Source organism: Syntrophomonas palmitatica JCM 14374, from assembly GCF_001311885.1.
GTDB classification, from domain to species: Bacteria; Bacillota; Syntrophomonadia; order Syntrophomonadales; family Syntrophomonadaceae; genus Syntrophomonas_A; species Syntrophomonas_A palmitatica.
Window position 1 is genome coordinate 1 of the sequence record NZ_BBCE01000020.1, and the last position, 56,868, is coordinate 56,868.

The window sequence follows — 56,868 nt, forward strand, 5'->3', positions numbered from 1 at the left end:
TACGATGAGAAGCTAACCAGTGCGATTATTGACCGCTTGATTCACCATAGCCATCTGCTGGTTTTTGGTGGACAGAGCTACCGCTTCATACATTCCACTATCAGGTAATAATGGAAACCGGGGTGCTGGATTTATTTTTTGCCGTTTGCTGTATTTTTTACTTGCCAAACACACCAGCTAAAATTGTAGGGTAATAAACTACAATTTAGCAAGGAGAGGAACCAGGTGAAGGGGTGGCCGATGTATCAAGAATTACAGCAGTTAAAGGAGATGGGGCTTAACAAATCACAAGTTCAACGCAAGTTGAGTATAGATTGGGAAACAGTTAACCGTTACTGGGAGGTGACGCCGGACGAATTTGCTAAGATAAGGCGTAATAACAAAAGAACCAGAAAACTTAAAAAATACGAAGACCAAATCGTGAAATGGTTGCAGGAATATCCGGACATGTCATCAGCACAAATACATGATTGGCTAAAAGAACATTATCCAGATTATCAGGGAAGGGAGCGAACGCTTAGACGATATGTAAGCAGTTTACTTACCCAGCATAACATTAAGAAACCCATTATACAGCGCCAATACCAGGCAGTAGACGAGTTGCCCATGGCTTCAGGCCAAATAGATTTAGGGTTCACTACCCTGGTAAATACCCAGGGGCAAAAGGTAAAACTCACCGGATTCGGCTTTGTCCTTTCACACAGCCGCTACAAATATATTGAATGGGACGACAAGCCACTTACCACAGCCAGGTTCATACATATGCATTATCAGGCATTTGAATTTATGGGAGGATAAAATAATGCGCTTGCTTGACAGCGGTGATGTTTCAGACTAAAATCTTTTTGTAAAGTATTTTTCCTTTACAACCGGGAGAAGGCCGATGCTGGAGAAAATAAGCCGCATAAATATACTCAAAGATTTTTATGGACCACTGCTGACTGAAAAGCAGCAGGAGGTTTTAAGTTTGCATTATGAGCAGGATTGGTCTTTTGCGGAGATTGCGGAACACTTGCAAGTGACACGCCAGGCGGTCTATGATTTGCTGAGAAGAGCCGAGGCAGCCCTGGAAGACTATGAACAGCGCTTGGGTTTGGCGGAACGTTTTCTTTATACCAGGCGCAAACTGAAAGAAGCTTATGAATATATGGATGGTGAAGCTGACCCTGACAGAGTGAACAAAGCCTTGGATATAATCAGGGAAATCAGCGAATCTATTTAGAGGCAGGGCATTTAGGAAAGCGGACAGGATTAAAGGAGTGATATTGTGGCCTTTGAAGGTTTATCAGATCGTCTCCAGGATATTTTTAAGAAACTGCGCGGCAAAGGCAAGATCAGCGAAGAAGATGTAAAGGTTGCCATGCGTGAAGTGCGCCTGGCCTTGCTTGAAGCCGATGTGAATTATAAAGTGGTAAAGGACTTTACCACCAGGGTAAAAGACCGGGCTGTAGGCCAGGAAGTCTTGCAAAGTCTTACCCCCGGTCAGCAGATTGTCAAGATCGTTTATGATGAAATGACTGACCTTATGGGGGGAGCGGAGACAAAACTTAATCTGGGCTCCCGCACTCCGGCGGTAGTAATGGCTGTGGGCTTGCAGGGCGCCGGCAAAACCACCACGGTGTCCAAACTGGCCAAAAAACTGGTCAAACAAGGCAGACGTCCTTTATTGGTGGCCTGTGACATATATCGTCCCGCAGCCATCAAACAGCTGCAGGTTCTGGGTGAGCAGATAGGCATTCCAGTTTTTACTATGGGTCAGAACAACCCGGTGGATATTGCTAAAGCATCGCTGGAATATGCGCGCAGCAACAACCGGGATATAGTTATTCTCGATACCGCCGGCCGGCTGCATATTAACGCTGAATTGATGGATGAACTAAAACAGATTAAGAAGGTAGTCAATCCCGATGAGATTCTGCTGGTGGTGGACGCTATGACCGGACAGGATGCGGTAAATGTTGCCGAATCCTTTAACCAGGAATTGGCCCTAACCGGAGTCATTCTCACCAAGTTGGATGGGGATACCCGGGGCGGCGCAGCCATTTCCGTCAAGGCGGTTACCGGTTGTCCCATCAAATTTGTGGGTATGGGTGAAAAAATGGATGCCCTGGAGGTATTCTATCCTGACCGCATGGCTTCGCGCATCCTGGGAATGGGCGATGTGCTGAGCCTGGTGGAAAAGGCCCAGGCCAATATCGATGAAAAAAAAGCCCGCGAAATGGAACGCAAGATCCGCCAGCAGGAATTTACCCTGGAGGATTTCCTGGAGCAGATGCAGCAGGTGCGCAAGATGGGACCCTTGGAAGATCTGCTGGGAATGATACCCGGTTTGGGGAAACAACTGAAAGGCATGCATACGCAAATAGATGAAAAAGAGATGGTGTGGGTGGAAGCCATTATTCAATCCATGACTCCCGAAGAAAGAAGGAACCCGGTAATCGTAAACGGCAGCCGCAAGAAGCGCATCGCCCGCGGCAGCGGCACAAGGGTACAGGATGTTAATCGTTTGTTAAAACAGTTTGAAGAGTCACGCAAGCTGATGAAACAGTTTGCCGACCTGGGGCAAAAAAAAGGCAAACGCGGCATGCCGCCTATCAAATTTCCGTTTTAAGGGACGATTAGACGATTAACTATAGATAGACACAGATTGAACGAAGATTCACACAGATTTTTCCGCAGATTATGAATTATCTATGGACATTAGTGATACATCTGTGTGTATCTGTGGTAATTAATCTACTTAAGGAGGTGATTAAGTGGCAACAAAAATTAGACTGAGAAGGATGGGAGCCAAGAAGAACCCTTTCTACAGAATCGTGGTGGCTGATGCGAGATCTCCGCGCGATGGCAGGTTTATTGAGGAAATTGGCTATTATGACCCGGGTACTGATCCCGCTACCATAAAGATTGACGAGGAAAAGGCCCTGAAATGGCTGGCTGATGGCGCCAAACCAACTGATACCGCCAAGTCTCTCCTCCAGAAACAGGGTATCATGGCCAAATTCGCCGCCAAACGGTAAATTGGGAATCCTTCAGGAGGTGAGCAAGCGGTGAAACAACTGGTAGAGTATATTGCCAGATCGCTGGTCGATGACCCTGGAGCGGTCAGCGTAACCGAAATAAATGGCGATAAATCCTTGATTTTAGAGTTAAGGGTTGCCCCTGATGATATGGGCAAAGTTATCGGCAAACAGGGTAAAATAGCCAAAGCCATCCGTACTCTTACCAAGGCTACAGCAGCCAAGGAAGGGAAAAGGGTTTCGGTGGAGATACTTAGAGAGGAATAGTCTACGATATGCGGAGAGGGCTAATTAAATAGCCCTTTCATGTATTTAGAGGAAAGTATGCTTTTCGATCGATTGCAGATAAGTCTGTTCGGAAGGCATAGGCAGGGCAATCTTAGGCATCATCGCAAGCGGCAGTACCACGCCCTGTAATTGCCGCAAAACCGGGGAAAGATTGCTTCGCTGAGCTCGCAATGACACAATAAAGGATTAGCTTCGGGAACAACCTTACTGTCATTGTTATGAAAACTATGTACTTGTCGTTGCGAGGAGCGTCAGCGACGCGGCAATCGTCCCCGGCCTAACGCTTTTCATTGTTCGTGATGGGTTAAATCCCGTGAAGATTGTGAGGAGCGCAGCGAACGCGGCAATCTAAAACGCTGCCGCTCATAGCCCGGAGGGCGAAGTCGTTCTTACGGAGTGTAAAATGAAGCGAGAGAAAAATAAAGAAAAAGGCGCCAGCCTGGAAAAGCAGGGTGTAACGCCTGGGGACGGTCTTGCGATAAAGGATGGCGATTTAATTAATATCGGCAAGATTGCCGGTTCTTTCGGCGTTGAAGGCTGGGTTAAGGTTATACCCCTGACCGATTTCCCGGAACGGTTTCAAAAGATGAAGACCGTCAAATTAAGCCATGCCGGCATGGTGCGCGATGTTAAAGTAGAAGGGGCCCGTCCTCACAAGGGTTTTTACCTAATTAAGCTGCAGGGAATAGAGAGTCCGGAAGAGGCTGTGAAATACCGCAATGCCCTGCTGCAAATTGATGAAAGCCAGCTTTATCCTTTGCCGGAAGGCTCGTACTACCATTTTCAACTGGAGGGCCTGGAGGTTTACGATGCACAAAGGGGTTTCCTGGGACGTCTAACTGAAGTGCTGGCTACCGGAGCCAATGATGTTTACGTTATCCAAACTGAACAATACGGTGAAGTGCTGATTCCGGCGATTAAAGATGTAGTTCTGCGGGTTGATCTGTCAGCCGGTAAGATGGAGATAAATTTATTGCCTGGATTACTGGATGATTAAACAATGAGAATTGATATTTTGACCCTTTTTCCCGGTATGTTTACCTCCCCGTTCAGCGAAAGCATCATTAAACGGGCGCGGGAAAAAGGTCTGGTAGAACTGAATACCATTGATATCAGGGATTATGCTCCAAAACCTCATCGCCAGGTGGATGATTATCCGTTTGGGGGCGGGGTCGGTATGGTAATGAAACCCGATGTTATCGGCAGGGCTCTTGCCGCTGCCCGCGGGCCGCAAACCCGGGTCGTCTATATGTCCCCACAGGGAAGGGTCTTAAACCATGCCAAAGCGAAAGAACTGTCAGGGTGCGATCATCTTCTGATTCTCTGCGGACATTATGAAGGAATCGATGACCGGGTGCTTGCTATGGTAGATGAAGAGATATCCATCGGGGATTATGTCCTCACCGGAGGGGAATTGGCAGCCATGGTTCTGGTGGATGCGGCAGTTAGATTTTTGCCGGGCGTATTAGGTGATATTGAATCCGCCTATGATGAATCCTTTGCCCGGGGGTTGCTGGAATACCCGCATTATACGCGCCCGCGTGAATGCGATGGAATGGAAGTGCCGGAAATTCTGCTTTCGGGGCATCATGAGAATATTAGAATCTGGCGCAAAAAACAGAGCCTGTTAAACACCTTGCTTAAGCGTCCGGAGCTGCTGCTGCAGCATGACTTTGATGATGAGGAAAAACGTTTGCTGATGGAAATATTATTTCAACGGGAGTAGTTCAGAGTGCGAAAATCCAGGTTTTATATAGCCCTCCTGCATCATCCCATGTACAATAAACGCATGGATATCGTCAGTACATCGGTAACCAATCTGGATTTGCATGATATATCCAGGGCGGCCCGGACTTATGATGTCGATGGCTTTTATGTTGTGCATCCCTCTCTTTCCCAGCAGGGCTTGATAAATGATATACTGGCCTACTGGCGGGAAGGTTACGGAGGAACTTATAATCCCGATCGCAAAGAAGCCTTCAGCCTTTTACGTTTGGCTTCCAATCTGGATGAAGTAAAAGATATGTTGAGAGGTGAAACCCAAAACCAGGTACTGACAGTAGCCACAGATGCACGGGTTTACCCGGGACAGATTCCCTATAGGCAAATGCGCAGGATAATAAATGAGGAAGAAAAAACGATCCTGGTGCTTTTCGGTACCGGTTGGGGTATGCAGGCCGAACTCATCCAGGATTGTGATTATATTTTAGAACCGGTAGAATCGGAACGAGACTACAATCACCTCTCGGTGCGCAGTGCCGTATCTATTATTTTGGATCGTCTCCTGGGAGAAAATTGGTTTGTAAATTAAAATTGCTTGAGAACAGTGTTTCCCTGTGCTATAATAGGACTGTTCGCGATGAGAAAAGGCGGTCCGCTGCATGTCAGCCATGCATGAACGCTGGTTTTATAAGGAGGTATATACTCAGTGCAGGACATAATCAGAGCGGTGGAAGAAGAATACTTAAAAAAAGACCTTCCTTCTTTCGGACCTGGTGATACGGTCAAGGTTCATGTTAAGGTCGTGGAAGGCAATCGGGAGAGAATTCAGGTTTACGAAGGAACCGTAATGAAAATCAGAGGCGCCGGATTATCCCGGAACTTTACCGTCAGAAGAATTACCTACGGGGTTGCGGTAGAGAGGACTTTTCCCATTCATTCGCCCCGCATAGCCAAGATCGAAGTAACCAGAAGGGGTAAGGTACGCAGGGCCAGACTGTTTTACCTGCGCGGTCTCACCGGCAAAAAAGCCCGGGTTAAAGAAAAAGGTCGTTTTAAGTAATAAAAAGAACTTGAGAACGGAGAGAATACTGACAGGTATTCTCTTTTTCTTTCTGGTATGAATGATGCTGATGGAGGTATTAGATGTCTATCAACTGGTTCCCCGGGCATATGGTGCGCGCCCGGCGGGAAATAGAAGAGAACTTGAAACTGGTGGATATAATCGTTTTTCTGGTGGATGCACGGGCTCCCTTATCCTGTCGCAATCCGGAGCTGGAAAGATTGGGCGCCAAAAAGAAAAGCCTCATGGTTTTAAATAAGATAGACCTTATCCCTCCCCAGACACTTAAAAACTACATGTTTCGGTTAAAACAGGAAGGCCGTTCTGCGGCGGCAATTAATTCACTTACCGGCAAAGGTAAAAAGGATGTTCTGCATGCTATAGAAAAGACCTATTTTCCTGTGGCGGAAGCCATGCGCCTGAAAGGACGCCGGGTTCGTCCCGCCAGGGTGATGGTGGCCGGAGTGCCAAACGTCGGAAAATCTTCGTTTATCAACTGCCTGGTGGGGCAGAAAACCGCGGTCACCGGAGCCAAACCCGGGGTTACCCGGGGCAAACAATGGGTTAGAATCCGTGAGGATATAGAATTGCTGGATACTCCCGGACTCATGTGGCCCAAAGTAGAAAATGAAGAACAGGGTTTAAAATTGGCCCTGCTTGATATAATGGGAGAAAGAGCGTATGCGGAAGAGGAAGTGGCCATTTACCTCCTGCGGCTTTTAAAAGCTAAAACCCCGGCGGTTATTTCCGAACGCTTATTAATAAACAACCCAACCGGTACAGAATACGAAATGCTGGAGCAGATAGCCAGAAACCGGGGTTTTCTATCCAAGGGGGCTCAGGTGGATCTGGAAAAAACCTGCCGTTCACTCCTGCAGGATTTCCGCAAAGGCAAGCTGGGGCAGATAGCTCTGGATGATTGATATGAAAATATGCAATCCTCGTTACTCACCTTTTACCGCGAACACCGGCAAAGAATATCGCAGACTAAATGACGAAACAAGGGTAAAATATGGTCAGAGGTGAATTTGGTGTTTAAAAGACTTTTGGCCATTTTTGCCCTGATTATTTGGGGTACTTATTGTTCATACAATATATATAACTGGCAGGTGGTGAAAGCATCACCTGACTCATCAGTAATTGGTCAACAGCAAATTGAACACAAAAGGGTTGAGACTGTTACCCTTACTGCGGCAGGAGACATTCTTATGCATGGGCCCAGATTCGTTCAGGTTTGCAGCCTGATGGCTCCTACCGTTTTGAGGGATTTTTTCGCGAAGTAGAGGATTTAATTAAAGAAGGAGATTACAGTTCTACTGATTTTGAAGCGGCCCTGGCCGGCTCTGAAACGGGATATACCGGTTATCCTCTTTTTAACAGTCCTGATGCCATAGCTGATTTTTTAAAACGGGCTGGTTTTGACCTGGTGATTACCGCCAATAACCATTGCCTGGACCGGGGCTATGCCGGAGGGATAAGAACTTTAAGGGTTCTGAAGCAGGCCGGTCTTGATACACTGGGGACATATGAAAACGCGGAATCCAGTAAGAAATATCTCATAAAAAATATCCGCGGGGTCAAGATAGCCTACCTGGCTTATACTTACGGTACCAATGGAATTCCGATTCCGTCTGAACATCCTGATTACGTCAATTTCCTGGATAAGGACAAGATATTGCAAGATATTAAAACCCTGCGTCCAGAAGTGGATATTATAATACTGGCCTTGCACTGGGGCGTAGAATACCAGCCCCGGCCCAATCAGGACCAGATAATGTTAGCCTGCAGTTTCCTGGAAGCAGGCGCGGATGTTATCCTGGGCAGTCACCCGCACGTTATCCAGACCATGGAAACCATAAATATTAAAGGCCAGAATAAGTTTGTGATTTATTCCATGGGCAATTTTATTAGCAGTCAGATTGGCAATGAACGCAACAGCGGCATAGTTCTCAAAATGAAATTTAAAAAAGATTTTGCCGCGGGGAAAACAGATCTCCAGGAGGTTTCTTACACGCCTACTTTTACACATTCATATTACCAGTCAGGAAAAAGATACTTCCGGGTCATTCCTATAGAGCGCACCATACAAAAGATTAAACAGGGCGAGGAGCCCTTAATGAACCAGGCTGATTTGTCGCTTTTACAATCTGTTCTGGCTTCAACCCGCCAACAGCTGGGTCCCGCATTCAAAGCGGCCAATTAATATTAGATGGTTGCTTCTGCTTTTTTCTCATTCATGGCGTTTTCTCTTTGGAATTTAAATTTTAACCAAAATTATGCGCGCCGACTCCGACTTTTTCGTCAGTAAATAGACATCACTTCTGACAATACTTCTTATTATTCCCCAAGGGAAAAATCAGCATAATTTAAAATAATATTTTTTAATAAAGAGATACGATGTCATAGCTGAGAAAACCAGCCATGACATTTTTATTATATCAACTGCGAAAGTTGATTTAAAAAAAGGATAAACAAAAAAAAGAGAGAATATTAATATACATAATAATAATATGTATAAATAAAGGTTATAATGCGGAAGGAGAGTCGGGGAAAAAAGATGGACAGGAACAAATGGTTGATTCTATTTACAGGGCTGTTTATTGGCGCTGTAGCGGTTGTGTTGGTTAAGTTGGGGAATCCGCCCAACATGGGGTTCTGTATCGCTTGTTTCGAGCGTGATATTGCCGGGGCGCTGGGATTGCACAGAGCGGGAATGGTTCAATACCTGCGGCCGGAAATTATCGGCATAGTACTGGGCGCCATGTTGACTGCTTTTGTTGGCGGCGAATTTAAGTCGCGTGGCGGTTCGTCCACTTTATTGCGTTTTGTTATGGGAGCTTTTATGATGATCGGGGCTCTGGTTTTCCTGGGCTGCCCGCTGCGCGATGTCCTGCGTATGGCCGGAGGGGACTATAATGCAGTAGTAGGTTTCGCAGGTTCATAGCCGGGGTTGCATCTGGAGTATTTTTTCTGCGCCGGGGCTTTAACCTGGGACGGGCGGAATATAGCCATTCCCGTTTGGGGGGATTGGTTATGCCGCTGCTAATGGTTTTCTTCCTGTATTTAGCCTTTAAAGGACTTGTGTTTGACCCTAAAACCGGTGGTCCGTTGTTCTTCAGCAAGGAAGGACCGGGAAGTATGTTTGCGCCATTAGCCATAAGTTTGGCAGCGGGCTTAATAGTAGGTTTATTGGCCCAGCGAACCCGCCTGTGTTTGAGCGGCGGCATACGGGATTTTATATTGATCCGCGATAATTATTTATTACTGGGATTTTTAGGCATATTCCTGGGCGCTCTGGCCTTGAACATTTATTTTGGCTTTTTCAAGGCTGGTTTTTCCGGGCAGCCGATAGCCCACAGCATGCATATCTGGAATTTCCTCGGATTATTCCTGGTAGGTATTACAGCTACATTGTTGGGCGGCTGCCCTCTGCGGCAGCTTGTCCTCTCCGGAGAGGGTGATACCGATGCTGCTTCCGTAGTGCTGGGTATGATTGTGGGCGCAGCCTTCTGCCATAATTTCTTACTGGCTTCTGCACCGGCCAAAGCGGCCGCGGCAGGTATGCCGGCGGTAGCGGGAGGTCCTGGAATATACGGGCAGATTGCCTGTATCGTTGGCATTATAGTCATGGTTTGTATCGGTTGGGCTTTCCGCGAAGAATAGGAGGACAAAATGGAGAAGCTAGATGTCAGAGGATTGAGCTGTCCTTTGCCGGTAATAAAAACCAAAAAACTTATCGATGCCGGGGTTAAAGAAATCCTGGTTATGGGCAGCGGAGCTGTAGCCAGGGAAAATGTAAGCAAACTGGCACAAAGCATGGGCTACGCTTGTGAAGTAGGAAATGAGAAAAAAGCAGATTGGGAGATGCAGCTTAAGAAATCGTAAACTAATGTTGTAGAGCTAAATTAAATTTAAAGATAAAATATAAGAAGGACCTTTTATAAACTGGTTCTTCTTATTTTTTATCGGCAGCGATTGTAGTATTGAGATTATGAATTAGAGGTGATTATTCTGCAGCAAATATCTTATCCCCATCTGTTTTCATCCTTCAAGCTGGGAGGGCTGATGATAAAAAACCGTCTGGTTATGGCTCCCATGTTAGTGGGTTACGGCTCAAGCGATGGCGAAGTCAGTCCGAGCATGGTTGATTACTATGAAGCCCGGGCTCGCGGAGGCGTGGGAATAATCATTGTTGAGGCAGCATGCGTAAATCAGGAAGGACTGGAAACTTACAGCCAGCTTAGAATTAACCATCCTCGTTATATATCAGGATTGGAGAAACTGTCCCGGTCTATAAAAAATTATGGATGCAGAGCCTTTATCCAGATCTTTCATGCCGGCCGGCAAACCTCCCAACTAATTACCGGTACGCAGGTAGTGGGGCCATCACCCTTGGCATGTCCCATGACCCGTGAGATGCCTCGTCAATTAAGTGTAGCCGAAATTGAAAAAATCACAGACGAATTTGTTTCGGCGGCCCAATACGCGGCTATGGCTGGTTTTGACGGCGTAGAGATTCACGCTGCCCATGGCTATTTGATTAATCAGTTTCTTTCTCCCCACAGCAACCAGCGCCAGGATGAATATGGGGGCAGTCTGGAAAACCGTATGCGTTTTCTTTTAAATATCGTTAGAAGGATCAAAAAATCACTGCCCCAGCTAATCTTATCAGTAAGATTGAATATCGATGATTTTGTTCCGGGTGGTTTGCTGCCTGTAGAAAGCCTGGTGGTTTGTCAGGAGTTGGAGAAGAACGGAGCGAATCTTATTCATTGCAGCTGCGGAACTTACCAGTCTGGCCTTACCAGTATAGAACCTGCTTCTTATCCGGAAGGCTGGCGTATGTACCTGGCGGAGCAGGTCAAAAAAACGGTTAATATACCGGTAGTGGGCGGAGGGATGATTAGGAATCCGCATATGGCAGAAGAAGTGATTGCCAGCGGACAAGCCGATTTTATATTTCTGGGCCGCAGCCTTATGGCTGATCCTCTCTGGCCGGTTAAGGCCAGGGACGGGCAAGAAGAGGATATACGCCCCTGCATTAGCTGCAACAACTGTTTTGCCAGCAACTCACGCGGTATGAGTGTAAGCTGTACAGTTAATCCTGGCTGGGGAACGAGGGAAAACAGACCTATCCATCATTAAGCAAGAAGATTAAACCTCTGGTTCATATTGCAGGCGCCGGACCAGCCGGGATGCAGGCGGCTCTGGCTCTGGACAAACATGGTTTCAGGGTATCCCTTTATGAAAAGGAAAAACAGCTGGGAGGTTTGTTGAACCTGGCCAGTTTGCCGCCGCATAAGCAGCAGCTGGCGCGGCTGCGTGATTATTTAAAGAGACAGCTGGAAAAGAGCGGGGTCAATGTTTTACTGGAGCATCCCTACGATCTAAAAACCCTTGCCGATGAATATCCCGATTATCTGGTTATTGCGGCTGGTTCACGACCATTGCGGCCCGAGATAAAAGGATGGGACGAAAGCTTTTGCCTGCCGTTTGAACACGTACTAACTGGTAATATCCCTATAGAGGAAAGTCATGTGCTTGTTGTGGGCGGCGGAAGCAATGGGTGTGAAATGGCTGACTTCCTGTTAGTCGGCCGCAATCGGATAAGCATTGTTGAACGCATGCCGTATCTTGCTCCTGATATGGAAAAGAAAAGCCGCCGTGATCTTATAAACCGCCTTGAAAAAGCTCAGGCCAATATATATACGTCCGCTGAAATTATAGAAATAAATTCCGGCAAAGTTATAATCCGTAATAAACAGGGCGAAATGAAAGAAATTGAAGTTGATTACGTAATAGCGGCCGTAGGTTATGCTTCCAACAATCCTTTATACGAAGCAGCGCAAAAAGTGCATCATGCGGTTTACCTGATTGGTGACTCTATGCAGGTAGGCAGCATAAGGGAAGCCATAGCCCAGGGGGAAATGCTGGCCCGAGCTCTGACGGAGTTCAATTACTAAAGCAATCGTCCTGTCACTTTAGTATTAGGGGTGTGTGGTTTATTGAAATTTATGGATGATGGGTTCCTGGAGCGGGAAAGGCAGAGGATTGAAGACATGAAAGGTTATGAGCATGACGCCTGCCGTTCAGGAGCCAGATACATAGCGGGAATCGATGAGGCGGGCAGAGGACCCATCGCCGGTCCGGTAGTGGCAGCGGCGGTAATACTGCCGCCTGACTTTTTTCTGCCCCGGGTGGACGATTCCAAGAAAGTAGCGGCCCAGCATCGCTCTCAGTTAGCTGCTGCTATTAAAAAGGAAGCTGTAGCCTGGTCCATAGTCTCTGTAAACCCACCCTGCCTGGACCGAATTAACATATTAAACGCCACTCGCGAAGCTATGCGCATCGCGGTACTTCACCTGACGCCTCCGGCGGATTTTCTGCTCATAGATGCGGTCAAACTTTCCGATATAAATATCAGGCAAAGGTCGATCATCAAAGGCGACAGCCTTAGCGTTTCCATCGCCTGTGCATCTATCCTGGCCAAGGTAGAACGTGATAATAAGATGGAGGCCTATGAAGATATATACCCGGGATATGGGTTTGCGCGCCACAAAGGCTATGCAACCCGTGAACATCTCGAAGCAATAGCTAAAATTGGAATTTGCCCCATACACCGAGCCAGTTTCGAACCCGTAAAATCAATTTTATCAGGAGGAAATTATGGAGAGCAGCCAGGTCTCTTTGACCAGGACTATGTTGAATATAAGCACTCCGGTTGACCAGGGCATAAGCCTCAGCAAAGGTGAGGTACTGAAGGGAACCGTACAGGAGGTGCGTCCAGATGGGACGGTCCTGTTGCAGATTAAGGGACAGGTGATCGAAGCTGCAGCCGAAGTACCGGTCAGTCCAGGTCAGCAATTATATCTTCGCGTTGATGATTTTAGAGACGGAAAGACCTATCTTAAGGTGCTTACGCCTGAAGGCATGGAGCAGATCGAAAACACTAACATATCTGTAAACCTTGCTGAAATCGGGGTGCAGGCCAAAGAAGTCAATGTTATGATGGCCCGTAAACTCCTGCAATATAATCTTCCGGTAACGCATAATAACCTGAATGAAATGGCGCGCGGGGTAAAAATCCTGGGAGATGCTAATCCTCGCAACCTCGAACTGGTCGGTTTTGCAATGTCGCGGGGAGTGAAAATAACTCCCGAGAATCTCAAGGCTCTGGCACAGTACACCATGCCGGGCAGCAACCTGGCCAGGCTGCTGCAATCGGTATCCCAGAGCTTGGAACAGCTTATGCGGCAGGAAGCTGCCGCAAACCAGATAAAAAATCCTGCTGAACCAGCCGTGCAGAATTATAATAATACGCAGATGTCAAACGCTGCACAGAAAACTTCGCTGCTTAAAAATTTGGGTGTTGAAGATACGAACAGCAGGCAAATCGGGAGCTTACAGCCTGCATCCGCTGAAACCGTCAAACCAGAGGCTGCTTCGCAAAATTCCGCTATGCCGATTAAGACCCCGGCATCAGTCAATTCCGCGGGAGGTATTCGTGCAATTAACCAGGCAGCTGCCGCTGATGAAATTACAATCATACAGTCCAATCCGGGGTTGTCAGAAGACGTTCTTCAACCTTCCATAACCCAGAAACCTGCTTTTGTACCTGTCAATGGAGAAAATTTATCCGCCGCAGCTTCTCTCGCACGGCAGGTATCCGGGGAGACCGGGCAGAATATTCCTGTGCAGGGTGATTTACTGCCGCCTGATAAGGTTGTTGAAAACACAGGAGCAAATTCCCAGCCGAATACACCAGCCGCACCAACTACAGAAGATTCAGCAGGGGATTTTGCAAACAAAGGTTCAGGCAATGCAAGTGATAACAGATCCGCCTTAATTCAAGGGGATAAAAGCCTTGGCGGTGAAGCCGGGCGTAACCCCCAAATAGGCATAGCAGCTGATGAACCCCAACCGCCGGCTTCCCAAACACAACCCGCAGCACGAAATATACAGTCCTTTGCGGTTGTTGATGAACAGCTGCCGGAATCAAAACCGGCAGGAACGACAATTAATAAACAGACCCCAGACTCTGCTCAACAGCCAGCAGCAACCGAGGAGGCGGCACGCAGCCAGGAATCCTTTGCCATCAAACCGACTGTAATCACAACATCCCGCGCGGTAAACACTCCCTGGCCGTCAGCAGATGGGGAACAGCCTCAGACAGGAATAAACCAGCCTGATCAGGAGGTTAGTTCATCTCCTGCAAATGCCCGTCCGGCTGCAGGTACAGCAGCTGCTCCGGCAGCAGAAGCTCTGAAAAACTCCTCCCTGCCAGCTCAGGCTGCAGTGACCGAAGAAATATTACCCGGCGGGAATGAGACCAGGTCCCAAAACGATAAGATCCCGCCAACAGCTGCCAATTTGGATGAGATGTCAGAAGCAGGCGCAAAGCCATCGGCTGCAGGTAAAATACTGCCTGAAATTGAGGCCAGGACTGCGTTTAACTTGACCGAAACCGCAGACAACAAGGCAAACACCGCTAAACCGGATTACATTAATCTTATACGTTCCGTAATTGACGCCCTCAAACTCGACGGGCAGCAAAGCGCAGCCGAAATCAAGGCCAGATTGGAAAATCTGGTTGCCGGCGACCGTGACACCTTGCGGGGGCTGATGCTTTTGGACAGTTTATTAAAAAATGACAGCAGCCTGACCCGTAATCCCGTAATAGGCAGTCTTCTGCAGCGCCTCGACAATCTCGAAAGGGAGATTGCCGGACAGAATATATTTAATTTCATCAGCCGCAGTTCCGTTGACAACCAGTTTAACTATTATTATTTTTCGTTTCCCGTGCAGGTCAATCAGGAACTGCACCTTTGCCAGCTGCGAATCAACCGGGAAGCTGGGCGCAAGAACCTGAAAGATCAGGACAGCTTGAGTTTCGTTGTTTCTTTGGATACAGCCAAAATGGGAATGGTGCTCTTTCACTGTAACTGGAAAATCAACCGCAGCCTAGCTGTGCAGGGTGTGGTGGAAAACGATAAGGTCGCCCGCTACCTGTCCGATAATATGAATACGCTCATTAATAATTTGAGCCGATTGGGCTATACCGTGCAGAACCTGGGGATCAAGGTATCGCAGCCCGAACTGAAAGAGAGCCTGAAACCGCATTTTGAAGAAGTACCCCTTCCCATAAGACCGCTGGGGATCGATATAAAAGTATAAGAGAGGTTGGTTCATGCAGATTAAAAAAACTGGTCAAGAAAAATCCAAGGCAGTGGCCTTGCATTATAATGAAGAAATGGATATGGCCCCGGTGGTAGTTGCTAAAGGACAGGGTTTTATTGCGGAACGCATCAAGGAGGTTGCCCTGCAGTATGGAATACCATTGAAGGAAGACCGGCAGCTGGCCGACTATCTAATGGCCTTGGATCTTTATCAGGAAATACCGCCTGAACTATACTCTGTAGTGGCAGAGGTGCTGGCTTTTATATATTCCATGGATCGCAGGTATCAGTAAGGTTTTGCAGGAAAGTATGCTTTTCGATTGGCTGTGGATAATTCTGTTCGGAGGGGGTAATTGTGAAACGCAAAGAACTGGGAAAGGCTGGGGAAGAGATAGCGGCTCAATACTTAACCTCCAGGGGCTACCGTATATTAACCCCGCAACTACTACACCCGCTATGGCGAACTGGATATAGTTTGCCAGAAAGACCGCAGCCTAGTATTTGTGGAGGTTAAAACCCGGCGCAGCGTTCAGTTCGGTACTCCTGAAGAATCTATAACCCCGCGCAAAATTGAGCATTTAAAGAAAGCGGCCATGCTTTATATGAATAACCACCCCAGTGCTTTTAAGGAAATGCGTTTTGATATAATAAGTATACTTTTTGCAGATAATGAGAGGCAGATCAATCATATTGAAGCTGCCTTTTAGAATGGATGGTGAACAGGTGCTCATTTATGGTCAGGAAATCAGAAACCGTATGCAGGAAGAGATAGAAATGTATGCGCGGGATAACAGTATGACTATGGCTGTAATTCAGGTGGGCGACAACGAAGCTCCGGGGTTTATATCAGGTCGATTCGCAAATTTGCGGCTGCAGCAGGCATAGGGGTAGAAATCCGTTCCTTCTCAGAAAATGTCGCTGAGCAGCATATAATAAAACACATAACTGATCTTAACCATGAAGATGAAATTACCGGTATTATGATACAGATGCCATTGCCGAAACATCTTAATGCGGGGTGCTTGATAAACGCTATGGATTACCGCAAAGACGTGGAAGGCATACATAATTACAATCTGGGCAAACTCATTGGCGGAGAACAGGGTGTGGCTCCCTCCACTCCTAAGGCGGTAATGGCATTATTAAGAGAAAACAAAGTGCCTGTAACCGGACGAAAAGTAACTATTATCGGACGCAGTGTTATAGTAGGGACTCCGTTAACCATTTTAATGAGCCGGGAAAACGCTACCGTTACCCTTTGCCACTCGCGCACCCGCAATCTAAACCGAGAAACCAGTGCCGGTGACATTGTGGTAACAGCGGTAGGAAAACCAGGCTTTATAACCCCTGATATGGTGACGGACAAAACGGTGATAATCGATGCCGGCATCAATGTAGATGCCAGCGGACGAATATGCGGGGATGTACACGAAGAAACCTGCAGCCGCGCTCGCCTGGTCAGCGCAGTCCCCGGAGGGGTAGGGGTCATAACCGTTGCCGCCCTCTTTGACAACCTCAAAATCCTTCACCAGCAAAAAGGGAGTTAATATAAACGAACAACACGGAATAATATTTATGATACAGAAGGGGTTGACGCAGATAAACACCGAATTATAATGAGTTTTTTACTGGATATTTTACTGGTTTCTAATGTAAAATAATCGCGAATAATTAAAGGAGGTTTATCGCTAATGGGTAAAAAGTCACAAGTAATTGCGCTGCTTATACTGATGTTTTTCGTAATCACCAGCTGTATTAATCCTATTCCCATACAGGCGGCTGATACATATACTATTCCCAATGGAGTAGACCAGAACCTGCATCCTGCCTTAAACAGTAAAATCCAAGCTAATATGGATGTTATTCTTAAGCGGGTTGACACCGATATGAATAACCTTGTCGAACCTCTGATACCGCAAATTAGCTCTATGGTAGCCCAAAAAACCAGTGATATGGGCGGGAAAATAAACAAAATCGGCATAGACACAATACAACCATCCTTAAAGGCTCATGTAGAGGAACAAGCCCAAATTATTAAAAATGAAGTTAATAACATAGTGATGAATGCCGTCATGCAAGCCGGGCCGCAAAGCGATCCTTCTTCCTTGATAAGATCCGCATTGGTTTCGGCTCTGCCGCAATTGAAGCAGGATACCATCACCAGAGCTGATCAGGAACAAAGAAAAGAGATGGAAACGGTGAGACCGCTGATAGAGGCGGTAATACAGGAAGAAATGACGGCGCTTTTGCCGGACATTCAGAACCTGGTATTGGCTAAATTGCAGGAAGGGGTACCGGCAACGAAAAGAGCTGTTGATGCTGATATAGATGCTATGATTAGTGAACTGCAATCCAGCTTGCCGGATGAACAAAAGAAATTAATGGAACAAATGCGCCCGCAGTTTGAAGCCAAAGCTCGGCCGCAGATATCGGAAGAACTTTTTGATGCGGTAGCTGTCAAGATTGACCAGAAGGTTGTATCCGGAATAGAGACGGTAAATAAAGAGAGCATAAAGCTATCGTAAAGCCCATGAACCAGTATTGTACAGATTTTGCGGCCAATTACGCCAAAAGCCTGCTGCCGCCTGAAGTGGATCAGCTTGGCATACGTTCGCAAATAGAACAAATGATTGAAGAAACAGCCCAAATCCAGGTTACCGTGTTTGAGGAACGCATCATGGCTGATAACGATGAAATATTTAAAAAGCAGTCTGCGGCTATAAATCAACAGATGCACGAATTTGTAAAAACCAAAACCATGGCTCTTCTTGAGGAAGGCAAGCCCAATCAGGCTGTTCCAAGTCCTGTCAATAATACGATGCAGCCGGTTAATAATCCTAATTTGCAGAATTCCGCCAGGGTAGTCATAAATGGGCAAACCTTGAGTTTTGATGTGCCTCCCCAGGTAATCGAAGGCAGAACTGTAGTTCCTCTGCGAAAGATCTTTGAAGCCCTGGGTGCTGCGGTCAAGTGGGATGACGCTACCAAAACCGTGACAGCGCAAAAAGGCAAGGTGCAGATCTCCCTGCAAGCGGGTCAAAAAGTGGCCACGCGTAACGGTGAAAAAATAAAATTGGATGTCCCTGCTACCATAATCGATAGCCGCACCATGGTTCCGGTCCGTTTTATCAGTGAATCATTCGGAGCAGCCGTAAACTGGGATGACAATACCCGCACCGTGAACATTCAGTCAAAATAACAGAATCCGAACGCGCCCAAAACCACTTGAGTGAAGTGCGCCTGGGAATATTGAGCCTTTCAATCCAGCATCTGGGGTGCGCTTCATGCCGGGTGGTTATTAATTTGTCAATGGCAGTTAAAAACAAATAGGCTCTGGCCCATCCTGGCAAATCAAATAACCAGTGTCAGAGTGTTTGCCTCAGCGCTCCTACATAGCTGGCCACTATGCTTACGCCTTTTCCCCGGCGCTGCAGCTTCCCCCGCACCAGCAGAGGACCTGGTTGTTTCCCGAAGATTACCGCGCCATATTTCATATAAACATCCTCAAACATCACCACCTCGCTCAGTCCGAATTCATCTTCCAGGGAGAAAAAAACCGTAATCCTGCCGCTGCGGGTGGGAGGACGGTGCGGGTGCAGCAAAAGACCGCTGACGGTAACTGCGCTTTTATCAGGCAGGTTTTTTAAATCCCGGGAGGATAGTATTCTTCTTTTCTCTAATTTAGTCCGCAGGGAAGCCATGAAATGCTCTCCGGTCTCTATACCCATAAGCCGGTATTCCCAGTACCGTTTTTCTGCTGATGTAAAGTCGCGAATCTCCCGGTAATTTTCTAAAGTCATAGCAGAAAACATTTCTCCCTGCCCGCTTTGCTTTTGGTTACGGGTCTGGAGCAGCCAGGGCAAACATGATAATAAAAAACGACGGTTGGAATCTAGTGAGTCCAGGGTCCCGCATTTTATAAGATTCTCCAGGCTGTCTATCTTCAGGGGTGTACGCTCCACCAGTTCTCTAAGTGAACTAAAAGGCCGGGAAGCGCGTATTTTTACTATTGAATCCAGCTCGACGCGGCTTACCCCGCTGATCTGTTTCAATCCCACCCGGATAGCGCCCATTTCAACGCTGAAATCTATCTGGCTGTGATTTATATCCGGGGGCAGTATTATAACCCCCCTCCGTCGGGCTTCGGCGCATATTATGTGTGAAGGGTAGAAGCCCATAGGCTGGTTGTTGAGTATGGCGGCGTAATATTCCGCCGGATAATGATGCAAGAGGTAGGCAGTCTTAAAACCGGTGGTAGCAAAGGCTGCGGCGTGCGCTTCGCAGAAGCCATAACTGGCATAACCCGCCATGCAGGCAAAAATCGCGGCGGCTGTTTCCGCATCAATGCCGTTCTGTTCGGCCTTATGGATAAATTTACGCCCGATATCGTCCATAATTCGTCCTGAACGGGCATGGGTCATAACCCGCCGCAGCTGGTCGGCTTCTCCCGGAGTAAACCCCGCTATTGCAGTGGCAATTTCTATAACCTGTTCCTGAAACAGAACCACCCCGTAGGTTTTCTCCAATATGGGTTGGAGACGGGGATGCAGGAAGCTGATGGGTTCTTTGCCCTGACGCCGGGCGATATAGGGCTCAACCATGTTCCCTTTAATAGGCCCGGGCCTGATCAAGGCCATACTGGCGATAATATCCTCCATCTGATTGGCTCCCAGCCGGGACTGCAAAGCCCTCTGTGCCGGGCTTTCCAACTGAAAAATGCCGATGGTTTCACCGCTGCTGATCATTTCATAAGTTTCCGGGTCATCCAGGGGGATAGAATCGTAGTCCAGATTCTTCCCGCTCTGCTTAATAAACCTGGCCGCATCATTTACGGCCGTTAAGGTGCGCAGGGAGAGGAGGTCCAGTTTGATCAGGCCCAAACCTTCTATATCATCCTTGTCGAACTGGCATATTACCGGCCCCAGGGCCGAATACTGCAGGGGAGTGAGTTCCTGCAGGGGACAGTCGCTTATCACCACTCCCCCCAGATGTGTGCTGAGAAAACGCGGAAAACCGGCAATTTTCTCACATACATCCAGCAGCAGCCGGAATCGTTCTTCCCGCAAGGGGCTTTCACGCAGTTCCGGCAGCCTTTCCATAAGACCGCGCATATCATCAGCATAAGCAAAAGGAGGCATCATTTTGGCGATACCATCCAGTTCATTTTCATCCAGGTCCAGGGCTTTACCGATGTCGCGCAGTGCAGAGCGGGCGCGAAAGGTGTTATAAGCTGCCACCCTGGCCACCCGTTCGGCGCCATATTTTTTATAGACATAATCAATAACCCGGTCACGGTAACGGGCCTCAAAATCTATATCTATGTCAGGCAGTTCAGATCTCTCCGGGCTCATGAAACGTTCAAACAAGAGACCTCGCTGCAGGGAGTCCACCTCGGTTATATACAGGCAATAAGCCACCAGCGAATCGGCGGCAGAACCGCGCCCCGCATAACGGATACCCTCCCGGCGGGCAAAGCCCACCAGATCGTGCACCAGCAGAAAATAACCGGCATAACCCATCTGTATGATAACCTGTAGTTCGTGTTCCAGGCGGTTCATAGTCTGCAGATTCAAGCCCCCGTATCGCTGTCTGGCCCCGACCAGGGTGAGGCGGCGCAGTTTGGCCGCAGCATCTCCCCCAGACAGTTCATAACGCGGAAAATGAAGGCGGTTATTCTTAAATACCGGTTCGCATTCTTCACTGATATGCAGGCTGTTTTGCAGAGCCCGGGGGCAAAAAGCGAAAAGACCTGCCATTTCTTCCCCGGATTTAAGGTAGTTCTCTGCATTTAAAGGACGCAGGGGATTAATCTCCTGTATTTTGCTCAGGCTGCGCACACAACATAACAAATCATGGATAATGAAGTCCTCCCTGTTGGAATAATGAACATTATTGGTAGCTGCGGGCTCAAGCTTTAATTCATCCGCCAGTTCCAGCAAACGCCGGTTCAGAAGGTGGTTTCCCGGCAGCAGGTTATCCTGCATTTCTATATAAAAATTATCTCTGCCCAGAAGCTGCAGGTACTCTTCAGCCCGGCGGCGGGCTGCAAGATAATTCCCGCGCAGAATCAGGGCGGCTATTTCGCCTTGACGGCAGCCGGAAAGCACTATGCAGTTTTCCAACCCCGCAAGTTCCTCAAAGGCCAGGCGGGGCTGCAAGCGGGGATGGGAGAAATGGGCTCGGGTAAGCAGGGTACACAGGGACGCATACCCTCTGGCATTTCGAGCCAGCAGGGTGAGATGGCTGCCGTTTTCAAGCTCTATTTCCGCGCCCTGTATGGGTTTGATGCCGGCTTCCCTGGCCAGGCGGGAAAATTGTACCGCCGCGCAAACATTATTATGATCAGTAATAGCCAGAGCGGGCATTTGCAGTTCGGCCGCCCTGGCCACCAGGTCCTCCAGGCGGCTGCCCCCATCCAGAAAAGAAAAAGGGCTGTGGCAGTGCAAATGTACAAAAGACAATCACCCCATCCCCCTTTAACAATTATGAGTTACAAGCCTTCCTCTATTCTTAGTCATAGACTTTATATAAAAACCAGTTACGGCTGGTCAGGTCCTGAAAAAGCTCGCAGATCACACCGTTGGCGCATTGCACACGAAAGAAGAATTTCTCGCTTTCTCCTTCCCACCAGCACCCGGTGTCCCGCCAGCGTTCCAGTATAAAGCGAACCGGATATATTTTTCCCCGAATTTGCAAAGCCAGCGGAAAACCATCCCGATCACATTCCACCCGCAAATCCTGTCTTAAAATCCTGCTCATAAATAATAACCTTTCACTAATAACCAAAGATGAACACAGATAAGTTTGTAAAGTGCAGGGAAATTAGCGTTATGCAAATTAAAGCAACTTACTTATTATCTGTGTGTATACGTGTTAAATCTGTGTTAATCGGTCCCCTGTACTTGCGTCAAATCTAATCGCCAGGGGTCGAAAAAGGCCAGGATCTGTTCGCGGCGATCCCCCGCCAATCCTTTCCGCAATACCCCCGGAAAACGATTGTCCAGGCTTTCCATTATCATTTCCAGCTTTTCCTGCCGCTGTTCCTGCTCGTAAAAAAAACTGTGTGTAAATAAATCAGGCTGGCAGAACTGCAAGGTTTGTAAATCTGAGAGGGTTATCAGGAAGCCGGATATGGCGTTCTCCGGGCAGCCCCGCTTAAACAGGCCCAGCAGGATATTACTCATGTGTTCAAAACGGCAGCATCCGCTGCTTAGCTTGCGTTTGGCGATATATTTGTCCTCGCCGCTTGTAATTTCCAGGCTCAGCAATAAACACGAACTATGTTTTGCTTCCAGAAGCGCAGCCAGTTTATAGGCAGCCTCTTTCAAGGCAATTTCTATAATCTGCAGATCAGCGCATTTTTCCGCAAAATGCACCGGGTAGCTCAAACGTGATGGAGGATACAGCCCGGTTACCGGCGTAGGGTCTATACCCTGCAGGAGAGCAGCCAGCAGGTAACCATCCTGAGCGGAAAGGATGGAAAGACGATGGGGGGAAAGTTCAAATAACTCTCCCAACCGGCTGAAACCTGCACGGATCAGCTTTTTTTTGCTTCCTGGCGGCAGAGGATAAAAATCGTGCAGAGGCAGTTCAGCCAGGAACGCTTTTTCATGCCCGGGGAAAACTTCACACACCCGGGCTTCGGGCCAGGAAATAAAACGGCAGCTGGTTGGAGGACAGACCGAATAATCCTGGCATTCTGCCGCCATGCGGGCCATAAACCTGGAAGCAGCCAAGCCAATCGATAATGAAAAACCAGCCTGTTTGTAAATGCAGCGGGCTATCTTTCTGATTATTGTCAGGCTTTCCCCGCATCCGCTCAAGTCAAGAAAAACCGCGTCATTATTTATGGGTTCTACCAGGGGAGTGCAGGTGCTGCACATTTCCAGGCATGTTTCATACAGGTTTTGCTTTTTTTCTTTCAATCTGAAGTATACAATCGCGCGCATACGGTCACCATACGAATGTTCTATTTGTATAGTCATACTACAACAGAACAAATGTTCGGTCAATAGGAAGATGAAGGAAGCATAATAAGAAGCGGATAAATGGAATTTAATAAAAATAATGTTGTCCGAAAAACAGACTATAAGTAAGGAATTATCCCAATATTCCGACAATAACCTTGACTTTTATCAACATGGTTGCTTAAATATAGTATAAACGTGTCGAAATATCACATAATGGTGGTGCTAAATTGAAAATTCAAATATATGGTGTGGGGCACGCACTGCCTGCCAGGATATTGACTAACCAGGAACTTGAACGGATGGTCGATACCAATGATCAGTGGATTGTTGAAAGGACCGGGATCAGAGAAAGACGGATCGGAGCCCCCGGGACGGCCACATCTGATTTAGCTTACGAAGCCGCGCAGATGGCCCTGGAACGCGCCGGGATTAAAGCTGAACAAGTGGATCTTATTATTGTAGCTACTTCCACACCGGATATGTTATTCCCCTCTACGGCCTGCTTGGTTCAGGAACGCCTTGGAGCATGGAATGCCGCCGCTTTTGATTTGAGTGCTGGCTGTACCGGTTTTGTTTATGCTTTAAGCGTTGCCGAAAAGTTTCTGCTTTCGCCTGACAATAAATACATCCTGGTTATTGGAGCCGAAATGTGTTCGCGCATGGTGGACTACAGTGACCGTAATACCGCCATTTTGTTCGGTGATGGGGCTGGGGCCGCGTGGTTGGCCGCGGAGATGGCGGAAACGGAATCCTCAGCGCTTATCTGGGCGCTGATGGCAGGGGAGCCAGGCACCTTTATATGCCAGCCGGCGGTTCGGCGATACCTGCCAGCCATGAAACCGTAGAAAACAAAATGCACTTTGCCCGGATGAACGGGCAGGAAATATTCAAGTTCGCCACCTCTATTATTCCAGAGGTGGGTGACAGGCTTCTGGGCGAGGCCGGTTTGCGATACGAGGATATAGATTTCTTTGTTCCCCACCAGGCCAACCTGCGTATTATTAAGACGGCTATCAAGCGCAGCGAAATTCCCCTGGAAAAAACCTTGCTTAACATACAAAAATACGGAAATATGTCAGCGGCCTGCATACCGGTGGCTTTATCTGAAGCTGAACTCGAAGGCAAACTTAAGGCCGGCGACCTGGTTTTGATGATAGCCTTCGGAGCGGGTTTAACTTTTGGCGGAATCTTACTGCGCTGGGGGAGGAGTTAAAGTGGTTTTTAAAACCCCTTTGTGTGATTTGTTAAATATTGAATATCCGTTGATTCAGGGAGCTATGGCCTGGATAGCCGGGGGCAGGCTGGCATCAGCCGTATCCCAGGCCGGAGGACTTGGCGTTATAGGAGCCGCAGGGGCTGAGGCCAGCTGGCTTAAGGGAGAAATTGATCTGGTGCGTCAATTAACCGATAAGCCGTTTGGGGTTAATTTAATGCTGGCGGCTGCTAATATTGAGCATCTCGTAGAGATAATTATCAATGAAAAAGTTCCGGTAGTAACTACTGGAGGCGGTAATCCCGGACGTTATATGGAAGCTTTGAAAAACGCCGGAATAAAAGTTATTCCCGTTGTGGCCTCCGTAGCTCTGGCCAAGCGGCTCAGCCGTCTGGGCGCGGATGCGGTTATTGCCGAGGGGACTGAATCGGGTGGTCATGTCGGTGCAATGACTACCATGTGCCTGGTACCCATGGTGCTGATGCCATAGATATTCCGGTAATAGCTGCCGGAGGCATAGCAGATGGCCGCGGTTTTATTGCTGCTCTGGCTTTGGGCGCCAGGGGGTACAGGTAGGAACAAGGTTTGTCTGTGCTGAAGAATGTAATGCTCATTTGGCTTATAAGGAAAAAGTTATTAAATCCAAAGATCGTGACACGGAAGTATGCGGAGTTACTACCGGCCATCCGGTAAGGGTCATTCATAATCGTTTTACCCGTCATTATCTTCAATGTGAACGCAACGGCATGAGCAAAGAGGAATTAGAGCAGCTGGGAAAAGGACGCTACCCGGCGGCAGCCGTCCAAGGCGATGTGGAAGAGGGCAGTGTGATGGCCGGGCAGATTTGCGGGCTGGTAAATAAAATCGAACCGGCAGCCGATATCGTGGCCGATATATTGAAAAGCGCCCGGCAGGTAAAACAGCAAATTGGGGGCATAATATGTTAAGATTAGCATTCCTTTTTCCCGGTCAGGGATCACAGTATCCGGGCATGGGTAAAGAAATCGCCGATACTTATCCTGAGGCGGCACTGGTTTTTAAAAATGCTGATGAAATCCTGGGATACAAACTCAGTGAATTATGTTTTGCTGGTCCGGCGGAGGTGTTAAATCAAACTGAATACGCGCAGCCGGCTATATTAACTTGCAGCCTGGCTATATTGCAAGTAGTTAAGAAATTGGGTTTTGCAGCCGAGATGCTGGCAGGTTTAAGCCTGGGCGAGTATACAGCTTTGGTAGCGGCGGGAGCGCTGAGTTTTGCCGAAGCCCTGCCCCTGGTGCAGTTCCGGGGTCGTTTGATGCAGGAAGCTGTTCCGCCCGGCCAAGGAGCTATGGCAGCGGTACTGGGCTTGGACAACGCAAAAGTTGATGAAATATGCCTGCAAACTGAGGGTTATGTGGCGGTAGCTAATTACAACTGTCCGGCGCAGCTGGTGATATCAGGAGAAAAGGAAGCTGTGGATAAAGCGGGGACAATCTTAAAAGAGGCTGGAGCCAGGGTGGTTCCCCTGGCGGTAACTGTGCCTTCCCATTGCCAGCTGATGTATAAGGCCAGCCTGCAGCTGAAAGACCGGCTGGAAAAACTAAACTGGAGAGAACCTGAGCAACCTGTGGTCAGCAATGTTAATGGCCGGGAAAACCCGGCTCATACTGCGGCAAAAATGCTGGTGCATCAGTTGTATTCACCGGTAAGGTGGGAAGAGAGTATCAGATATATGCTGGACAGGGTTGATTACTTTGTTGAGATAGGTCCTGGGTCCAGCTTATCCGGTCTGGTTAAAAGGATTGACCGTGAACGGATGCTGGGGCATGTGGAAGATTTAAAATCATTGGAAAAAGTTAAAGAAAAGGTGGAAAAGCTGTGCAGGGACAAGTAGCTGTAGTAACCGGAAGTTCGCAGGGTATCGGACGGGCCATTGCGCTCGAACTGGCACGTAAAGGCTGCCGGGTGGCGGTAAATTACTACCGTGATAATGATAAAGCCAATGCCCAGGAGGTTTTGAGCCAAATAGAGGCGGGGGGAAGCAGCGGTATTTTAGTGCAGGCGGATGTTTCCAACTCGCAGTCAGCTCAAGCCATGATTGAACAAGTTGTCGCTTCTTTGGGGCAGGTGGATATACTGGTCAACAACGCCGGTATCAATAAAGACCAGCTGCTGATGCGCATCAGCGATAATGACTGGGATGATATAATCCGCACTAATCTTAATTCGGCATTTTACTGCAGCCGGGCGGCGGTGAAGCACATGATCCGCAAGCGTTATGGCTGTCTGATCCATATTTCTTCCGTGGTAGGAATCAGCGGCAATGCCGGCCAGGCTCATTATGCCGCTTCCAAGTCCGGATTGTTGGGTTTTTCCCGTTCTATTGCCAGAGAATACGGTGGGCGGGGCATCCGCTCCAATGTTATTGCCCCGGGCTATATTGAGAGCGCTATGACAGCGTCGCTCAATGATGAACAGACCGCCCGGCTGCTTGAGTCTATCGCTTCGAAGAGGCTGGGCAAACCAGAGGATATTGCAGGCGCAGCCGCCTTTTTGGCTTCCCCTGCCGCCAGTTATATAAATGGTCAGGTCCTGCCGGTTGATGGCGGAATGATTTGAGAAGTACAGTATGGTTTACAAGTCGACTCAGAAAGTTGAATAAATATTAATTTAAGGAGGAATTTACAAAATGCCAGTATTTGAAGTAATGAAGCAGATAATCATGGAGATCAAAGATTTACCGGAAGACGCTGTTACTATGGATGCCAGTTTCGCTGATGACCTGGAAGCCGACTCACTGGATGTTGTGGAGATGCTGATGCTGCTGGAAGAGAAATATGACATTACTATTCCCGAAGAGGCCGCCGAAGAAATGAAAACCGTGCGGGATGCTGTGGAATATATTGAAAACCTGCTGGCCGATAAGTAAATTTGGGGTGATGAAGTGGAAAAACGCAGGGTGGTAATTACCGGTGTAGGCGTAATCAGCGCCATCGGTAATGACAAAAACGAGTTTTGGAACAATTTGCTGCAGGGAAAAAGCGGAATTGATCATATTGACCGTTTTGATGCCTCTGCATTTCCAACCAGAATTGCAGCACAGATAAATGATTTTAAGGTCGAGGATTATGTGGCTCGCAGGGATGCTCGGCGTATGGACCGTTTTGTGCAATTTGCCTGTGCGGCGGCGCGTTTGGCGGTAAATGATGCCGGACTGGTTATTGACCCGGAAAAAGCTGGCAAGACCGGAGTGTGGATAGGTTCCGGCATAGGCGGTATTGAAACCATGGAAAAACAGCATATGGTCTTGTTAGAAAAGGGAGTGGGGGGAGTAAGCCCTTTCTTCGTACCCATGATGATACCCAATATGGCTGCCGGTCAGGTCGCTATCATGCTGGGATGTAAAGGACCGTGTGCCTGTACGGTAACCGCCTGTGCTTCTGCTACCAATTCTATCGGCGAGGCTTTCCAACTGGTGCAGAACGGCAAAGCTGAAGCCATGATCTGCGGCGGCACAGAGGCTTCTATTACTCCCATGGCCATAGGCGGTTTCTGTGCCATGAAAGCCATGTCTACCTTAAACGATGAACCTAAGAAGGCCTGTAAACCATTTGATCTGGAACGTTCCGGGTTTGTTATGGGGGAAGCGCCGGTATTCTGGTCCTGGAGGAATTAAACCATGCCCTGGAACGCGGGGCAAAAATTTATGGGGAGCTGATTGGCTATGGCGCCAGCGCTGATGCCCATCACATGGTTCAGCCTGACACTGAAGGCCGGGGAGCTAAGCTGGCTTTTCAAATGGCTTTGGACGATGCCGGCATTAATCCCTGGGATGTTGATTATATCAATGCTCACGGTACAGGAACCCCGCTCAATGATCTGATGGAAACAGGAGTTATTCGAAATGTGTTTGGTCCTCATGCTGATAACCTGCTTATAAGTTCCATCAAGCCGTTAACCGGGCATATGCTGGGGGCGGCAGGGGCGGTGGAGCTTATAGCCAGTGTAATGGCTGTGCACAATGATGTGGCTCCTCCGACTATTAACATCGATAACCCTGATCCCTTCTGCGATTTGGATTATGTGAGGGATCTGCCCCGACATAAGGAATTAAATATCGCCTTATCGGATTCGCTGGGCTTTGGCGGCCACAACGCCGCGCTGGTAGTGCGCAAGTTCAAGGATTAGGGGCTGCGATTCAACACAGATTAACACAGATAAATTATTTCTTCCCGATTGATAATGAATACATCTGTGTGTATCTGGGATACAGATGTGTTCATCTGTGGTTAATTACTTCTATTACAATACAATAGGGAGATCTGTTTATGAATATCGATGAGATTATGGCGGTATTGCCGCACCGTTATCCTTTTCTGCTGGTGGATAAAATTATTGAAGTCGTGCCGGGCGTAAAGGCGACGGGCATAAAGAATATTACCATAAATGAACCTTGCTTTGCCGGGCATTTTCCCGGTCATCCGGTTATGCCCGGGGTTTTAATGATAGAGGCTATGGCGCAGGTAGGAGCTTGCGCAATCTTGAACCAGGAGAAATATCGAAATGTCCTGCCTTACCTGGCGGGAGTCGACCGGGTGCGATTTAAAAAGCAAGCCGTACCGGGGGACTCTTTGCGTATAACTACCGAGTTATTAAAAATCAGAGGGAACATAGGCAAGGCTAAAGGCCAGGTTCAGGTTGATGGAGAGACCATCTGTGGAGGTGAATTCCTGTTTGCCCTGGGTTAAATAGGATGTAAGGCGAGAGGTTGGCAGTGACAACCATAAACGCCTCAAACCATGGCAGGTCAGGATAAAATGTTTATAAACCCGTTGGGAAAAACCAAATATATTGAGATAAACGTAAACCGTGATGAAATGAATCGGCTGACCGAGTCTCCCGGCCAGCGGGTATGCCCTTCCTGCTCGGCAAATGTAGCTGCCCCGGAAGCCTTGAGCGAATACCGGGTATGCAGCCACTGCCGCCACCATTTCCCGTTAAGTCCGATAGAAAGAATCCGGCTGCTGGCAGATGAGGGCAGCTTTGCTGAATTTGATAATGGTCTGGCATCACGGAATATTTTGGATTTCCCGGATTACGAAAACAAGCTTAACCATGCCCAGGGGCAGACCGGCAGCAGGGAAGCTATTATCACAGGTTATGCGGCTGTTAATGGTTTCAGGCTGGTATTAGGGGTTATGGAATCACGTTTTATGATGGCCAGCATGGGGGCAACAGTGGGTGAAAAGGTTTGCCGGGCCGCTGAAAAGGCCATGGCGGAGAGATGCCCTTTGCTTATTGTGGCTGCTTCCGGAGGAGCCCGTATGCAGGAAGGCATGGTGTCTCTAATGCAGATGGCCAAGACCAGTGCGGTGATGGAGCGATTTCAACGCAGCGGGCTGCTTTTCATAAGCCTCCTGACTAATCCCACTACTGGAGGAGTTTTAGCCAGTTTTGCCAGCCTGGCCGATATCATTATTGCCGAACCAGGGGCATTAATTGGTTTTGCCGGTCCGCGTGTCATTAAACAAACCATAAAACATCAGCTGCCCGATAATTTTCAACGCGCCGAGTTTCTTTTGGAACACGGTATGTTAGACATGGTAGTGGATCGCGCGCAATTAAAAGACACGCTGACCTCTATTCTCCGCATTCACCAGGGAGGGCAACATGAAAAAACAGTTTGATTTTGAACAAAAATACCAGGGCTTTATGGATAAAATCGAAGAACTGAAACAACAAGCCGGTGACCTGGATCTTAACCTCAAGCATGAATTACTGGACCTGGAAAGCAAAATGTCAGGTATACGTGAAGCCCGCTACCAGTCTTTAAGCCCCTGGGAAAGGGTTCTGCTTAGCAGGCACCCTGATAGACCGGGAACGGTTGATTATATCAAATACCTCTGTGAAGAATGGATTGAACTGCACGGTGACCGGCTGTTTAGCGAAGACAGAGCGATATGCGGGGGAATAGGGCTGTTTCAGGAACAGCCCGTTACTGTTCTGGGGCATCGCAAAGGGAAAAACACCAGGGATAATTTGGAATGTAATTTTGGCATGCCGAGCCCCGAGGGATACCGCAAAGTGGAGCGCCTCTTGCTGCAGGCGGAAAAATTTAACCGGCCGGTCATAACCTTTATAGATACCCCGGGCGCCTATCCTGGGGTGGGCGCAGAGGAGCGAGGACAGGCCCTGGCTATTGCTCAAGTTCTGATGACTTTAGCCGGGCTGAGAGTACCGGTTATTGCCATCGTAACCGGAGAAGGCGGCAGCGGAGGAGCATTGGCTCTGGCGGTAAGCGACCACTTGATTATGCTTTCCAATGCTGTGTTTTCTGTGGCTTCACCCGAGGCCTGCGCTTCAATATTATGGAAGAACCTTGAAAAGGTTGAAGAAATGGCTTCGGCCTTAAAATTGACCGCTCCTGATTTATTGCGGCTGGGTATTATAGATGAAATCATTGAGGAACCTGTAGGCGGGGCCAACCTCGATTTCGAGACCACCGCGACCCGGATTAGAGCAGCGTTAATGAAACAGCTTCCGCTTCTAATGAATAAAAACAGAGAAGAGCTTATTGAGCAAAGATATGCTCGTTTACGGTCCTTGGGCAGCCAGTGGGTATTAGAGCAGAATGAGCTATAGATTAACACAGATGATTACAATTTGTTATAACCGACTAACAATATATTTTCCCCGGAGTAATTCTAATTTCTCAAACCTGATAGCTACATTATAATATTAAAACATCAGTGCGTAATCTGTGCGCATCTGGGGCAAATCGGTTTCTTAAAAAAAACACCTCCGCGAAACTGCGGAGGTGTCTAAGATAGAAGGAGTTATTGCTAGTAGTTGAAGGCCTCGATTGGCACATCAAGTACTGAAGTGTCAGCATCGACAATAACATCTGCCAGGTAGCAGATATGAGGGGTAACATTGCGCAGGTAGTAACGAACCGCTTCCACTTTGCCTTTATAGAAGTTCACATCATAGTGGTCAGCTGGCAGTTCAGCCAGTTTTTTCAATGCTATCAGAGCTTGATCCAGCAAGAGGTGGGAAGCATGCAATTGGGAATTAGCGGTCAGGACCCGGCGGGAATAGGTCGGAATCAGAGCCGGATTGCTGCTCTTCCATTCTGCCAGGGCCTGCAGGATATTGTCATTGGCCTCCAGAGCCCGGCCAAAATTGCGGAACTCTTTCTCCAAGCCAGCCGTATCTTTATTGGCGGCATAGAAGTCTTTCATTTCCTGAATAAACCCAGCATAAACGGCGCCTTTCTGCATGCCCATCTTACGGCCTACCAGGTCGAGGGACTGGATGAAGTTAGTGCCTTCCCAGATGGAATAGATTTTAATGTCGCGGGCAATCTGGGCAACAGGATATTCTTCGCAGAAGCCGTATCCGCCATAAGCCTGGATGGCTTCACCGCAGAGCCACCAGCCTTCATCAGAAGGATAGGCTTTGCAGAGCGGGGTTACCATTTCAACATAGGCATTGGCTTTGGCTCTTTCAGCCGGATCGGGGTCATGTTCACGAATATCAAAGTTAAAGAGGGCTTTCATGAGCATGGCGCGGGTTGCTTCCATATGGGCCTTACCCATTAAGAGAGTGCGTTTGATATCTTCATGATTAATGATGGTTACTCTTTCTCCGCGCGGGTTGGTAAAGGGGCGACCCTGTACCCTGTCCTTGGCGTAGTCGCGGACATTGTAGAAAGCGTTGGCGATGCAGCAGTGTGCCATGTGACCGGTTTCCATACGGGCCAGGTTCATCATCTGGAACATTTGGGCCATACCTTCGCCTTTGCCGTCGTTCTGCAGCGGGTTTTTGCCTAACAGGTAGCCGCGGCAGTTGCCATTGTCACCGAATGCCAGGGCTGCGGTGCAGGAGCCATGCTGGCCCAGTTTGTGCTCAACTCCGGTAGTGACTACATCATTGTCGCTTAAGCTGCCGTCTTCATTTACCCAGAATTTAGGAACGATAAAGAGCGAGATACCGGCAGTACCGGCTACAGCGCCTTCAACCCGGGCCAGATACAGGTGAATAGTATTTTCAGTGAAGTCATTGTCTCCGCCGGTGATGAATATCTTTTGTCCCTTGATTTTAAAGATGCGCGGGTCGTCAGTGGGGAAGGCTTTGGATAAAATATCGCCCACATCGGAACCGGCAGAGGGTTCGGTTAAGCACATGGTTCCTGACCAGGTGCCATCCATCATCTTTGGCAGGAAAATGTCCTTCAGATCTTTATCGGCAAAGCTCTGAATCAGATCGGCAGCGCCGCTGGTGAGCAGTATATAAGGATAGAAGGTCGGATTGGCGGCACAGAGCAGTTCACAAACCGCGGCGTGCAGCACATGAGGCATAACCATGGCGTCTTCGGATTTATCAATATTGCTGGTACCCCAGCCTTCTGACTGCAGCATGTGGAACAGCGGGCCGAAGCTTTTGGGAAGGATTACTTTGCCGTCAACCAATTTGACCGGATTCTTGTCGCCATCATCATTGGTCGGTTCAACTACTTCCTTGGCCATCTTGAGGATAGGAGCCAGGACTGATTTAACATCATCTTTGGAATAATAGTCTTTAAACTGGTCATAGTTAAAAACCTTTTCGCTGGGCAGCCATTCCTGGATTATAAATTCAAGATCTCTGGTATTCAAATAAGCAAAATTTGCAGACATTAATATAAAACCCCCTGACATTTCTATTTTTATACTCCCCAGGAGAATAACATTATTAATTAAAACTTAACCCTTAAACATTTATTAGATATCTCTGGTCCAGAGTGAAGCCAAAGCCGGGCCGGTGCCTACGCAGAGTGAAGCTCCGCCGACGGTTTTGCCCTGCCGTTCCAGTTCATAGTACATGGTTACGATTATGCGCAGGGCTGAGCATCCTACCGGGTGTCCGAGAGCAATACCGGAACCGTTAAGATTGCACTTGTTCATATCGATTTCCATACCGAAATCATCTTTCAACATGCGGCCAACACCCAGGAACTGGGCGGCAAATGCTTCGTTGATTTCCCAGTAATCAACATCTTCGAATTTCATACCCGCCTGTTTTAGGCTCTTGGGAATAGCAACCGCCGGACCCAGGCCCATTACTTCGGGAGCTACGCCTTCACCGACAATATTGATCATTTTCAGCAAGGGTTTTATACCGAGCTCAATCGCTTTTTCCTTCGACATAACCACGACTGCGGCGGCAGCGTCATTGATACCGGAAGCGTTAGCGGCGGTAACCACTCCGCCTTTCTTGAAGGCTGGGGGCAGTTTGGCCATGGCTTCCAGATTGGCATCGGGAATCATATGCTCATCAGTTTCGTATAAAATGGTGCCTTTCTTGCTCTGTATTTCTACCGGAACAACTTCACGTTTGAAGGTTCCTTCTTTAACAGCCCTGGTAGCGCGTTGGTGGCTCATCAGGGCCAACTGGTCGCATTCTTCACGTGTAATACCATATTTCTCGGCTACGTTTTCAGCGGTTAATCCCATGTGACCGGGAACCAGACGGTCAAACAACCCGTCATGCAGCATAGAATCCTCGATTGTGCCAGGTCCCATGCGATAACCTGCTCTGGCTTTAGGCAGCATGTAGGGTGCACTGCTCATATTTTCTGCCCCTACTACCAGGCTATATCGGTTTTTCCACACATAATGTTGGTACAGGCTACATCCAGGGCCCGCATACCGGAACCGCAGTTCTGATTTACATTGCAGGCATTGCTTCGAACCGGGAGACCAACTGCCAGACCAATTTGACGTGCTATTAGTGATCCCTGCAGGTGGTTATAAACCATTCCCAATACTATTTCATCAATCATGTCAGCCGGGATGCCGGCTCTTTCTACCGCAGCCTTACCTGCAGTGATGCCCAGATCGCGAGCTGATACGTCTTTGAGACTGCCCAAAAACTTGCCGATAGCAGTGCGGCATGCACTTACGATTACGACTTCCTTCAACCTATAACACTCCTTCCTTCTATTCGTCTTATATAGATGGGATTGTTACGGGGGATAAAACACGGCTAAATTTTCTCTGTAAATATTGCTGCTGTAGTTAATACTAGTTATTTTAGATGGAGTATTATCTTAAAGCGTCACCTCCTTAAAGAAACTCACACAATAATAGTTAAGCAAGAAATATGCCAGACATAGACTATATAATCTGGGAGCATTTTAAGCGTATTTGTGGTTGATTGGGCTTTGTGCTGAATACAAACAGGCAACGTAAGATGAATCTGCACGTATTTCATATCTATATTTTTCGTGCAAATCCTAGCAGGGGGGAAAATAATATATTTTTTATCAGCGCGACTGTGCAAAAAAACAATGCGTATTGCATTTTTACAATATATAAACACCTCAAACAACCATAAGTTAATTGAGATATATTGCAATAGCGCAAATAGTCGCGCAATTATGGGAATTAGAACTCAGTAATACTAAAGTCGATCCATAATGCCGTATACTATTCTGCTAAAAAATATAGCATAGTTTGTTGATGAATAGTATTGATTAAAATATTTTTAGAATTGAAAAAATATATCAAAAAATACATGAAACAATATTTGCGTCATGATGACAAATAAAACGATATTACTGCCAAAGTCCTCTGGCAGCTTGTTATATCCGCAGGAGCAATGCCTAAATTGTCTCTGCTACAGAAAAAACAAATAACCGCCGGATAAGCGGTTATTATTTAAAGTAAGTAAACCTGTAAGCGGAGTTCTGTCTGGAATAGTCATCTATCTGGGCTGTCAGTTGCCTGCCAGCTCTAGCGACCTTACCCGGGAACGAAGCGGGCCACTTCAAAGTTCCTCTATTTGGTCTTGCTCCGGGTGGGGTTTACCTAGCCATTCAGTCACCTGAATGCTGGTGAGCTCTTACCTCACCGTTCCACCCTTACCGTTAAAAAGGTGTCAGGAGAACCGTCCCCTTGACACATCCCCTTGACACATTAATCGGCGGTTTGTTTCTGTGGCACTATCCTTGGGGTCGCCCCCACTGGACGTTATCCAGCACCCTGCCCTGCGGAGCTCCGACTTTCCTCGGGCTTTCACCCGCGACTATTCAATTTACTTACTTTATAATTGAATTTAACACCCAAGCTATTATAATGAATAGAGGGAAAAAAGTAAAGCGGGTCTAGATATAGGTGAACTTTTTGAAAAAAAAATGAATCTAAGCAGGAAACGAGGATTTTGTAGAGAATACTCAACTAGAATGGATGTATTACGAGGGAACTGGGTATTATTTTAATAACTGGTTTCTTTATTGGATCGGTAATCAGGTACTGGACAAATAAGGAAGTTCCTAAGAGGGGGGTGAAGAAGTGTTAGCGGTTTTTGCTTCAGGAAATCCGCCTGCGCCAGGGATCTTTGGTAATCCGTTATTTACCATTGCTGTGATTCTGGTGGCAGTGTATATTTTCTTAAAGTTCTGTGGCTGGGCCAAGACCATGAAATTATCAGCCGGGTTTAAAAAGGCCATCTTTATTTTGACCGGTTTAGGTTTGGTATTTTTTAATGTTTTGTATTCTATGGGCAATGCGGAATGGACCGAAAAGGGCGATATTAACATGGCTACTATAGCTCTGGGAGCCTCTCTGGTTTGGGTCTTTATTTTCGCTTTTACGCTGATGGCTGAGACCAAGGAATAAGAACTTGTATTTAAAAGGCGGCAATGCCGCCTTTTTTCGCTTGTGGGGAAAAAACATGTCAAACGAAATTAAAATCGACATAATAGATAGCGGGGGTCATACGTTTTCTTGCTGGAGTGACAGGGGTCGGAGGCTGTGGGATATTATTGCGGCTAATGGCCTGGAAACAGGCGGAACGTGCGGCGGCAAAGGGACCTGCGGCAAATGTAAACTCAAGGTGGAAGGCCAAATCGAACCTCCGGGTGAGGCGGAACGGCGCCATTTGCTGCCAGAGGAACTCAAGGCAGGTGAACGGCTGGCCTGTTATTGTTCAGTGCAAAATGAGATAAAGGTTCAGCTCTACAGCTTAGATCAGGATAGAAAAACCCGGGTATTTTTTAAACCGGGGGAAGAATATCCGCTTGACCATTCTATCGAGATACGCCGTATTTTTATTCCCGGCATGGACCGGGAACAACCGTTGCCGGTATTGAGCCGCCTGGCGGACGCATTGCCATCCTGCGCCCTGGAATTGTCCCTTGATAATATTAGTTTTCTGGCTGCTATTGATCGGGCTGGCCGGCCGGCTCTGGAACTGTATGCTTTAGTTGTTGAAGGCCGTAAAGTAACCAGGGTGATGCGCAGACCGGAAAAGATTTTAGGAATTGCTCTTGACCTGGGGTCAACCAGTTTGTTTGCAGCAGTGCTGGATATGCTGAGCGGAGAGACGCTGCATGTAGCCTCCAGAAGCAACATGCAGCGTGTTTATGGAGCAGACATCATTTCTCGCGTGTCTTACTGTATGGAAAATGAAAATGGCCTGCATGAGTTACAGCAGGTATTGATAAATAATGTGAACAGCATGATTGCAGAGATGCTGGCGCAAATAGGATCGTCAGCGGACAGTATATACCGCTATACTGTGGTGGGAAATCCGGTTATGCTGCATCTGTTTGCGGAAATAAATGTGGCAGGTTTTGCACATGCTCCTTATTGCGGCGTTTTCAGAGATCATCTTACCTTTCCCGCTTCAGCCCCTGGTTTATTAGGAGGCCAGGCCGAGGTATTCATTCTTCCTCAGGTGGGAGGGTTTGTAGGTGCTGACACGGTTGCCGGGCTTTTATCTCTGGATATAAATAAAACGGCGTCCTATTTGTTCATTGACATTGGAACCAATGGCGAAATAGTACTGAATCACCGGGATAAGATGTGGGCAGCGTCTGCTGCTGCCGGACCGGCTTTGGAAGGCGGAAATATAACCTGCGGCATGCGCGCCGGTGAAGGGGCTATAGACCGCTGCTGGCTGCGGGAAGAGGGAGAACTGGTTTTCAATGTTCTGGGCAATGCTGCGGTCAGAGGGATCTGCGGTTCGGGTCTGATTGATTTGACCGCTTGTTTGTTAAAAGCCGGGTACATTGATGCCCGGGGAACAATTAACCCGAGCGCATCTGAAAATCTATCTGTTATAAGGAGCGAAAACGGCCCCTCGATAGTTTTAAGCCAGGAATTAAACCCCGTGGTTTTAACCCAGGATGATATACGCCAGGTGCAGCTGGCTAAATCTGCTCTGCGAACCGCCATCGATGTTTTATTGCGGGAGGCGGGTATAAATCACCGCGATCTCGATTGTATTATTTTGGCGGGAACCTTCGGCACGTATTTAGATCCTGAAAACTGCATGACAATAGGTCTTTTGCCACAAGTGGATAAAAAGAAAATTATAAACGCTGGCAATACCGCCGCACGGGGAGCGGCAGCAGCATTGCTGTCAGAGAGGAAACGATGCGAGGCCACCGCTATAAGGGATAAGATACAATATGTCGAACTGGCATCTTACCCGGGCTTTCAGGACCTCTTTATCCAGCATCTAGATTTTACGTTAACAAATAATCCGTAAACAAGGCAGGGATTTATTACGCAGCGGAGAATTAGAATAATTAGAAGAGTTTAAGGGGGAATGGCAATGAGGCTGAAAGGGAAAGTGGCACTGGTTACAGGAGGCGGTACGGGAATCGGGCAGAGCGCAGCCATAGCTATGGCGCGGGAAGCGCGCGGGTGATGGTGAGCGGGCGCAGACCCGAACCCCTGGCGGAGACGGTGGAGCAGATAAAAAAGCCGGCGGGGAAGCCCTGGCGTGTCCCGCTGATGTAACCCTTCGCACCGACATAGAGAAAATGTGCGCTATGCTCAAAGAAGAATGGGGAAGGCTCGATATTCTGGTCAACAATGCCGGCTCCGGTATGCGCAAACCGTTTTTGGAAATCACTATGGAGGAATTTGACTACATATACCGTATTGACCTGCGCAGTGTTTTTGAAGTGTCACAGGTTATGGTTCCTTTAATGCTGGAAAACGATGGGGGCAGTATCATTAATGTGGCTTCCATACTCGGAGTCCTGGGAAGTCGGGGTTCAAGCACTTATTGCGCTATGAAAGGCGGGGTTGTCAATCTTACCCGCGCTCTGGCCCACGAATTGGGTCCGCAGATAAGGGTGAACTGCCTGTGCCCTTCGCATATAATCACCCCTATGATGCAGTGGGAAATTGACCGCCTGCAAGCCGCTGGCAAGATGGACAAATTAAACAAGCTCTTCCCCATGAAGCGGGTAGGTTATCCTGAAGATATGGACGGCAGTGTGGTTTTCTTCGCCAGCGATGAATCCAGGTGGCTGACGGGTAATATATTCATGGTCGATGGGGGACTGTCCTGTTACGTGTAAAATCTCGGCCGGGGGATATTCTTTTAGGTTTAATTAAGAACGTCCCCCGGTTATAATATCTGCAGGATATTTAAATGTTTGTAATATCTGACTGCTAGAAATCATAATCAGGAGGATTATATGATCGAGCTGGCCAGGTCGTGGTGGGAGCAGAATTACCCGGTTAGAGTCCGGGAAAATGTCAGCGGGATAATTAATAGATTTGTAGGTTATTGTTTCTTTTCCGCCGGTTGGATTAATACCGGCGACATACCGGCAGAGGTTGAGAATTGCGTAATAGTGTTCGCTCCTCATACCAGTAATATTGATTTTGTGCTGGGTGTTGCCACATTTATTATCAGGGGTATCAGGGTCAGGATTTTAATCAAAGATGACTGGTTCTTTTTCCCGTTCGGACCCATTCTGAAATCGCTGGGCGGAGTACCTGTCGCCAGGGACAAATCACAAAACTTCGTGGATTATATGGCTTGTTTGCTGACCAGAGAAAGAGATATGCGCATCATAGTATGTCCGGAAGGAACCCGCAAAGCCGTTACCCAATGGAAAACCGGATTCTACTATGCGGCCCTCAAAGCCGGAGTTCCGCTGGTTCTAACCTCGCTGGATTACAGGAAGAAGATTGCCCGCATCGGAAACACCTTTTATCCCACCGGAGACTATGTCGCTGATATGACCCCGGTACAGGATTTCTACCGCGACGTTCACCCGCGCCATCCCGAAGGTTTTAACCCTAACATAATGTAAACACATATCTGGGGGAATGTAACTACGGCGTAATATCCTTGTTATCCTGAGAGAGGCCCAATCTTAAATTGGACCTCTCTTTTTCATTTTTATTGAGGCCTTGATGACCTTTCTGATTTAATTTCCAAGGAAAATTATACCGATTTATTGATTAACCTGGGAGGAAATGTCTGCTTAAATGTCGAAATGACTGTTAATTCCATTTAGGGGAAAATAGAAAAAATAAGGAATATGACAGATACTTGTCATCTAATAAAAATAATATAATTTTAGCTTTGATTATATCTGGTTACAGCACGAGCTGGAATAAATGAAGGCGGAACATCTCTTGGGGGAGGGGCGTTTATGTAAGAAGCACTTTGATCGGCTATAATCCACAGGAAAGGGATGAGAAATTGCACAATAAGGCAATGCAGGTTACGATGGCTGGAATCTTACACGATTTCGGCAAAGTATTGCATCGGGGTGACCAGATTGACGGTCGTGCTCACAGTGTTTCGGGCCGGGACTGGATTGAGAAATATACTGATAATCAAGAGATTCTGGACTGTATCCGCTATCACCATCATCAGGATTTAGACAGAGCAGGCTTGAATCCAGACCATCCTGCCTATGCCGTATATATTGCTGACAATATTGCCTCCGGGCTTGACCGGCGGGAGATTGAAGGTGAAGGTTTAAAAGGTTTTGATAAAAACCGCCCCCAGGAGTCTATTTACAACCTCCTGAATAATAATATCGGGAAAGCAGCTTATCAGGCTGCGGCAATTATTGAAAACATAAATTATCCTCAGGATTTTACGGACTATAATCCCGCATCTGATTACAATAAAATTATTTTTGGCTTAAGCGAGGGACTTCAGGGTATAGATTTTAAGGCTGGATATGTCAATTCTTTATTAGAACTTGCAGAAGCTTACCTGTCATATGTTCCGTCATCCACTTATCTGGGAGAAGTTGCTGACATATCTCTGTTTGACCATTCAAAACTGACCGCAGCTCTGGCAGCCTGCATTGTTCTTTATTTGGAGAGCCAGGGTAGGAATGATTACCGGCTGGAATTATTTCAAGAGCGGCATAATTTCTACAGGGAAAAGGCCTTTTGCTTGTTCTCCTGTGATATCTCCGGCATTCAGCAGTTCATTTACACTATCTCATCTAAGGGAGCCTTGAAGGGATTGCGTTCGCGGTCATTTTACCTGGAACTACTGCTGGAAAACCTGGCTGATGAGATAGTTGCCGAGTGCGGACTCTATCGTTGTAATCTCATTTATTCCGGCGGCGGACATGCCTATATATTGCTGCCCAATACCGATGAAGCCAGAGATAAGGCGGTTTCAACCATTAAAAACACCAATCTCAGGTTGCTGGATTCATTTGGAACCCAGCTTTTTGTAGGCTACGGACTGCAAGAATGCTGCGGCAATGAACTCATGAGCAAGACGGAAGATCCTGAGGATTACAGCAACATTTTCTGCAGTCTGGCCTCTCAGGTAATGGAACGCAAATTAAGGCGTTATTCAGCAGCAGAACTGCGCCTGTTAAACAGAAACGCTCCGGACCGGGACGGGCGCGAATGCAAGGTTTGCGGAGTGTCCAGTGAGCTTGTGGAGAGAGATGATGGCACAGTATGCCGATTTTGTTCTGCCTTCACCGAAACCTCGCGTATGCTGATTAAAAAAGATTCCGTATTTGTGGTTGCTAAGGAGGAGCAAAAAGGCACATCGTGGCCGCTTTTTTCCAGCCGGGGTGAAAACCAGTATTTTTACGCCTTGCCGGAAGAATCGGTAAAGGAACTTTTGGCAAGCCATCCCGATAAGATAGTACGGGTCTACAGCAAGAATACATATAGAACTGGTTTGAATTTGGCCACCCGCTTGTGGCTGGGGGACTACGCAGCTGTCAATAATGAAGGCGATATGAAAACCTTTGCTGAACTGGCGCAAAGTTCAGAAGGTATTAAACGGATCGGGGTTCTGCGGGCCGATGTTGATAATATGGGCGCTGCATTTGTCAGCGGTTTTGTGCGGCAGCAGGCAAATAAAGACCGATATCGTTATCTTACCTTATCCCGTACCGCAACCCTGTCACGAAGCTTATCCATATTTTTCAAGTATTATCTTAATGGAATACTAACTAATGGAAAAGCTGGATTATTAGCTCCCGCAGGTAAGCGCAATATTGTCGTGGTATATGCTGGCGGTGACGATTTGTTCTTGGTGGGTGCCTGGAACGAAGTGCTGGCAGCAGCCCTGGACATCCGCCGGGCCTTTGACAGCTATACCGGTCATACACTAACCATGTCAGCCGGACTTGCCATATTTGAACCCACCTATCCTATAGCTCGTATGGCAGCTGAGACTGCTGCTTTGGAAGATGCGGCCAAAAAACACAAGCATCCTGGCGGGGAGAAAGATGCTATTTCGCTTTTTGGGCTGGAGATGGTTCAAGGAGAACTGCAGGCCAGGCATACTTATAATTGGGATAGCTTTGAAAAGCAGGTACTGGGAGAAAAATACAGGCTTATAAATGAACTGTTTTCTATTAATGGCGACTACGGTAACACCTTTTTATACAACATCATTGAGCTGCTGCGGCAGGCTGAATATGACTCCATCAATATAGCCCGTTTGGCCTATCTCCTGTCCAGGAGGGAACCGAAAAAGGGTTCACCGGAAACATTAAAGCACAGCTATAGCAATTTTGCCCGGACAGTTTATAGCTGGGCCATGAATCCGGAAGACCGGAACCAATTGATTACAGCTATCCTGATATACGTTTACTATAAACGCGAGGAAAAGGAGTGAATAAATTGTGAGTATGGAGGAAGCTTTCAGAAAAGCAGGTTACAAAGTGGAAAAGACGGAACAGAAGTCATCGCAATCTCTGCCGTCCCAGGGGAAGTTTCAGCTGCAGCAAAATTATACCGTTCAGGCTGAACAGGTGATTCTGGATTTAAAGACCGCAATGGGAAGAGATTATCAAAACTTTACCACCAGTAAGATCAGGAATATCCTGGCCAGGGTGAGCGAGATTTATAATGATGTTCTGGCTGAATACAGCGAAACTTTAGATCTGGAAATACAGAGCCGCATTGAATACCTGAAAGTTCGCCTTGTATATGAATGTGGACGCGAACCCAGGGTAATTAAGCCGTTCGTAGATAAAGCCGGATTACTGCAGCTTTTAAACGGAATCGGCGCCAGCCGTCAGAATTTTATTAACTTTGCCCGCTACATGGAAGCTCTGGTAGCCTACCACCGTTTCCATGGAGGCCGCGATTAGACGGGGGGAAGATAAAATGTATGGAAAGATAGTTATCAAATGTAAATTAACACTTCTAACCGGTTTGCATATCGGAGGTTCATCTGCTTTTTCAGCTATAGGAGCGGTGGACAGCCCGGTTGTCAGGGACAGCCTGACCGGTGAACCTATGCTGCCTGGTTCCAGTCTTAAAGGCAAAATGCGCAGCCTGCTGGCCAAAGCCATGAAGAATCATTATCTAACCCAGGAATGTGCTGATGATCCGGATACATTGAAACGCTTATTTGGCTCGGCTGGAGACCAGCGCAGACAAGAAAACCCCAAGCCAGCTCGCCTGCAGTTTGCTGATGCCTTCCTTATCAATGCTGATGTTCTTAAAAAGCGCAGCGGCTTGACCGAAGTGAAATTTGAAAACAACATCTCACGATTAACCGGCGTTGCCAATCCCCGGCAGATTGAAAGAGTGGTTAGGGGTGCGGAATTTGCTGTTAACATGGTTTATGACTTGGAGGAAGCTGGCGAAATCAAGGCCGATTTTGATAATATTGCCCGGGCTTTAAAACTGGTATCGATGGATTACCTGGGCGGACATGGCTCACGCGGTTATGGAAAAGTGGCATTTTCTGATTTTGAGCTGCAGGTAAAAGACGGAGAATGTCCCGAGGATGTCAATCTGCTCTTAACAATGTTAAAGGAAGTGGAGGCCTATGGACTACTTGCTGTACAGGCTTAGATTTTCTACTGCGCTGCATATCGGCAAAGGATCAGGAGGAGCTTCTCTCGATGACGGGCAGATGAATATTCATGCGGACACGCTTTTTTCCGCACTTTGCTGTGAGTGTGCTCCAGGAAATAACCTGACTGAACTGGTTAATTATTTTAATGAAGGAATAATGACCATATCGGATGCCCTGCCTTTTGCAGGAGAGGAGATATTTCTGCCCAAACCGGTTTTATTTATCGGCCATAAAAAGAGGGAGGGAGATGCGGGCCTGAAAAAGCGCCTGAAGGCAATAGAATACATTCCATTGTCTTTGTTTAACGAATACCTGCAAGGCTTACAAAAAGCTATGCCAAATTTGGAAAACCTTCAATATACCTTCGGTCAATTAACAACCATTAGCCGTGTGGCCATAAAGGGTAACAGTCCGCCTTTGCCCTATCATGTGGCTGCCTGGAATTTCGCTCCGGGCTGCGGGCTCTATCTTATATTACGTTATGAAGGGATCAATGCGCGGGAGAGGTTCACGAACCTTTTGGCCAGGCTTGGTATTTCGGGGATAGGCGGCAAACAATCTTCAGGTTGGGGCAAATTCGAGATTAATACCAGTCCGGTACCTGCAGAGTTACTAAAACTATTGGAGGATGATCAAGCGAGGTACCAGATGCTTTTGGGGACCGCTTTGCCCGAAGACGAAGAACTGGAGCGAATTTTAGAAAATGGCTGGCATACTCTGGTCCGGAGAGGCGGATTCATTCGCTCCGCTGCGTATGCCCCCGGACAGATGAAAAAACGCAGCTTGTATATGCTGGGGCCGGGTTCTTGCCTGGCTGAACGGTTCCCCGGGGGTATGTATGATCTCTCCGATCATGGCGCACATCCGGTATGGCGCTGTGGAAAATCACTTTTTGTGGGGGTTAATGTATGAGATACGGACACCTGGAAACCCATCATCTTACCTTGCGTACCCTGGCCCCGGTATTTATCGGTTCCGGCGAACGTCTGCACAAGAAGGAATATATCTTTGATAGCCGCCAAGGCCGCATTTATTTCCCTGATTTTCCTCGTCTGGTAGAATTCTTAAAAAGCCGGGGCTTGCTGGCAAAATATGAGCAGTTTTTGCTCCAGCCACGCCAGAATGATTTTAAAACATTTTTGCATGAAAATGAGGTAGGCGAAAAAGATTATTCAGTATTTGTTAATTACTGCATAGATGCGGGTGAAGCCGCCCGGACTGTAAATTTCCAGGAAGTACTGACTTTTATCAAGGATGGCAGCGGGTATCCTTATATACCTGGTTCCAGCCTCAAAGGCGCCATTCGAACCGCTCTGGCCGCCTGGCTGATGAAGACGGGCAGTTGGGAACGGGAAAAACGAGACATAGAATCAGCCGAAGCACCGCGGCAAATAAGGTATTATCTGTCCAATGAAAACAGCAGGCTGGAGAAGACAGTATTTTGCCGCCTGGGTATACAGGACCCCCGTGACGGGAAACCGGTATCCGGTCCAGTTAATGATTTTATGCAGGCCATTCGCATTAGTGACAGTGCTCCGGTGAATTTTAATTTTCTTACCTTGACCGGAAAATACGACCGCAAACCGGATGGAACCGTTAACCCCCTGCCGATTTTCCGGGAGTGTCTAATCCCCGGAACGGAGGTCAATTTTACTATGACCCTGGACGTAACGATGCTGGCCAGAGTTGGCCTGAATATTGAGAGGATTGAAACCGCCCTGCATGAATTTGCCGATGCACATTATGCCAACTTTGAACAGCACTTTTATGAACTGCCCAATGATGCTGAGGTCTCTGCCAACCGGGGAGTTGACATCATCCTGGGGGGCGGTGCAGGCTACGTTTCCAAAACCTTAACCTATAATCTTTACTCCCGGCACGAACAAGCCTTGCCGCTTGTCTCTAAAATCATGCTGAAACAATTTCCCAAGCATGGTCACCACCGGGATGTTAAAGAACATCATGTCTCACCGCATATTCTTAAGACTACCCTATATAAAGATGAATACTATCAAATGGGCCGTTGTGAACTGGTATTTGACTAAACTGGCCTGTTATGAGGAGTAGAAAATGCTGCAAAAAATTATTATTCAATGTAAATATGAAGGAGATCAACGGGCCAGCTACAACTGGGGTTCGCTTTTTCATGGGTTTTTAATGCGGGTTCTTCCTGCTGAAACAGCGGCTTTACTTCACGAAAGCGTTTTACGTCCTTTTTCCCAGTATGTTCGGCCTCTTGGTACGCAGCAGCTTGCCTGGAACATAGGTCTGTGGGATGCAGATATAGCAGAGTGCATTGTGCAGGCAGTTATGCCGCTTTCACGGATAGAACTGGAGCAAAAAGGAATAATCCTGGAAGTCTGCGGAGTGCAAAGAATAACTCTGACTGAAACAGAATATTTTAACCGATTTTTTATGTGCCAGAATCCCTGCCGCCGTTACGAAATAGAGTTTTTAACGCCGTGTACACACAAACAGAATGGCAACTATGCTTTGTTTCCCAGTTTGGAACTAATAGTCGGCAGCTTGAGCAGGCGTTATAGCGCGTTTGTTCAGGATATATCCCTGGATGATTCGAATGTTATGCAGGAAGCGGCTAATCATATGCGCATTGTAAGGTATTCGCTTCGTTCAGCTGTTTATTACCTGGATAACACCAAAATAACCGGTTATACAGGCAAGATAACCCTGGTGCTAAATGGGCCGGAACAGCTTGCTCGTCTTAGCGGAGCCTTGTTGTCATTTGCTGAATACAGCGGCCTGGGGATTAAGACTGCCCTGGGAATGGGGGGGGTGAGAGTAAACCAGGTATCATAAAATTTTGTGCGTTAGAGATAATTAAACCGCTATGGCTTTAATATGTTATGAATGACCGCCGCCGAGAGCAAAAAGAAGAAAAACGAAGAAAATTGAAGGTATTATACAATGGGGAAATAATAGCCTTGAACAATATGGATAAAAATGGCAAAAACATTTTTAGCGCCGCAAAGTATATTTTTAGAGCTGCTGTCATGAGGGTTTGCGAAGACAGGATTTGAACGGAAGGACCCCTTTAAGGGGACGGAAACACGATTTCGCCTGTATTATTCCGATTCACTAAAACTAATTTGAACGGAAGGACCCCTTTAAGGGGACGGAAACTCTACAAGTTCCCACTTATCGGTTATGGTAACCATTTGAACGGAAGGACCCTTTAAGGGGACGGAAACTTGTTCTGATTCGTCGGTATAAATAACCTTAACATTTGAACGGAAGGACCCTTTAAGGGGACGGAAACTTAAACTGGAAAAACGTTCCTACTGAGGCCCCAGAATTTGAACGGAAGGACCCCTTTAAGGGGACGGAAACACACGCGGCTGCCTTTTGAGGTTTCGCAAATTGCATTTGAACGGAAGGACCCCTTTAAGGGGACGGAAACAGGTCTATCACTTGTCGTCCCTCCCTTCAGCCTTGTATTTGAACGGAAGGACCCCTTTAAGGGGACGGAAACGCTTCAGACAAAAGTTGATTCTCCTTTCATCAAACATTTGAACGGAAGGACCCCTTTAAGGGGACGGAAACCCCTTTAAGGGGACGGAAACTTAAACATGCCGGTGGAGAAAATTTTTTACATAATTTGAACGGAAGGACCCTTTAAGGGGACGGAAACTCTATCTCTTTATTGATGGTGTCTTTTTGTGTATTTGAACGGAAGGACCCCTTTAAGGGGACGGAAACGTTTTTAGATCGAGTAATTCGGATTCAATCTCCCATTTGAACGGAAGGACCCCTTTAAGGGGACGGAAACGCAAAACGCTGAAGCTGTATATTTTTGCTCCAATTCATTTGAACGGAAGGACCCCTTTAAGGGGACGGAAACTTCGTACCACATTTTATTGCGGCAAGTTTCTCCATTTGAACGGAAGGACCCCTTTAAGGGGACGGAAACAACTCGACTTGTCCTTTAATTTCCATGTTTTTATTTGAACGGAAGGACCCCTTTAAGGGGACGGAAACCCGGGGACGGACGCGGCGTTGCTGAGCATCATTATTATTTGAACGGAAGGACCCCTTTAAGGGGACGGAAACCTGCGCTGCCGTCCAAATGATTGAACCAACGGCAAAAGAATTTGAACGGAAGGACCCCTTTAAGGGGACGGAAACCCCCAGTCGCCCTGCCAGGTTCCGTCCCCGATGGGGCGGATTTGAACGGAAGGACCCCTTTAAGGGGACGGAAACTTCCAGACCCGCAGGGTCTAAAGGATTTACTTCATTCCCATTTGAACGGAAGGACCCCTTTAAGGGGACGGAAACTGGACAAGGAGTGTTTATCGACATTATGCCATATGATTTGAACGGAAGGACCCCTTTAAGGGGACGGAAACTTTCCCTTGAAAATTGCTTTCCAGGGAAAAACAATCAAATTTGAACGGAAGGACCCCTTTAAGGGGACGGAAACCCAACATTTCGATATACCAGCCATCCAGTTCGCCATATTTGAACGGAAGGACCCCTTTAAGGGGACGGAAACGTCGCCGGGAACGGCGTCAGTGAACACTATATCGGATTTGAACGGAAGGACCCTTTAAGGGGACGGAAACGGCAGTCTAGTACAGACTCCCCGCGGCCTCCACCTTAATTTGAACGGAAGGACCCCTTTAAGGGGACGGAAACTACTTTTGCAAAATGCGCTTGCAACGTGTTTTTGTTCATTTGAACGGAAGGACCCTTTAAGGGGACGGAAACGCCCTCTGCCTCCACCTTATCGGAGGCCTTTCTGAGCATTTGAACGGAAGGACCCCTTTAAGGGGACGGAAACCTGGTCGCGGCTACTATTTTGCCGTTCTCCACCAGGATTTGAACGGAAGGACCCCTTTAAGGGGACGGAAACCGTATGCCCTGGTAGCCGGTACCACATGCGTCAAAGATTTGAACGGAAGGACCCCTTTAAGGGGACGGAAACATTACCGTTGTCATCGGTATAATCATGCTGGTATACAAGATTTGAACGGAAGGACCCCTTTAAGGGGACGGAAACGCCCATTCTTCGGGCGTTACTGGTTCCAGGCTTACAATTTGAACGGAAGGACCCCTTTAAGGGGACGGAAACAAAAACAACCTGGACCGTAACCGCAGGTGCGGACCTTGCATTTGAACGGAAGGACCCCTTTAAGGGGACGGAAACACTCTCCACCGTCCCGGCATTTGTCGCCGGGAACGGCATTTGAACGGAAGGACCCTTTAAGGGGACGGAAACCGGGGTAACCGGGGACTGGAGAGTAGCGGGTATAAAATATTTGAACGGAAGGACCCCTTTAAGGGGACGGAAAAATCTATTTGGGTTCGGGGGTGTTTTTATCAGCTTTTTATATGTTTATGAACGAGGCGCTAAAATTGGTGTACAGAATAATTGCGTGATTATCGAAAGCGATAATTTAAAACGTACCCTGCCGATAGAAGGCATAGAAAACGTAATAATTTTTGGCGATACCAGCCTGAGCTCTAACTGCGTCAAGCATTTTATGGAACGGGATATCAACCTCACCTGGCTGTCAAACCAGGGACAATTTTATGGACGCTTGGAATCAACGCGCAGTGTAAATATCTATCGCCAAAGGCGGCAATTTGCCTGCGGTGAGGATGAAGAGTTCTGCCTGACCCTGGGAAAGAAGATTATTGGTGCTAAAGTTAAGAACCAAATCACTATACTGAGGCGTTACCAGAGAAACCGGCCGCAAAGTTCAGCTCAAGCCAGTATTGACGCTATGAATAAGCTCCTGCCTATTATAAATAAAGCAGAATGCCGGGAGGAACTGATGGGGTATGAGGGAAATGCGGCCCGGCATTATTACCAGGCCCTGGGGTCGTTGGTGGAACAGGAATTTTCTTTTTCGGGACGCAGTCGACAGCCTCCGCGTGATCCCTTTAATTCCCTTTTGAGTTTTGCTTATACATTATTGATGTATGACGTTTATACAGCTGTAGTGAACCGAGGCTTAAATCCCTATGCCAGTTTCCTGCACAGCATCAGAAACGGACATCCGGCTTTGTGTTCGGATTTGATGGAAGAATGGCGTCCTGTCCTGGCAGATTCATTGGCTCTTTATGTTACCAGCAAGGGTATTATTAAACGCGAGCATTTTGAAAAACCTGCCCAGGAGGGCGGAGTATATTTGGACAAACAGGCTTCCAAAATCTATATTGCAGAATACGAGAAGAAAGTTCGCAGTCGTTCCAATTATATAAATTATGTTGATTATTCGGTTAGCTTCCGGCGGGCGATAGAAATGCAGTGCCAGCGTTTGGCCCATGCAGTTGAAGAAGGTAATCCGGATATATATCAACCGGTGGTGATCAGGTAATGCAAAGCCATAATCGCATATTTATTTTTGACGAGTTTATTGCGGAAGAGAGGCGAAAATACTTGGTGGTAATTATTTATGATATTGTTGATAACCGCCGCCGCGCAGCCTTTGCCAAGTATTTACAGGGGTTTGGGATCAGAGTGCAAAAATCGGCTTTTGAATGTATCCTGCCCCAGTCCAAATATGATAAGTTGGTAAAAGGAATACCCGGGTTGATAGCACCCGAAGATCAGGTAAGGGTTTACAAGCTGACCAGCAATGCTGACATAAAATACTGGGGGTCAGTAGAGTTGCTGGAAGAGGAAGAAGTTGTAATTATTTGATTGAAACAACCTTTGGCGTGTTGTTTGGAGGGAATAAATTGTCTAAGGTCTTATTCAGTACCCTGGGGATGACCGACCCTATTAAAAATGATTATGATGGGCCATTGCTGCATATTATGCGACACTATAAACCGGATAAGGTTTATCTGTTTATGACTCGGCGGGTTTGTGAACTGGCGGATCAGGATGATCGCTACCAGGTGCATGCCGCACGGCTTTGCGAACGAGAAGGTTTCGCCTGTGAATTTATCGAATTGCGCTATGCTGATATAGATAATCCACAAGAATTTGACCTTTTTCATCCTATTTTTGAAAAAGAATTGGTCAATATACATAATGAAAATCCCGGCAGTGAAATTATAATTAACCTATCTTCCGGGACGCCACAGATGAAGTCAGCCTGCCAGTTATTGGCTTTGACCGCTCCTTTTCCAGTTATGCCTGTTCAGGTTACAACGCCAAATGAAAGTGAAAATTACGGGTCACCAAACTATGATGTAGAATTGACCTGGAATAATAATCTGGATAACCACCCGGAGATGGAGCCCCGGGACAGAACCCGTCTAGTGCAATCAATTAACCTGCGGTTCCTGTTTTTACGGGAAGCTGCCATTAGCAATATTGAAGCATATAACTATACTGCGGCCTTAAATATTCTCGCAGGAGTAAAGGATTTTATATCCCCTGATGTTATATGTTTATTAAAGGCGGCCCAATACCGCAAGAACATGGATCTTACCCAGGCGGAAAAGGAAAGCAGACGGGTCAAATATGATTTATTTCCGATTAAATCCGGAGATGGCAAGGAACTGTTTGAATATTTGCTTTTATTAAGTTTGCAGCAACGGTCTGGACAGCTGATGGATTTTGTGCGCGGTATTTCACCGGCATTGAGCAAACTCTTTGAGTTGTTTTTGCAGGAAAAATGCCAGAGACATATTAAGAGGGACTATTGTGAGGAAAAACAGCGGGGTTCTGGGCATTGGAAAATGAAAAGGTCTAAATTGGAAAAGATGGATCCTAATCTGTTGGCTTACTTTGATTTGAGATTTCCAACAGGTTTTAAGGATAGCGACTTATCTTTTTCCGCACTGTTACCTATTATTGAGTTTGATTGCAATCCCCAGGGTTCATTTCCAAATGAAGCAGTATTGAAAAAAGCTCAGGATATGCGCGTTGTTGAGGAAAGCATCAGGAACAAAGCGGCGCATAATATTATTGCGGTAAAAGAAGAACAGTTTGCCAGGGAAGCTGGAATCTCCAGTGATAAATTAATAAGAGATATGCAATGGCTGTATAAATATATTTATCCTCATTATTTTACGGCCAATATTGATCCGTGGGAAAGTTATACCAAGATGAATAATGAAATTATTGCCCGACTTAAAACTTGAGCAAACCGAGATAAGAAAACGGACGAACCAAAAGAATTTTAATCAAAATAATGTATTAAGGGACGCGACCTTGCCCGGAGGAAGGTTGGTCCCTTTTTATTAATCCGCTTCAATCACAGGTTTTTGTGTTACGGTTTATAAATTCTATTTTATGTCCAAGTTGTTTATCACCAGACCGGTTATGAGCTTGGGATAAAAATAGGTAGATTTCTGGGGCATTTTATCCCTGGCACTGGCTACGTCTACGATTTCCTGCACCCGGGTGGGATTTATGAGCAGACCTATCTGGTAGGATTTGTTATCTACCTGTTCGACTACCCATTCTTCGCTGCGGCTGTAGGCCAGGTTTTCCTGATTGCGGCGTTCCTGTTCGCCGATGCCCAGTATCTGATCAAGGATGAGGTTATCCAGTAAAGCTACATCGAGATTCTTCCAGGCGTCTGATTTTTCCGCTGGCAGACAGGCGGACGCCTGGGGAAAATCTTTGAGTGTGAGCAGGTAAAGTTCCTGAGAGGCATAGAGGCCAAAGACGTGTTCCTTTTCACCCTTTGAAGCCATTTCCTCTATTAATGCGGGCAGATTATCCTTATTCCCCCGTTTTTCTATCCTAAAGAGATTTTCCAACTGCTGCAGGAAACTGCTCATCTTAAAATCTTTTAATTTACCGGCTACCCGGTGGGTTGGCAGAACTACCAGCCCTTCATCGAAAAGATTGACCAGGGTTGCCATAACGTAATCATAACCTGTAAGTCCCTGTTCTTTCATTTCCTCGGCATAACCCAGGGCGGTTTCGTAACGGTGATGGCCGTCGGCGATAAATATTTTTTTATCTGCCATAGTCTTGACTATTTTATCAATGATTTTCTGATCGTTTACCACCCAGATGCGATGGAATTCACCAGCTTCATCCTCAATGCTTATATCCGCGGGTTTTTCCTGGCTGTATTTAATAAGGCTGTTATCAATAACTTTCTTAGGATCGGAATAAAGTCCAAATATGGAACTAAAATTGGCATGGGTACTTCTCATTAAATGCAGACGGTCAGCTTTTGGCTTGGACAGGGTTTCTTCGTGAGGCAGGATATTGCCGTTTTCATAAGGTTCTACTTTTAAGCCGCAGAGCAAACCATTGCGAATTAGCCGTTTGCCTTTGATCGTAAATTCCTGCTGATAAAGATAAAGAACAGGGCTGTCTTCAGCGATCAGAGTCTGGTCTTCCATCCATTTGTGCAGATACTGTGCGGCCCGCGTATAGCGGTTGTTGCAGGCTGTATCCTGGGGAAAGATAAGTCCTAGTTCGAGACGAATAATGTTGACCGGATCTTCCGCATAATACCTGGCCTGGGCGGCTTCGTCAATGATGTCATAGGGAGGGGTCACCACTGAACTTAGTTTTTTTACTTTTTCCTGGTTGTAACGCAGCCCGCGAAAGGGAACAATGGTAGCCATATATAACGTTAATCCTCCTTGCCCAATTTCCTTTACACGCCTAAATTTTAGACTATAGCCTGTCTTATTGCAACTTTTTTCCCTGTCAGAGGTCTTTGATTCAGCATGCACATCTTAATGCAGCACCTCATAACACTTACTTTCTTGATTTATTGCCTGGCTAGTGATTTAATGAAATACTAAGGAATATTGCGGGGAGTCCTGATAATGTTGCTCGATTATCATATCCATGCGGCGGCCCATGGTGAATATAGATATGATTATGAATGGCTGAAATCATTTCTGGATACGGCTCGCCGGCAAGGGATAAAAGAAGTCGGATTTGCGGAACATGATGAGTTTGTTCAGCTTATTGATGCTAAGGTTTTGGCCGGGCTGCGCGGGGAATACGATGATGTTCGCATAAGATTAGGTCTGGAAGTTGATTTTATTCCCGGCCGGGAGCCGGAAATCGCGGCTTTAAGAAACAAATACGATTGGGATTATTTTATAGGTTCTATTCATTTTATTGACGGCTGGGGTTTTGATCACCCGGATTATGGTTATTTATTTGAAAAAAAGGATTATGATCAGGTTTATGAAGAATATTTTAGTCTTGTAAATAGGATGGCATTAAGCGGCTTATTCGACGTGGTTGGTCACCTAGACCTTATTAAAATATGGGGCCACCGGCCTTGGCGGCAGAGTACCCTCGCATATGCCAAGCCGGTTTTACACAGTATTAAAGGCGCCGATGGTAATAGAAATAAATAGTGCCGGACTGCGTAAACCGGTGCGTGAGATCTATCCCGCTCAAGAACTTTTGGAGGTTATGTTTTCCTTGAATATACCTATTACCCTGGGTTCGGATGCTCATCACCCTGAACAGCTGGGCGAAGGCCTGGCAGATGTGGTGAGATCAGCGCGGCAGGCGGGCTATAGAAAAGTGGCGGTCCTGGCAGGACGCAAACAAAGCCTGGTATCGATAGACTAACCCAACATGGCCGCAGGTTACAAACATAAGAGCATAACACATAAGGAATTGAAAAACCTAAAAATCTGCTATTGTTTAGTATTAATTAGCGGCTGTTTCATATTAATCAGCTAAGGAGAATTGTGGAATTGGAAAACCTGGCGATTTTGATTGTAAGTCTGGGCCTTATCCTGGTTGGGGCCGAATTGTTTGTTAATGGGATTGAATGGCTGGGGAAGAAGTGGAACCTGTCTGAAGGTGCGGTGGGCAGTGTGCTGGCAGCGGTTGGCACTGCTTTGCCTGAAACCCTAATTCCCATAATAGCCATAGTGTTCGGCGCCGGCAAAGCTGGCCATGAAATAGGCATTGGAGCTATTCTGGGCGCTCCTCTCATGCTCTCTACCCTGGCTATGTTTGTAACCGGTGTGGCGGTGGTGGCGTTTCGGCGGCGGCGTTCCCGGGGAGCAAAATGGTAGCTGATTACTCTACCATGTCACGAGACCTGGGATTTTTTATTGTGGTTTTCTCAGCCGCAATACTGGCGGGGTTTATTCCTCCCTTTTTCCGCTCTATCCAGCTGGCAATAGCAGCCATAATGCTGACTTCATACTTTCTGTATGTCCATACCATGCTGAATGAAGAACGCGACATTGAAAGCGACTCGGAAATGGCCCCATTATATTTGGCGCGCAAGTCGCAAAATCCTCCTGTGCTGGTGATACTGCTGCAGGTGGCTGGTGCTCTGGCGGTAATAATATTCAGTGCCAAGTTGTTTGTGGTGGAGGTGGAAGCCCTGGCGATCGTATATGCGGTACCGGCTTTTGTTCTGTCTTTAATTATCGCCCCCATAGCCACTGAACTGCCGGAGAAATTCAACAGTGTTATCTGGGTGTCAAGGGAGAAGGATACCCTGGCCCTGGGGAATATCACCGGAGCTATGGTTTTTCAAAGCTCTGTCATTCCGGCCCTGGGGATATTTCTTACCGATTGGCAGCTTACCTCCGGAGCCTGTATTCGGCAGCCCTGGCCCTGATTTCATCTCTGGTTATCTACTTGGAACTGCGAACCCGCAAACATATCAGCGCGCCTATTTTAATGGCGGGAGGTTTATTCTATGTCCTGTTCCTCACGGGTGTGTTTGCGGGAATAATTAAGTAGTATTGAGTAAAATATCGGGGGGATATCTGTGAATATAGAAAAGAGAATTGAGGAACTGGGTATTTTTATTCCAGCCGCCAGCAAACCGGTGGCAGCCTATGTGCCAGGGGTTGTTGCAGGAGATTTGCTCTTCATATCCGGGCAGCTGCCGGTATTTAATGGGAAATTGCTGTATTCTGGACGTGCAGGTCAGGACCTGAGTTTGGAAGATGGTCAGGCGGCAGCCCGTACCGCGGTTATAAACTGCCTGGCGGTTTTAAAGGATCAGATTGAAAGCTGGGATAATCTGGTGCGGGTTATTAAAATAACGGGTTTTGTACAGAGTGCGGATAGTTTTCATGAGCAGCACCTGATAATAAACGGGGCTTCACAATTACTGCTGGATATCTTTGGGGATCGCGGCAGACATAGCCGGGCGGCGGTAGGCGTCAATGCCTTGCCCTTAAATGCCGCCTGCGAAATAGAAATGATATGCCAAATTAAACGATAAAGGAGAATAAATAGATGACTGCAGCTGATCCATATGATAAAGCTCACGAACTGGCCCAGGCTATCATGAACAGTGACATTTACCGCAACTACCTGAATGCCAAGGAAGATGTAGAAAAAAACTTGGAAATCATGCGGAAAATACTTGTCCTGCGTGAGCACCAGATGGAAATCAACCGGGCCCAGGTTATGGGACAGAGCCTGCCGGAAAACAAACTGCGCGATGTAGCTATTGAACACGCGCAGTTATGCAAAGAACCTGGCGTGGCCGATTTTTTTGAAGCTGAAAGGGCCTTCATAAAGTTATATAATGATTTGATGGAAATAATTCACGAATCAGTCGGGCGCGCACTACAGGATTAATTCCTTTTTTCCCGGTGCTTCCGATTGCGTTCTATAGCCCAGCTCCAGTATTTGTTGGCTAAATCTATGTACGTTTGCTGGTCGGGGATAATCTCTTGTTGGATGTTTGTTATGGTTTTTTTATCAATTGAACCGTTGCGAACCAGCTCTCTCCCTGCCTGTTCTGCAGATGCCAGGACTTCGGCCACCCTTTCCTTCAGCTGGGGAGCGCTCATAAACTCGGATTCAGGCCGGTATATTTCAGCTATTATTTTAATCAGACCGCGCCTCTCCATGAAATGCAGCCAATCGGACATAGGCTGGAAATGGTCTGACTCATAAAAACCGGCTACGGACATGAAAACAATATGGCGAGACTTCCCGCGCAGGGGATGACTGCAAAGGTCATCCTTTTTTATTATGAAAGGTTCAGCCATGGGGATGCTGCGGTCCAGGAAGTTCTTGAACATAGCTGTGGGACCAAAGAAATATAGCGGTGTAGCCCATATCTCCAAATCGGCTTCTCTCACCGCGGTCAGAACGTCTTTCATATCATCTCTGAACGCACATTCGCCCGGGCTTTTTGTCCAGCAAGCGTAGCAGCCCGTACACATTTTGATATCTTTCTCACGCAGATTAATCAGTTCAACCGCGGCGCCTTCCTGTCTGCACCCTGATATGAAAGATTCCAGCATCATGGCGGTCTTGGATACCTTATCCTTTCTGGGGCTTCCGTTTACTGCTATAATCCGCAAAATATTTCCTCCTTAAAAATTACTGATAAATATATTTGGATATTCGACTATTGTGCCGGATATCCTTCTCATAGCCGATCTAAAAAATGCCATACCGGTCATATTTCTGATGCTATAAATTGGGTGA

Annotated in this window: 54 protein-coding genes, 1 other RNA gene, 7 pseudogenes and 2 CRISPR repeat arrays; of the genes and pseudogenes, 53 read left to right on the forward strand and 9 right to left on the reverse strand. The window is 47.2% G+C overall.

Annotation, left to right across the window (positions count from 1 at the left end):
- From JCM14374_RS14105 to JCM14374_RS11015, 6 genes are all read left to right on the forward strand, one after another.
- On the forward strand, nucleotides 1–108 hold a 108-nt coding region (locus JCM14374_RS14105), incomplete at its 5' end, for an ATP-binding protein (RefSeq protein ID WP_242848980.1).
- Between the two features lie 117 nt (nucleotides 109–225).
- Nucleotides 226–798, forward strand: a complete 573-nt coding sequence (locus tag JCM14374_RS10995; RefSeq protein WP_054697228.1) for a hypothetical protein — start codon at nucleotides 226–228, stop codon at nucleotides 796–798.
- Between the two features lie 85 nt (nucleotides 799–883).
- Nucleotides 884–1,222, forward strand: a complete 339-nt coding sequence (gene ylxM / locus JCM14374_RS11000; protein WP_054697231.1) for a YlxM family DNA-binding protein — start codon at nucleotides 884–886, stop codon at nucleotides 1,220–1,222.
- A gap of 45 nt (nucleotides 1,223–1,267) precedes the next feature.
- Nucleotides 1,268–2,611, forward strand: a complete 1,344-nt coding sequence (gene ffh / locus JCM14374_RS11005; RefSeq protein ID WP_054697237.1) for a signal recognition particle protein — start codon at nucleotides 1,268–1,270, stop codon at nucleotides 2,609–2,611.
- Between the two features lie 145 nt (nucleotides 2,612–2,756).
- Complete coding sequence (gene rpsP, locus JCM14374_RS11010; RefSeq protein WP_054697240.1) at nucleotides 2,757–3,020, forward strand: 30S ribosomal protein S16; 264 nt, start codon at nucleotides 2,757–2,759, stop codon at nucleotides 3,018–3,020.
- A 30-nt stretch (nucleotides 3,021–3,050) separates the two neighbouring features.
- Complete coding sequence (locus tag JCM14374_RS11015; protein WP_054697243.1) at nucleotides 3,051–3,287, forward strand: KH domain-containing protein; 237 nt, start codon at nucleotides 3,051–3,053, stop codon at nucleotides 3,285–3,287.
- A gap of 45 nt (nucleotides 3,288–3,332) precedes the next feature.
- Here the strand turns inward: JCM14374_RS11015 and JCM14374_RS13640 are convergent, their stop codons facing one another.
- Entirely contained in the window at nucleotides 3,333–3,485 is a 153-nt protein-coding gene (locus JCM14374_RS13640; RefSeq protein WP_157049089.1) for a hypothetical protein, read from the reverse strand.
- A gap of 226 nt (nucleotides 3,486–3,711) precedes the next feature.
- Here JCM14374_RS13640 and rimM point away from each other — a divergent pair, with 226 nt between their 5' ends.
- The 18 genes and pseudogenes from rimM (at nucleotide 3,712) to JCM14374_RS14915 (ending at nucleotide 18,465) form a co-directional block, all read left to right on the forward strand.
- Nucleotides 3,712–4,305 (forward strand): ribosome maturation factor RimM, encoded by a 594-nt coding sequence (rimM, locus tag JCM14374_RS11020; RefSeq protein WP_083454055.1) that lies wholly within the window; start codon nucleotides 3,712–3,714, stop codon nucleotides 4,303–4,305.
- A gap of 3 nt (nucleotides 4,306–4,308) precedes the next feature.
- The gene (trmD, locus tag JCM14374_RS11025) at nucleotides 4,309–5,034 is read left to right on the forward strand and encodes a tRNA (guanosine(37)-N1)-methyltransferase TrmD (RefSeq protein ID WP_054697247.1); all 726 of its coding nucleotides are present in this window, start codon (nucleotides 4,309–4,311) and stop codon (nucleotides 5,032–5,034) included.
- A gap of 6 nt (nucleotides 5,035–5,040) precedes the next feature.
- Nucleotides 5,041–5,619, forward strand: a complete 579-nt coding sequence (locus JCM14374_RS11030; protein ID WP_083454056.1) for an RNA methyltransferase — start codon at nucleotides 5,041–5,043, stop codon at nucleotides 5,617–5,619.
- Nucleotides 5,620–5,736: 117 nt separating this feature from the next.
- Nucleotides 5,737–6,090 (forward strand): 50S ribosomal protein L19, encoded by a 354-nt coding sequence (gene rplS / locus JCM14374_RS11035; protein ID WP_054697250.1) that lies wholly within the window; start codon nucleotides 5,737–5,739, stop codon nucleotides 6,088–6,090.
- 83 nt (nucleotides 6,091–6,173) lie between these two features.
- Nucleotides 6,174–7,013, forward strand: coding sequence for a ribosome biogenesis GTPase YlqF (ylqF, locus tag JCM14374_RS11040; RefSeq protein WP_054697253.1), 840 nt, complete (start codon nucleotides 6,174–6,176; stop codon nucleotides 7,011–7,013).
- Nucleotides 7,014–7,324: 311 nt separating this feature from the next.
- Complete coding sequence (locus tag JCM14374_RS11045; RefSeq protein WP_207641627.1) at nucleotides 7,325–8,293, forward strand: CapA family protein; 969 nt, start codon at nucleotides 7,325–7,327, stop codon at nucleotides 8,291–8,293.
- A 354-nt stretch (nucleotides 8,294–8,647) separates the two neighbouring features.
- Nucleotides 8,648–9,753 (forward strand): annotated as a pseudogene (gene yedE, locus JCM14374_RS11050) (YedE family putative selenium transporter).
- A 9-nt stretch (nucleotides 9,754–9,762) separates the two neighbouring features.
- Entirely contained in the window at nucleotides 9,763–9,975 is a 213-nt protein-coding gene (locus tag JCM14374_RS11055; protein WP_054697260.1) for a sulfurtransferase TusA family protein, read from the forward strand.
- Nucleotides 9,976–10,092: 117 nt separating this feature from the next.
- Nucleotides 10,093–11,235: an oxidoreductase gene (locus tag JCM14374_RS11060; RefSeq protein WP_278279277.1), complete on the forward strand. Its 1,143-nt coding sequence runs from the start codon at nucleotides 10,093–10,095 to the stop codon at nucleotides 11,233–11,235.
- A 26-nt stretch (nucleotides 11,236–11,261) separates the two neighbouring features.
- Nucleotides 11,262–12,053 (forward strand): NAD(P)/FAD-dependent oxidoreductase, encoded by a 792-nt coding sequence (locus JCM14374_RS11065; protein WP_278279278.1) that lies wholly within the window; start codon nucleotides 11,262–11,264, stop codon nucleotides 12,051–12,053.
- 51 nt (nucleotides 12,054–12,104) lie between these two features.
- Nucleotides 12,105–12,815, forward strand: a complete 711-nt coding sequence (gene rnhB, locus JCM14374_RS11070; protein WP_083454063.1) for a ribonuclease HII — start codon at nucleotides 12,105–12,107, stop codon at nucleotides 12,813–12,815.
- The gene (locus tag JCM14374_RS11075) at nucleotides 12,757–15,264 is read left to right on the forward strand and encodes a TP0910 N-terminal domain-containing protein (RefSeq protein WP_157049090.1); all 2,508 of its coding nucleotides are present in this window, start codon (nucleotides 12,757–12,759) and stop codon (nucleotides 15,262–15,264) included. The genes rnhB and JCM14374_RS11075 overlap by 59 nt, the downstream gene beginning before the upstream one ends.
- Before the next feature lie 13 nt (nucleotides 15,265–15,277).
- A complete protein-coding gene (locus tag JCM14374_RS11080) occupies nucleotides 15,278–15,559 on the forward strand; it encodes an EscU/YscU/HrcU family type III secretion system export apparatus switch protein (protein WP_054697273.1) in 282 nt (93 codons plus the stop codon).
- Nucleotides 15,560–15,715: 156 nt separating this feature from the next.
- Nucleotides 15,716–15,973, forward strand: a pseudogene (locus JCM14374_RS11085) (YraN family protein); the annotation flags it as partial.
- Nucleotides 15,957–16,151, forward strand: a complete 195-nt coding sequence (locus JCM14374_RS13645; protein ID WP_207641628.1) for a hypothetical protein — start codon at nucleotides 15,957–15,959, stop codon at nucleotides 16,149–16,151. The pseudogene JCM14374_RS11085 and the gene JCM14374_RS13645, both read left to right, overlap by 17 nt.
- On the forward strand, nucleotides 16,121–16,813 hold the full coding sequence (locus JCM14374_RS11090) for a bifunctional 5,10-methylenetetrahydrofolate dehydrogenase/5,10-methenyltetrahydrofolate cyclohydrolase (protein ID WP_369397368.1): 693 nt from the start codon (nucleotides 16,121–16,123) through the stop codon (nucleotides 16,811–16,813). Before JCM14374_RS13645 ends, JCM14374_RS11090 begins: the two co-directional genes overlap by 31 nt.
- A gap of 144 nt (nucleotides 16,814–16,957) precedes the next feature.
- Nucleotides 16,958–17,791 (forward strand): hypothetical protein, encoded by an 834-nt coding sequence (locus JCM14374_RS11095; protein WP_054697279.1) that lies wholly within the window; start codon nucleotides 16,958–16,960, stop codon nucleotides 17,789–17,791.
- 5 nt (nucleotides 17,792–17,796) lie between these two features.
- Nucleotides 17,797–18,465, forward strand: coding sequence for a copper amine oxidase N-terminal domain-containing protein (locus JCM14374_RS14915; RefSeq protein ID WP_242848978.1), 669 nt, complete (start codon nucleotides 17,797–17,799; stop codon nucleotides 18,463–18,465).
- Nucleotides 18,466–18,631: 166 nt separating this feature from the next.
- Here the strand turns inward: JCM14374_RS14915 and JCM14374_RS11105 are convergent, their stop codons facing one another.
- The 3 genes from JCM14374_RS11105 to JCM14374_RS11115 form a co-directional block, all read right to left on the reverse strand.
- Nucleotides 18,632–21,727, reverse strand: coding sequence for a DNA polymerase III subunit alpha (locus JCM14374_RS11105; protein ID WP_054697282.1), 3,096 nt, complete (start codon nucleotides 21,725–21,727; stop codon nucleotides 18,632–18,634).
- Between the two features lie 49 nt (nucleotides 21,728–21,776).
- Entirely contained in the window at nucleotides 21,777–22,025 is a 249-nt protein-coding gene (locus tag JCM14374_RS11110; protein WP_054697283.1) for a DUF6504 family protein, read from the reverse strand.
- A 125-nt stretch (nucleotides 22,026–22,150) separates the two neighbouring features.
- Nucleotides 22,151–23,191, reverse strand: a complete 1,041-nt coding sequence (locus JCM14374_RS11115) for a Y-family DNA polymerase (protein WP_172674215.1) — start codon at nucleotides 23,189–23,191, stop codon at nucleotides 22,151–22,153.
- Nucleotides 23,192–23,463: 272 nt separating this feature from the next.
- Between JCM14374_RS11115 and JCM14374_RS11120 the strand changes: the two are divergent.
- The 9 genes and pseudogenes from JCM14374_RS11120 to JCM14374_RS11160 all read left to right on the forward strand — a co-directional run bounded on the left by JCM14374_RS11120 (nucleotide 23,464) and on the right by JCM14374_RS11160 (nucleotide 31,073).
- Nucleotides 23,464–24,449 (forward strand): annotated as a pseudogene (locus JCM14374_RS11120) (beta-ketoacyl-ACP synthase III).
- 64 nt (nucleotides 24,450–24,513) lie between these two features.
- A pseudogene (locus JCM14374_RS11125) lies at nucleotides 24,514–25,396 on the forward strand (nitronate monooxygenase).
- Nucleotides 25,390–26,325 (forward strand): ACP S-malonyltransferase, encoded by a 936-nt coding sequence (gene fabD / locus JCM14374_RS11130; protein ID WP_054697289.1) that lies wholly within the window; start codon nucleotides 25,390–25,392, stop codon nucleotides 26,323–26,325. The pseudogene JCM14374_RS11125 and the gene fabD overlap by 7 nt, the downstream one beginning before the upstream one ends.
- Entirely contained in the window at nucleotides 26,310–27,050 is a 741-nt protein-coding gene (gene fabG / locus JCM14374_RS11135) for a 3-oxoacyl-[acyl-carrier-protein] reductase (protein ID WP_054697292.1), read from the forward strand. Before fabD ends, fabG begins: the two co-directional genes overlap by 16 nt.
- Before the next feature lie 70 nt (nucleotides 27,051–27,120).
- Entirely contained in the window at nucleotides 27,121–27,360 is a 240-nt protein-coding gene (acpP, locus tag JCM14374_RS11140) for an acyl carrier protein (protein WP_054697295.1), read from the forward strand.
- A 15-nt stretch (nucleotides 27,361–27,375) separates the two neighbouring features.
- A pseudogene (gene fabF, locus JCM14374_RS11145) lies at nucleotides 27,376–28,619 on the forward strand (beta-ketoacyl-ACP synthase II).
- A 140-nt stretch (nucleotides 28,620–28,759) separates the two neighbouring features.
- Nucleotides 28,760–29,179, forward strand: coding sequence for a 3-hydroxyacyl-ACP dehydratase FabZ (gene fabZ / locus JCM14374_RS11150; protein ID WP_054697297.1), 420 nt, complete (start codon nucleotides 28,760–28,762; stop codon nucleotides 29,177–29,179).
- Between the two features lie 51 nt (nucleotides 29,180–29,230).
- Nucleotides 29,231–30,118 carry an acetyl-CoA carboxylase, carboxyltransferase subunit beta gene (gene accD / locus JCM14374_RS11155; protein ID WP_242848979.1) on the forward strand — a complete coding sequence of 296 codons (888 nt, stop codon included), beginning with the start codon at nucleotides 29,231–29,233 and terminating at the stop codon, nucleotides 30,116–30,118.
- Nucleotides 30,102–31,073, forward strand: coding sequence for an acetyl-CoA carboxylase carboxyltransferase subunit alpha (locus tag JCM14374_RS11160; protein ID WP_054697302.1), 972 nt, complete (start codon nucleotides 30,102–30,104; stop codon nucleotides 31,071–31,073). Before accD ends, JCM14374_RS11160 begins: the two co-directional genes overlap by 17 nt.
- A gap of 200 nt (nucleotides 31,074–31,273) precedes the next feature.
- Here the strand turns inward: JCM14374_RS11160 and JCM14374_RS11165 are convergent, their stop codons facing one another.
- The 3 genes and pseudogenes from JCM14374_RS11165 to rnpB form a co-directional block, all read right to left on the reverse strand.
- On the reverse strand, nucleotides 31,274–33,109 hold the full coding sequence (locus JCM14374_RS11165) for an acyl-CoA dehydrogenase family protein (RefSeq protein ID WP_054697305.1): 1,836 nt from the start codon (nucleotides 33,107–33,109) through the stop codon (nucleotides 31,274–31,276).
- Between the two features lie 84 nt (nucleotides 33,110–33,193).
- Nucleotides 33,194–34,392: pseudogene (locus tag JCM14374_RS11170) on the reverse strand (thiolase family protein).
- A 741-nt stretch (nucleotides 34,393–35,133) separates the two neighbouring features.
- An RNA gene (rnpB, locus tag JCM14374_RS11275) (RNase P RNA component class A) lies at nucleotides 35,134–35,514 on the reverse strand.
- Between the two features lie 250 nt (nucleotides 35,515–35,764).
- Between rnpB and JCM14374_RS11175 the strand changes: the two genes are divergently transcribed.
- The 14 genes and pseudogenes from JCM14374_RS11175 to csm6 all read left to right on the forward strand — a co-directional run bounded on the left by JCM14374_RS11175 (nucleotide 35,765) and on the right by csm6 (nucleotide 51,596).
- A complete protein-coding gene (locus JCM14374_RS11175; RefSeq protein WP_054697308.1) occupies nucleotides 35,765–36,091 on the forward strand; it encodes a hypothetical protein in 327 nt (108 codons plus the stop codon).
- Nucleotides 36,092–36,146: 55 nt separating this feature from the next.
- The gene (locus JCM14374_RS11180) at nucleotides 36,147–37,967 is read left to right on the forward strand and encodes an ASKHA domain-containing protein (protein WP_157049093.1); all 1,821 of its coding nucleotides are present in this window, start codon (nucleotides 36,147–36,149) and stop codon (nucleotides 37,965–37,967) included.
- Between the two features lie 226 nt (nucleotides 37,968–38,193).
- Nucleotides 38,194–38,790, forward strand: a pseudogene (locus tag JCM14374_RS11185) (SDR family NAD(P)-dependent oxidoreductase); the annotation flags it as partial.
- Between the two features lie 120 nt (nucleotides 38,791–38,910).
- Entirely contained in the window at nucleotides 38,911–39,534 is a 624-nt protein-coding gene (locus tag JCM14374_RS11190) for a 1-acyl-sn-glycerol-3-phosphate acyltransferase (protein WP_054697316.1), read from the forward strand.
- Nucleotides 39,535–39,956: 422 nt separating this feature from the next.
- Entirely contained in the window at nucleotides 39,957–42,341 is a 2,385-nt protein-coding gene (gene cas10 / locus JCM14374_RS11195) for a type III-A CRISPR-associated protein Cas10/Csm1 (RefSeq protein ID WP_172674216.1), read from the forward strand.
- A 13-nt stretch (nucleotides 42,342–42,354) separates the two neighbouring features.
- Nucleotides 42,355–42,819, forward strand: coding sequence for a type III-A CRISPR-associated protein Csm2 (gene csm2, locus JCM14374_RS11200; RefSeq protein WP_083454065.1), 465 nt, complete (start codon nucleotides 42,355–42,357; stop codon nucleotides 42,817–42,819).
- A 16-nt stretch (nucleotides 42,820–42,835) separates the two neighbouring features.
- Entirely contained in the window at nucleotides 42,836–43,531 is a 696-nt protein-coding gene (gene csm3 / locus JCM14374_RS11205) for a type III-A CRISPR-associated RAMP protein Csm3 (protein WP_054697319.1), read from the forward strand.
- Nucleotides 43,506–44,447, forward strand: coding sequence for a type III-A CRISPR-associated RAMP protein Csm4 (gene csm4, locus JCM14374_RS11210; RefSeq protein ID WP_083454061.1), 942 nt, complete (start codon nucleotides 43,506–43,508; stop codon nucleotides 44,445–44,447). The genes csm3 and csm4 overlap by 26 nt, the downstream gene beginning before the upstream one ends.
- Entirely contained in the window at nucleotides 44,444–45,580 is a 1,137-nt protein-coding gene (gene csm5 / locus JCM14374_RS11215; protein ID WP_054697324.1) for a type III-A CRISPR-associated RAMP protein Csm5, read from the forward strand. The genes csm4 and csm5 overlap by 4 nt, the downstream gene beginning before the upstream one ends.
- Nucleotides 45,581–45,605: 25 nt before the next feature.
- On the forward strand, nucleotides 45,606–46,352 hold the full coding sequence (gene cas6 / locus JCM14374_RS11220) for a CRISPR system precrRNA processing endoribonuclease RAMP protein Cas6 (RefSeq protein WP_054697327.1): 747 nt from the start codon (nucleotides 45,606–45,608) through the stop codon (nucleotides 46,350–46,352).
- Nucleotides 46,353–46,399: 47 nt separating this feature from the next.
- Nucleotides 46,400–46,573 carry a hypothetical protein gene (locus JCM14374_RS15985; RefSeq protein ID WP_439646076.1) on the forward strand — a complete coding sequence of 58 codons (174 nt, stop codon included), beginning with the start codon at nucleotides 46,400–46,402 and terminating at the stop codon, nucleotides 46,571–46,573.
- Between the two features lie 643 nt (nucleotides 46,574–47,216).
- Nucleotides 47,217–48,046: a CRISPR direct-repeat array (repeat unit 36 nt; unit sequence ATTTGAACGGAAGGACCCCTTTAAGGGGACGGAAAC).
- Between the two features lie 251 nt (nucleotides 48,047–48,297).
- Nucleotides 48,298–48,699: direct repeats of the CRISPR family, unit length 36 nt; unit sequence ATTTGAACGGAAGGACCCCTTTAAGGGGACGGAAAC.
- Nucleotides 48,700–48,811: 112 nt separating this feature from the next.
- Nucleotides 48,812–49,876 carry a CRISPR-associated endonuclease Cas1 gene (gene cas1 / locus JCM14374_RS11225; protein ID WP_439646077.1) on the forward strand — a complete coding sequence of 355 codons (1,065 nt, stop codon included), beginning with the start codon at nucleotides 48,812–48,814 and terminating at the stop codon, nucleotides 49,874–49,876.
- A complete protein-coding gene (gene cas2, locus JCM14374_RS11230) occupies nucleotides 49,876–50,202 on the forward strand; it encodes a CRISPR-associated endonuclease Cas2 (RefSeq protein WP_054697330.1) in 327 nt (108 codons plus the stop codon). The genes cas1 and cas2 overlap by 1 nt, the downstream gene beginning before the upstream one ends.
- A gap of 38 nt (nucleotides 50,203–50,240) precedes the next feature.
- Entirely contained in the window at nucleotides 50,241–51,596 is a 1,356-nt protein-coding gene (gene csm6, locus JCM14374_RS11235; RefSeq protein WP_054697331.1) for a type III-A CRISPR-associated CARF protein Csm6, read from the forward strand.
- A gap of 144 nt (nucleotides 51,597–51,740) precedes the next feature.
- On the opposite strand, the gene JCM14374_RS11240 is transcribed toward csm6, so the two are convergent.
- Nucleotides 51,741–53,045: a DUF1015 domain-containing protein gene (locus JCM14374_RS11240; protein ID WP_054697333.1), complete on the reverse strand. Its 1,305-nt coding sequence runs from the start codon at nucleotides 53,043–53,045 to the stop codon at nucleotides 51,741–51,743.
- Nucleotides 53,046–53,252: 207 nt separating this feature from the next.
- Between JCM14374_RS11240 and JCM14374_RS11245 the strand changes: the two genes are divergently transcribed.
- The 6 genes from JCM14374_RS11245 (at nucleotide 53,253) to JCM14374_RS11265 (ending at nucleotide 56,007) form a co-directional block, all read left to right on the forward strand.
- Complete coding sequence (locus tag JCM14374_RS11245; protein WP_054697336.1) at nucleotides 53,253–53,798, forward strand: PHP domain-containing protein; 546 nt, start codon at nucleotides 53,253–53,255, stop codon at nucleotides 53,796–53,798.
- On the forward strand, nucleotides 53,779–54,018 hold the full coding sequence (locus tag JCM14374_RS14920; protein WP_054697340.1) for a PHP-associated domain-containing protein: 240 nt from the start codon (nucleotides 53,779–53,781) through the stop codon (nucleotides 54,016–54,018). The genes JCM14374_RS11245 and JCM14374_RS14920 overlap by 20 nt, the downstream gene beginning before the upstream one ends.
- A 128-nt stretch (nucleotides 54,019–54,146) precedes the next feature.
- Nucleotides 54,147–54,473 (forward strand): calcium:cation antiporter family protein, encoded by a 327-nt coding sequence (locus tag JCM14374_RS15845; RefSeq protein WP_369397365.1) that lies wholly within the window; start codon nucleotides 54,147–54,149, stop codon nucleotides 54,471–54,473.
- Nucleotides 54,467–55,030, forward strand: coding sequence for a sodium:calcium antiporter (locus JCM14374_RS15850; RefSeq protein ID WP_369397366.1), 564 nt, complete (start codon nucleotides 54,467–54,469; stop codon nucleotides 55,028–55,030). The genes JCM14374_RS15845 and JCM14374_RS15850 overlap by 7 nt, the downstream gene beginning before the upstream one ends.
- A gap of 153 nt (nucleotides 55,031–55,183) precedes the next feature.
- Nucleotides 55,184–55,645 (forward strand): RidA family protein, encoded by a 462-nt coding sequence (locus tag JCM14374_RS11260; RefSeq protein ID WP_054697343.1) that lies wholly within the window; start codon nucleotides 55,184–55,186, stop codon nucleotides 55,643–55,645.
- Between the two features lie 14 nt (nucleotides 55,646–55,659).
- Nucleotides 55,660–56,007, forward strand: coding sequence for a YlbF/YmcA family competence regulator (locus JCM14374_RS11265; protein ID WP_054697346.1), 348 nt, complete (start codon nucleotides 55,660–55,662; stop codon nucleotides 56,005–56,007).
- On the opposite strand, the gene JCM14374_RS11270 is transcribed toward JCM14374_RS11265, so the two are convergent.
- Nucleotides 56,004–56,741: a flavodoxin family protein gene (locus JCM14374_RS11270; RefSeq protein ID WP_054697350.1), complete on the reverse strand. Its 738-nt coding sequence runs from the start codon at nucleotides 56,739–56,741 to the stop codon at nucleotides 56,004–56,006. The genes JCM14374_RS11265 and JCM14374_RS11270 overlap by 4 nt on opposite strands.
- Nucleotides 56,742–56,868: the final 127 nt, after the last annotated feature.

Bases quoted from the DNA above. Each gene is read 5' to 3' on its own strand.
- ylxM (WP_054697231.1), top strand. From the start codon at position 884: ATGCTGGAGAAAATAAGCCGCATAAATATACTCAAAGATTTTTATGGA.
- rimM (WP_083454055.1), top strand. From the start codon at position 3,712: ATGAAGCGAGAGAAAAATAAAGAAAAAGGCGCCAGCCTGGAAAAGCAG.
- trmD (WP_054697247.1), top strand. From the start codon at position 4,309: ATGAGAATTGATATTTTGACCCTTTTTCCCGGTATGTTTACCTCCCCG.
- ylqF (WP_054697253.1), top strand. From the start codon at position 6,174: ATGTCTATCAACTGGTTCCCCGGGCATATGGTGCGCGCCCGGCGGGAA.
- JCM14374_RS11055 (WP_054697260.1), top strand. From the start codon at position 9,763: ATGGAGAAGCTAGATGTCAGAGGATTGAGCTGTCCTTTGCCGGTAATA.
- rnhB (WP_083454063.1), top strand. From the start codon at position 12,105: ATGGATGATGGGTTCCTGGAGCGGGAAAGGCAGAGGATTGAAGACATG.
- JCM14374_RS11075 (WP_157049090.1), top strand. From the start codon at position 12,757: ATGGAGAGCAGCCAGGTCTCTTTGACCAGGACTATGTTGAATATAAGC.
- JCM14374_RS11080 (WP_054697273.1), top strand. From the start codon at position 15,278: ATGCAGATTAAAAAAACTGGTCAAGAAAAATCCAAGGCAGTGGCCTTG.
- JCM14374_RS11095 (WP_054697279.1), top strand. From the start codon at position 16,958: ATGGGTAAAAAGTCACAAGTAATTGCGCTGCTTATACTGATGTTTTTC.
- JCM14374_RS14915 (WP_242848978.1), top strand. From the start codon at position 17,797: ATGAACCAGTATTGTACAGATTTTGCGGCCAATTACGCCAAAAGCCTG.
- JCM14374_RS11110 (WP_054697283.1), bottom strand. From the start codon at position 22,025: ATGAGCAGGATTTTAAGACAGGATTTGCGGGTGGAATGTGATCGGGAT.
- fabD (WP_054697289.1), top strand. From the start codon at position 25,390: ATGTTAAGATTAGCATTCCTTTTTCCCGGTCAGGGATCACAGTATCCG.
- acpP (WP_054697295.1), top strand. From the start codon at position 27,121: ATGCCAGTATTTGAAGTAATGAAGCAGATAATCATGGAGATCAAAGAT.
- fabZ (WP_054697297.1), top strand. From the start codon at position 28,760: ATGAATATCGATGAGATTATGGCGGTATTGCCGCACCGTTATCCTTTT.
- accD (WP_242848979.1), top strand. From the start codon at position 29,231: ATGGCAGGTCAGGATAAAATGTTTATAAACCCGTTGGGAAAAACCAAA.
- JCM14374_RS11160 (WP_054697302.1), top strand. From the start codon at position 30,102: ATGAAAAAACAGTTTGATTTTGAACAAAAATACCAGGGCTTTATGGAT.
- JCM14374_RS11165 (WP_054697305.1), bottom strand. From the start codon at position 33,109: ATGTCTGCAAATTTTGCTTATTTGAATACCAGAGATCTTGAATTTATA.
- JCM14374_RS11180 (WP_157049093.1), top strand. From the start codon at position 36,147: ATGTCAAACGAAATTAAAATCGACATAATAGATAGCGGGGGTCATACG.
- JCM14374_RS11190 (WP_054697316.1), top strand. From the start codon at position 38,911: ATGATCGAGCTGGCCAGGTCGTGGTGGGAGCAGAATTACCCGGTTAGA.
- cas10 (WP_172674216.1), top strand. From the start codon at position 39,957: ATGGCTGGAATCTTACACGATTTCGGCAAAGTATTGCATCGGGGTGAC.
- csm2 (WP_083454065.1), top strand. From the start codon at position 42,355: ATGGAGGAAGCTTTCAGAAAAGCAGGTTACAAAGTGGAAAAGACGGAA.
- csm3 (WP_054697319.1), top strand. From the start codon at position 42,836: ATGTATGGAAAGATAGTTATCAAATGTAAATTAACACTTCTAACCGGT.
- csm4 (WP_083454061.1), top strand. From the start codon at position 43,506: ATGGACTACTTGCTGTACAGGCTTAGATTTTCTACTGCGCTGCATATC.
- csm5 (WP_054697324.1), top strand. From the start codon at position 44,444: ATGAGATACGGACACCTGGAAACCCATCATCTTACCTTGCGTACCCTG.
- cas6 (WP_054697327.1), top strand. From the start codon at position 45,606: ATGCTGCAAAAAATTATTATTCAATGTAAATATGAAGGAGATCAACGG.
- JCM14374_RS15985 (WP_439646076.1), top strand. From the start codon at position 46,400: ATGAATGACCGCCGCCGAGAGCAAAAAGAAGAAAAACGAAGAAAATTG.
- cas2 (WP_054697330.1), top strand. From the start codon at position 49,876: ATGCAAAGCCATAATCGCATATTTATTTTTGACGAGTTTATTGCGGAA.
- JCM14374_RS11240 (WP_054697333.1), bottom strand. From the start codon at position 53,045: ATGGCTACCATTGTTCCCTTTCGCGGGCTGCGTTACAACCAGGAAAAA.
- JCM14374_RS11245 (WP_054697336.1), top strand. From the start codon at position 53,253: ATGTTGCTCGATTATCATATCCATGCGGCGGCCCATGGTGAATATAGA.
- JCM14374_RS14920 (WP_054697340.1), top strand. From the start codon at position 53,779: ATGGTAATAGAAATAAATAGTGCCGGACTGCGTAAACCGGTGCGTGAG.
- JCM14374_RS15850 (WP_369397366.1), top strand. From the start codon at position 54,467: ATGGTAGCTGATTACTCTACCATGTCACGAGACCTGGGATTTTTTATT.
- JCM14374_RS11265 (WP_054697346.1), top strand. From the start codon at position 55,660: ATGACTGCAGCTGATCCATATGATAAAGCTCACGAACTGGCCCAGGCT.